The organism is Nocardia sp. 852002-51101_SCH5132738, assembly GCF_001665695.1.
GTDB classification, from domain to species: domain Bacteria; phylum Actinomycetota; class Actinomycetes; order Mycobacteriales; family Mycobacteriaceae; genus Nocardia; species Nocardia nova.
In genome coordinates this window covers 1-56,983 of the sequence record NZ_LZML01000210.1, presented here as the reverse complement: position 1 = coordinate 56,983, position 56,983 = coordinate 1, and the positions used below count along the sequence as shown (strand labels likewise).

Here is a 56,983-nt window from a genome sequence, read left to right as displayed (position 1 = left end):
CCAGCACCCGCCGGTCGGTGATGATGAAATGCGTTGACTTCCAACGGATCACCTGCGACAGGCAACGCCACACGACCAGCAGCGCCCACACCACGACGATCGCGATGAGAACGGCGTTGCGCGTGGTGCCCTCGGTGTTGCGCCAGGCCAGCCCGCTCAGGAATCCGGCCAGCGCCGTGGCGAGGATGAAGGTGAGCGCCGGCAAGAACAACATCTTCCAATGCGGATGACGGTGCAGTAGCAGCTGCTCGTCCGGCGCGAGCAGCTCCTCCGGATAACTCATATGCGAACCCTACCCCCTGATTCGGCCCGCTATGCCGGGCGAAGATGAGTGACGTCGCCCGCCGATACCGAACGATCGCCGATGATCAGGCGGCCGTAGGCGTCGATATCGGTGGCCACGCCGGTGATGACCTCGCCGCCGGGCAGTTCCGCCCGCACGTCGGCGCCGAGGGTGGCGCACCGGGCACGGTAGGCGTCGGCCAGCGCCGTGACATTCCAGTTCTCGGTCCGCCATTCGGTGAAGTGGCGGGCGAAGGCGCGCAGCAGGGCGAGGACCAACTCGTTGCGATCGACGTTCTCCGCACCGGCCAGGGTGAGCGAAACGGCATGCGGCACAGGCAGTTCGTCCTCGGCGAGGCTCACATTGAGCCCGACGCCGACCACGACCGCCGGCGCGCCCGCCCCGGAGGCGACCTCGGCCAGGATGCCGGCCACCTTGCGGCCGCCGATCAGAACGTCGTTGGGCCACTTGAGATTTGCGTCCAGTCCGGTGGTTTCGCGGACCGCGTCGACGACGGCGACACCGGTCAGCAGCGGCAACCAGCCGAGGACGGCCGGCTCGATACCGCCGAGCCGCACCAGAATCGACATGGCGATCTGCGCGCGCGGCGGACTCACCCACGACCGTTCGTGGCGGCCGCGACCGCGGTCCTGATATTCGGCGACCAGCACCCTCCGATCGGAGGACGGATCGCCCGCCACGCCGATCAGATCCGCATTGGTCGAACCGGTCGACTCCACCACATCGATGTGGGAGAAGAACGACAGGTCGGGCTGTTCGGCGACGGCATGTCGCAGGATATCGGCGTCCAACGGTGGCCTCTGCACGCCTCGCAGGCTACTCCTGCCTGCTCGGACGGTCGTTGTGCCGCTCCAATCGGACGGTTCGCCCGGGGGCGGGACCAAGATGCGGGCACCGCCATGTGAGCGGCACCCGCCTCCCGGTTCCTCTCATCGGGCCAGGTCGTACTCCGGCAGATGGACCGAGCGCACCGGTCCGCCGGCGCCTTCTCCGCCATATGCCATGACGGCGTCGGAGGCCCATTCGCCGAGCTCTTCCGGCGCCTGCTCGTCCGGCCGCTCGGCCCGGACCTCCGGATCCACGACGGTCGGCTCCGGCTCCCCGGCCGACCGGGTCCACGCTGTCGCGGTGGCCCGTTCCGCGACCGATTTACTCCACTCCCACATCGCGCACCTCCCCAGTGCTTGATTTCGGAGTCTTCACGGTACGGGTACGGAACCCCGACAATCCACCGATTTAATCGGCGACCCCACCCGCTCGACGCGAAAAGGGCTGCGGCACAGAGCGTTCGGCGCGCCTTACAGAGGTTGCAGGCCCAGGGCCCCGGCGACGAATCGGCTCACCGCGGTCAGGCCGGACTGTAGCGCGGAATCGTAGCCCTCGCGCGCCCAGCCCGAAATCTCCACGGTGCCATCGGGTTGCGGCGTCACCACGATCTCGGCGACCAGTTCCGCGGTGGTCGGCTCGCACACCGCCCACGAATATCCGGTCTGTTCCTCCCATTCGCGGGCACGGCGTTCGACATAGCCGGGGTCGGTGATGCCGCCGTCGGCCAGAGCCGGGCGGTCGTCGATGCGGTCGTCGGCACGCAGCGCACGCAGATACCAACTGCCGGCGTTGATTTCGATCGGTTCCATCAGAACCTCCGGCGACGGTCGCGGCGACGGCGGCGGCGGTCGAGCAGGCGGTGGTCGTCGCCGTCGAGCAACCGGCGATCGTGGCCGCGCTGCTGGAGGCCGCCGGTGATGATGCCGGCCGCGGGGATCAGCAGGAACCAGAGCCAAGTATGGGTGGTGAAGAACAGCACCAGCGCGATGATCACCACCAGGCCCATCATCGAACCGGCGAACTCGCGCCGCCCACCCGGCTGCGCGGCGGCCGGTTCCGGCGGTTCCGGCGGCTCCGGCACGACGGCCGGGAGGTCGCTGAACACCGGCGCCAGATCACCTCGCGTCACCGCCGCGGCGATGAGGCCGCTGCGCTCGTCGAACTCGGCGACCGACAACCGCCCGGCGGCGAAGTGCTCCGACAGGCGTTGCATCGCCTGCTCGCGCTCCGCGGTACCGATGCGGACGTCGGGAGAATCAGCCATGGCACGAGATTACCGCGCGGGGCGCCGGTGAGCGGGCCCGTCGTCGCGGCATTCCACCCGCGGTACCGCCGGCCGCACATCCGCACTATCGTCGGTCTCATGTTCCGCCAGCGCGGCATCGGCACCGCTGCCGCCCCGCTCGTCGCCGCGACGACCGGTCCAGCACCACAGCCGAGTACCGAGACGCGGCCGCAGACCAGCGACGCGAGGCTCGGGGCGCGGACGATACCGGCGAGCCGCCGTACCCCCGGCCCCTTCATCCGGCCCGGTAGGCACCTCGGGCGGATGCGATGACGGCGCGGGAGTTCGGGCGGTACCGCCTCGATCGACTGCTCGGCCGGGGTTCGGCCGGGGAGGTGTGGCTGGCGTACGACCCGGCGGATGCGCGGACCGTCGCGCTGAAGATCTTGTCCGGGAGCGCGGCCGAGGACGCGGATTACCGGCGGCGGTTCGAGCGCGAGGCCCGGATCGGAGCGCATCTGGACAATCCGCATATCGCACCGATCCATCGATTCGGCGAATACGCCGGGCGGCTGTACCTGGATATGGCCTACATCCCGGGTGTGGATCTGGCGCGGCTGGTGCGGTCGAGTGCGATGGCGGTGCCGGAGTCGATCGATCTGATCTCGCAGATCGCCGAGGCACTCGACGCCGCCCACGCGGCCGGGCTGGTGCACCGGGACGTGAAGCCCGCCAACATCATCGTGCATCCCGGCGGGTTCGCGTATCTCATCGACTTCGGGATCGCTCGCGCGGCGGGGCAAACCACCATCACCGCAACGGGTTTCACGGTCGGCACGCTCGCCTATATGGCGCCGGAACGGTTCACCGGGCACGGCGACTCCCGCTCGGACGTGTACTCACTGGCCTGCGTGCTGTACGAATGCCTCACCGCGCAAAGGCCGTTCGGTGATACCGACGCGGTCCGGCAGTTGCACGCCCATTTGCACGAGCCTCCGCCGCGCCCCTCCGCGGTCGCCGCTCACGTCCCCGTCGCGCTCGACGCCGTCGTCGCCCGCGGGATGGCGAAGCGGCCGGACGACCGCTACCGCACCGCGGGCGAGCTGGCGGCGGCGGCCCGGGCCGCGGCGGGAACGACCACCGTCGACCACCCACCGCCGGTCCTGCAATCCGAGCAGTCGCAGACGCCGCATCCAGTCGCGACACCGGAGGCGAGCGGGCAGCCCGGGCCCGCACCAGCGGCACGCGGACAACTCGGTCCTTCGCCCCTGGCGGCCGCGCAACCCGCGACGACCAGACGATCCGACTCCGGACCGGCCCCCGTGCCCGGATTCGCGGGTGCCGCGGCCGGGCGGCCGCGCGGTGCGGCACGCCCGACTCGCTTCCTGCCGGGCCCGGGCACACCGGCCGATGCCCTCGCACCGCCCGCAGCCCTCGGACCATCCAGCCGGCCGCATCCCTTGTCCTCAGCGGCACAGCAGGTTTCACCCGCACCGCCACGCCGCTCGGCCCTCACCGTCGCCGCCGCGCTGATCGGCGCAGCCATCGTCGCCCTCGCGGTCGTCGCCGGGTGCACGGCCCTGCTGAGCAGCGGCTCCCGCACTCCCTCCGACCAGCAGTCGACCACCCCTCCCGAGGTCACCACCCCCGCACCGACCACCGCGGCCCCGACGACCCCGGAACCGGGATACACGACCGCGGTCATCCCACCGCGGCTGCTGCCCTTCCCCACCGGCGTGCTGCCGCCGCCCTTCCAAATCCCGCATGCCACAAGCTATTCCGAGAACAAGCACGACAAACCGACAGAGCCCGGCAAACAACACTCTCCGCACGCCGGTTAGGTCTCGTGCGGGTTGCCGTCGGTTCTCTGCCCAGAACGTGAAGAACCCCGCTCCGTCGTGGAGCGGGGTTCTTCACGAAATCGCTTGCTGCCTACTTGATTTCGGCGAGCACGGTGCCCTGGGTGATGGCGGCGCCGGCCTCGACGGCCAGACCGGTGACCACACCGGACTTGTGCGCGTTGACCGGGTTCTCCATCTTCATGGCCTCGAGCACGGCGATCAGGTCGCCGGCCTCGACCGACTGGCCCTCTTCGACGGCCACCTTGACCACGGTGCCCTGCATCGGCGCGGTGACGGCGTCACCGGAGGCGGCCGAGGCGCCCGCGCCGCCACGCTTGCGCGGCTTGGGCTTCTTGCGGATCACGCCCGCCCCGTTGCCCGCGGCGCCGGCCGCGCCCGCGCCCACGCTGAACTGGCCCGGCAGCGACACCTCGAGGCGACGGCCGCCGACCTCGACGACCACCGTCTGGCGCGCACCCTCGTCCTCGTCCTCGATGGGCCGGCCACCGGTGTAGGGCTCGATGGTGTTTTCCCACTCGTTCTCGATCCACTTGGTGTAGACGTCGAACTTGGTGCCGTCACCGACGAACGCCGGGTTGGTCACGATGTGGCGGTCGAAGGGCAGCACCGTCGCCAGGCCCTCGATCTCGTATTCGGCCAGCGCACGCGCGGCCCGCTCCAGCGCCTGGGTGCGGTTCTCGCCGGTGACGATCAGCTTGGCCAGCATCGAGTCGAATTGTCCGCCGATCACGCTGCCCGCGACCACGCCGGAATCGACGCGCACGCCGGGGCCGGACGGCTCCTTGTAGACGGTGACCGGGCCCGGTGCGGGCAGGAATCCGCGGCCGGCGTCCTCACCGTTGATGCGGAATTCGATCGAGTGGCCGCGCGGAGTCGGGTCCTCGGTGATGGTCAGCTCCTCGCCGTTGGCGATGCGGAACTGCCAGCGCACCAGGTCCAGACCCGAGGTCTCCTCGGTGACGGGGTGCTCGACCTGCAGGCGGGTGTTGACCTCGAGGAACGACACGGTCTCGCCCTGCACCAGGTACTCCACGGTGCCGGCGCCGTAGTAGCCGGCCTCCTTGCAGATCCGCTTGGCGGACTCGTGGATCTTGGCGCGGACCTCGTCGGACAGGAACGGCGCGGGCGCCTCCTCGACCAGCTTCTGGAACCGGCGCTGCAGCGAGCAGTCGCGAGTGCCGGCGACGATGACGTTGCCGTGCTTGTCGGCCAGCACCTGGGCCTCGACGTGGCGGGCCTTGTCCAGGTACTGCTCGACGAAGCACTCGCCACGGCCGAAGGCGGCGGTCGCCTCGCGGGTGGCGGAGTCGAACAGCTCGGGAATCTCCTCGATGGTGTGGGCGACCTTCATGCCGCGGCCACCACCACCGAAGGCGGCCTTGATGGCCACCGGGACGCCGTACTGCTCGGCGAACTCGACGACCTCGTTCGCGTCCTTCACCGGATCCTTGGTGCCCGCAGCCATCGGAGCCTGCGCGCGCTCGGCGATGTGGCGAGCGGTGACCTTGTCACCCAGATCGCGAATCGACTGCGGCGAGGGGCCGATCCAGATCAGCCCGGCGTCCAGGACGGCCTGGGCGAAATCCGCGTTCTCGGACAGGAAGCCGTAACCGGGGTGGATCGCGTCGGCGCCGGACTTGCGCGCCGCGTCGAGAATCTTGTCGAAGACCAGGTACGACTCGGCCGAGGTCTGCCCCCCGAGCGCGAATGCCTCATCGGCCAATTTGACGAATGGCGCGTCCGCGTCCGGTTCCGCGTACACGGCGACACTGGCGATACCGGCATCCTTGGCGGCCCGGATCACACGCACCGCGATCTCGCCCCGATTGGCGATCAGGACTTTCGTGATCTGCGCGCTGGCATGGCTGGGCACTGAGCCTCCTGTGCTTTGGACAACTTACGTCTCGGGTGAGTGTAGGCAGTGTGCCAACAGACTCCGAACAGGGATAGGGCTACCGAACAGTAGCCCGGACCCCCGTGACGTGAACAACACCCTAGACCGACTGTGCCGCCGCCGACACGGCGGCCGGAGCCGAACCCGGTTCACTTCCCTTGACGATCGGCGTGCGCACAGCGTTGCTCCACTCGGTCCAGGAGCCGTCGTAGTTACGCACATTCGCCACGCCCAGCAGCGAAGTCAGCACGAACCAGGTGTGTGCCGAATGTTCGCCGATGCGGCAATAGACGATGGTGTCCTCGGCGCCGAGCAGCGGCGCGTAGATCTCCTCGAGCTCCGACCGGCTGCGGAATCGGCCGTCGCCGCCCACCGCCGCGGTCCACGGGATGTTGATCGCGGTCGGAATGTGCCCGGCGCGCAGTGACTGTTCCTCCGGGCGGTCCCGGATGCGGTCGTCGTCGCCCGTGTACTCCCCCACCGCGCGCACGTCGACCAGTCCGGCGCCCGTTCCGCCGTCGTTCAGGCAGGCGCGCACATCCTCGAGGAAGGCCCGGGCGCTGCGATCGTCGCGCTCGACGACCGGATACTCCCCCAGCCCGGCGTCGGGCACCTCGAAGGTGGTGTCGCGAGCCTCGGAGATCCACGCGTCCCGGCCGCCGTCGAGGAGCCGCACATCCGGATGCCCGAACAGGCCGAAGACCCACGCGGTGGCGGCGGCGGTGCCGTTGGCCTTGTCGCCGTAGACGACGACCGTGTCCTCGCGAGCGATGCCCTTGGCACGCATGAGTTCGGCGAAACGGGCGCCGTCGATCACGTCGCGGGTGAGCGGATCGGTAAGCTCGGCGCGCCAATCGATCTTGACCGCCCCTGGCACATGGCCGATGTCATAGAGCAGGATGTCCTCGTTGGACTCGACGATCGCGAGGCCCGGCGTACCGATGTTTGCCGACAGCCACTCAGTGGTTACCAATCGTTGTGGATATGCATGAGAGCCGAAGGATGGATGAGAGTCCGGAGCGACGGGCACGGTGGAAGATCCTTCACGCGTGGTAGACGATGGGCGGCTGGGCAGTACCGATCGTAGGTGCGAACAATGTGCGCCGTCGGTTTCACATCACGAATCGGATGAAGCGCGATTAAGTCGCAGCTTCGTCCGATAAAGTCACATGCGAGGAGGGGTGAGCTATGTCCGATTCTTGGCCACGACGGCGCCTGCTTGCGATCCTACGCAGCGCCAGCGAGCCTCTCGATGCCCAGGAACTGGCGCGCATCACCGGACAGCACGTCACCACCGTCCGCTTTCATCTGGATGTTCTCACCCGGGAATCGCTGGTCCGCCAATTCCAGCAGCCGCCCCGCGGCCGCGGCCGCCCGCGCATCGGATACACGGCGGTGCAGCGATCGGTCGGTTATCAAGATCTCGCGCAGGTGCTGGCCGATCAGCTCGGCAGTGATCCCCGCCGGCGTTCCGAATTGGCCGTGACGGCGGGTCGCGCGTGGGGCGCCAAGGTCGAACAGCTCGAACAGCCCATCGCCTCGCTCGACGACGCGCGCGATGTCGCGGTCACGGTGAGCTCCGAATTGGGTTTCGCCCCGGAGCGCGATCCCGCCTCCGAAACCGGCGACCAGCTCAACATCCGCCTGACCGCCTGCCCGCTGCGCGAATTGGCGCGCACCCACTCCGAGGTGGTCTGCGGTGTGCATCAGGGCCTGATGCGCGAAGTCTTGGACCGCAACGGCGGACGCGATGCGGTCAACGTCCGGCTGCACCCGTTCGTGGGCCCGGAACTGTGCGTGATCCATCTGGAGGCACTGGCGAGCACGCTCCCGGATCCCGCCCACATCCCCGATCAGGCCGGGCCCGGACCGCGACTACCGACGCCGTCAGCCAATCGCGTCGGCCCGCAGCTGCGCACGGAACCACAGTTGCGCAATTCCGACGCCCACGTCGCCCAGGAGGCGACGCAGCAGCGGTAGGCCGATTCCGATGACACTGGACGGGTCACCGTCGATGCGGTCGACGAACCAGCCGCCCATTCCGTCGAGGGTGAACGCACCGGCCACCCGCAGCGGCTCGCCGGTGGCGATATAGGCATCCAGCTCGGCCGGCCCGGGATCGGCGAAATGCACGGTGGTGGTGCTGCAGTCCTGGGCGTCGGCGACGATCGCGCCGTCGCGCACGCGCAGCACACAGTGGCCGGTGAGCAGATCGGCACTGCGCCCGGCCATCTCGGCCCAGCGGGCGCGGGCGACGTCCGGGGTATGGGGCTTGCCCTGCAGCACGCCGCCGACCAGCAGCATCGAGTCACAGCCGACGACCACGCAGTCGTCGACCAAGCGCGGGGCCCGCGCGGCCACTAGGCCATAGGAATCCGGGGCGGCCGGGCCCTCCACGGACGCGGCGGCGTCGGCGATCAACGCGGCGGCGACGGTGTGGGCCTTGGCTCGGGCGAGAGCGGTCACCACGCCCGCGGGTGGTGTGTCCGGCGGGAGCGCCGCGGCGACCGCGTCCTCGTCGACCTCGGATATTCGGACCACGGGATCCAGCCCGGCCGAACGCAACACCTGCAGTCGCGCCGGCGAGGCGGAGCCGAGAACGAATCCCGTCACGTCAGCCGCGGATGTGTGACAGATAGGGGAAGGCGTAGGGAGAGAACGGCGAGGTACCGCGGTGCATCATGGTGGGCCGGCCCCAGTTGTCCACCGGGCCCTGATCCTGCGGCGCCGCGTCGGCGTTCGCGCCCGCGGCGGCGAACACGGTGACCAGAGCGGCGAGTTCCTCGTCGGTGGGCGAACCCTTCAGAACGCGGATGACCGGCCCGTGGCCGACCTCGGCCTCGACGACAGCGGTGTCGGATGCGAGCCTGGTGTCGCCGTCACCGAATTCGTCGACCGCCAAATCCAATTCGGCAGCGCGCAATATCTCTTCGTCAGCCACAGCCGTCACAGCGCCAACTCCTCCTGTTCTGTGCCGGACCGAGAGGGCCCGGCGTTCACGGCGCGGGACGAACCCACGCCGCGAACGGTATTCGTGCGGCCCTCATCGAATGAGGGCCTTTTCCTACCATCTTCACCCGGATGCGGCAATCGTGCGCGGTACGAATTCGCCACTCTCCCGGAAAGTGTGCCTCCGCTACCGCACATATCGTCGGATCAGAGCGGAATGTTGCCGTGCTTCTTCGGCGGAAGAGTAACCATCTTTCGCTCGAGCAAGCGGAGCGCCGCGACGATCTGGCCGCGGGTGTGCGAGGGCGGAATCACCGCGTCGACGTAACCGCGCTCGGCCGCCACGTACGGGTTGACCAACGTGTCCTCGTACTCGTTCTGCAGCTCGAGGCGCAGGGCGTCGACATCGGCGCCCTCCGCGGCCGCTTGCTGCAGCTTCTTGCGGTAGACGAAGCCGACCGCGCCCGAAGCGCCCATGACGGCGATCTGGGCGGTGGGCCACGCCAGGTTCACATCGGCGCCCATGTGCTTGGAGCCCATCACGTCGTACGCGCCGCCGTAGGCCTTGCGAGTGATGACCGTGATTTTGCCCACAGTGGCCTCACCGTAGGCGTAGAGCAGCTTCGCACCGCGGCGGATGATGCCGTTGTACTCCTGGCCCGTACCCGGCAGGAAGCCCGGAACGTCGACCAGCGTGATGATCGGAATGTTGAACGCGTCGCAGGTGCGCACGAACCGGGCGGCCTTCTCCGAGGCGTCGATGTCGAGGCAGCCGGCGAACTGGGTGGGCTGGTTGGCCACGAAACCCACGCTGCGGCCGTCGATGCGGGCGAAGCCGACGATGACGTTCATCGCGCGTTCGGCCTGCACCTCGAAGAACTCGTCGTCGTCGACCAGTCGCCGGATGACCTCGTGCATGTCGTAGGGCTGGTTCGGCGAATCCGGGATCAGGGTGTCGAGCTCGAGATCCTCCTCGGTCAGCGAATCCTCGATCGCGCCGGCGATCGGGTCGCTGGCCGGGAAGCGCGGGGCCTCGGCGCGGTTGTTGCTGGGCAGGTAGCTCAGCAGGTCCTTCACCCAGTCCAGCGCGTCCTGCTCGCCGGAGGCGACGTAGTGCGCGGTACCGGACTTCACCATATGGGTGTGGGCGCCGCCCAGCTCCTCCATGGTGACCTCTTCACCGGTGACGGTCTTGATGACGTCCGGGCCGGTGATGAACATCTGGCTGGACTGGTCGACCATCACGACGAAGTCGGTCAGCGCCGGGGAGTACACGTGCCCACCCGCCGCGGCGCCCATGATCAGCGAGATCTGCGGGATCACGCCGGAGGCCTGGATGTTGCGGTGGAAGATCTCGCCGTAGAGGCCGAGCGAGACCACGCCCTCCTGGATGCGAGCGCCGGCGCCGTCGTTGATGCCGATCAACGGGCGGCCGGTCTTGAGCGCGAGGTCCATGACCTTGACGATCTTCTCGCCGTAGACCTCACCGAGGCTGCCGCCGAACACCGTCGAGTCCTGGCTGAAGATGCAGACGTCGCGGCCGTCGATGGTGCCGTAGCCGGTGACCACGCCGTCGCCGAGCGGACGGTTGTTCTCCAGGCCGAAGTTGACGCTGCGGTGCCGGGCGAGCGCGTCCATCTCCACGAACGAACCCTCGTCCAGCAGGGCCAGGATGCGCTCGCGCGCGGTCAGCTTGCCCTTGGCGTGGACCTTTTCGACCGCGCCCTCACCCATCGGGTGCTTGGCCTCTTCCAGCCGATTGCGCAGATCAGCCAGCTTCCCTGCGGTGGTGTGGATATCGGGGGCGCCCGCCGAACCCGGCGAAGGCTGACTCTGGACACTCGTCATGCCCCGGAGTGTAACCAGTGGCGCAGCCCGGCGGAATTCCAGTGGGGGCTACCGACCAGTACCCTTATTGGCTACCCGCCAGCAGAAAAGCGCTGGTGAAGTGCCACAACGACGGTCCGGACACGCTCGCGCGAGCCTGGGAATCGTCAGCGATCGGCCATGCCCGCGAGGACGCGATCCAGGGCATCCACCGCCCGCTCGAGTTCGTCGGCGGTGACCGTCAGCGGCGGCCGGAACCGGATACCGCGCTCACCGGTTCCGAGGAGCAGTACCCGTTCGCGCTCGCGCAGTTCCGCGAGGACGGCATCGCGCAGTTCGGCGGAATCCAGTGTCACCGCGCACATCAGCCCGCGACCGCGCGGATCGGTGAGCCGCTCGTGCCGGTCGGCGAGCGCGCGCAAACGGTCGAGCAGTAGCGCGCCCAACTCCTTCGCGCGGGCGGCCAGGTCGTCGGATTCGATCACCTCGAAAATGCGGCGGGCCCGCACCATATCGGCGAGGTTGCCGCCCCAGGTGGAATTGAGCCGCGAGCTCACCGCGAACACGTTGTCGGGCACTTCGTCGACGCGCCCGCCGGCCATGATTCCGCAGACCTGCGTCTTCTTTCCGAAGGCGACCACATCCGGTCGCAGGCCCAACTGCTGGTAGGCCCAGGTCGACCCGGTCATCGCCACGCCGGTCTGCACCTCGTCGACGATGAACAGCGCGTCCTGCTCGTGGCACAGCTGCTGCATGCGCCGGAGAAATTCCGGTCGCATGTGCCGATCGCCGCCCTCGCCCTGAATCGGCTCGGCGATGAAACACGCGATGTCGTAAGGATTTTCGGCGAATGCGGCCCAGGCCTGCGCCAGCGCGCGCTGCTCGGCGACCTCGATGTCGATGCCGGGGCGCAGATAGGGGGTCTCGATGCGCGGCCAGTCGAAGGCCGGGAATCGTTCGGTCTTGATGGGGTCGGTATTGGTCAGCGACAGCGTGTAGCCGGAGCGGCCGTGGAAGGCGCCGGTCAGATGCAGCACCTTCGTGCCCAGTTCGGCCGGGCGGCCGTGCATCGCGTTGTGGCGGCTCTTCCAGTCGAAGGCGACCTTCAGCGCGTTCTCGACCGCTAGCGCACCGCCGTCGATGAAGAACAGATGCGGCAGCGCCGGATCGCCCAGGACCCGCGCGAAGGTGTCGACGAAGCGCGCCATCGCGACCGTATAGACATCGGAATTACTGGGCTTGTTCAGCGCCGCCCTGGTGAGTTCGGCGCGAAAGCGAGCGTTCGCCGCCAGCGCCGGATGGTTCATCCCCAGCGCGGAGGAGGCGAAGAAGCCGAACATATCCAGATAGACGGTGCCGTCCCGGGCGTCGACCAGGTCGAGTCCCCGCGATCTGCGCAGGTCCAGCACCAGATCGAAACCGTCGGCGAGCATATGGGCGGACAGGATGTCGTGTACGCGCGAGGCGGTGACCGACGCCGGGTTCGTGACCTCCGCGTCGGCCGTTCCGGGGCGCTCCAGTTCGAGGGTCACACCCACAGGATACGAAAATATTTACGGTTTCACTACGAGCAAACGTATAAATTACGATCAGGTCTCACCTGTCATAGAATGTCTGCAGAATGATGGTGCTTCGGGTGCGGACATTGGCGGTGGCGCGGATCTCCTGCAGCAACTGTTCGAGATGCCGGGGCGAGGCCACCCGGACGAGCAGCATGTAGCTCTCCTCCCCCGCCACCGAATGGCATTCCTCGATGCCGGGGATGTGCTGGAGCAGGGCCGGAGCATCGTCGGGCTGCGAGGGATCGAGAGGAGTGATCGCGACGAATGCCGAGAGCAGTTGTCCCAGCGCCTCCGGGTCGACCTTCGCGGAATATCCGCGGATCACGCCGCGCGCCTCGAGCCGGCGCACTCGCGACTGCACCGCGGATACCGACAGACTGGCCTTCTCGGCGAGATTGGATAGCGTGGCCCGGCCGTCGGCCATCAATTCGCGGATCAGGAGCCGATCGATGTCGTCGAGAACAGGTTTCGCAGGTGCATCCGCCATCAGCGAAGGCTAACCCAGCAGGCGGTGGCCGGGGCCGGAAACGATCTCCCACCGGTGCGAAGCCCCCCATCAACCGATTTCGGAAACGGAGCCGCAGATGACATCCGCACCCGTTCTGCCCACCACCGGCGAACTGCGCGATCGGGCCGCGCGCCTGCTGCTCGAACTCGGCGTCGACCCGGTCGATTCGGGCGACCTGCCGGCCCGCACACCGATCACCGGCGGTGAGCTGATGCGCGTCCCGGCCACCTCCGCATTCGACGTGACCTGTGCGATCGACAAGGCGCACAGCGCTTTTCAGGCGTGGCGATCCGTGCCCGCACCGCAGCGTGCCGCGGTGGTGCGGCGGCTGGGACGACTACTGGCCGACAATCTCGACGCGCTGGCCGAACTCGTCACCCTGGAGGCGGGCAAGATCGGCGCCGAGGCGCGCGGCGAGGTGCAGGAGATGATCGACGTCTGCGAATTCGCCGTCGGCCTGTCCCGCCAGCTGTACGGCCGCACCATGGCTTCCGAACGACCCGGGCATCGGCTCATGGAGACGTGGCATCCCCTCGGGGTGGTCGGGGTGATCTCGGCGTTCAACTTCCCGGTCGCGGTCTGGTCGTGGAATACCGCGATCGCCCTGGTCTGTGGCGACACTGTGGTGTGGAAACCCTCGCAGACGACGCCGCTGACCGCGCTGGCCTGCGATGCGCTGCTGCGGCGCGCGGCCCTCGACGTCGGCGCCGACCCGCGGATCCACCAGCTGATCCAGGGTGGCGCCGACGTCGGCACCCAGCTCGTCGACGACGAACGGGTGGCTCTGGTCAGCGCCACCGGATCGGTGCGGATGGGGCAGGCGGTGGCACCGCGGGTGGCGGCGCGTTTCGGCCGGTGCCTGCTCGAGCTCGGCGGTAACAACGCCGCGATCGTCACCCCGTCCGCGGACCTCGACCTCACCACGCGGGCCGTGGTGTTCGCCGCGGCGGGAACGGCCGGACAGCGGTGCACGACACTGCGGCGGGTCATCGCGCATGTGGATGTCGCCGGGCCGCTGCTTGATCGGATGAGCGCGGCGTATCGCCAACTGCCCGTGGGCAATCCGCTCGACGACTCGGTCTTGGTCGGGCCGCTGATCGACGGCCGCGCCCACACCGCGATGCGGGCGGCGATCGACCGTGCGCTCGCCGACGGGGGCGAATTGATCTGCGGCGGTGAGCGCGTCGAGGTCGGCGGCGACGATTCCTACTATGTACGTCCCGCGATCATCCGGATGCCCGCTCAGACCGCGATCGTGCGCGAGGAGACGTTCGCGCCGATTCTCTACGTGCTCACCTATCACGATCTGGATTCCGCGATCGCCCTGCACAACGCTGTGCCACAGGGGCTTTCGTCGGCCATCTTCACCGGCGACCAGCGCGAGGCGGAACGATTCCTGGCCGCCGACGGCTCCGACTGCGGCATCGCCAATGTGAACATCGGCACCTCGGGTGCGGAGATCGGCGGTGCGTTCGGCGGTGAGAAGCAGACCGGCGGCGGACGCGAATCGGGCTCCGACTCCTGGAAGGCGTATATGCGCCGCGCCACCAATACGGTCAACTACTCCACCGAACTGCCGCTGGCACAAGGCATTCGGTTCGGCTGAGGTTCAGCGCTCCGGTTCGCGCGCGATGGCGCGGACCTGGTCCTCGTAGGCGGCCCGCACCGCCGCGTCGCCCGGATGCAGCGCCCGGTCGCCGTCGAAGAGGCCACGCACCATGCGCACGACCGATTCGGGGGCGGCCGCCAGCGCGATGTCGACGGGATCGAGATACTGCGGCACCGCCACCTCGGCCCGCCGGGTCCGGCAGGTCTTGACGATCGCGGCGGCGACGTCGATCGGGTCGACCGTGGGCAACCCGCGGCCCAGGGTCAGCCCCGAGGACAGGCGGGTGCGCACCGCGGAGGGCAGCACACAACTCACGCTGACCCCCGATTCGGCGAATTCCAGCCGGGTCGCGGCCGAGAGTCCGACGGCGGCGAACTTGCTCGCGTTGTACACCGCCAGCCCGGGCAGCGGGATTTTTCCGGCCAGCGAGGCAACGTTGACGATATGACCGCGGCCGCGGTCGATCATCGCCGGCGCGACGGCCCGCATACCGTGGATGAGTCCCCAGACGTTCACATCGATCGTGGTGTGCCCCACGGCATCCGGTTCGCCGAGGAACGGGCCCGCGGGCATCACTCCGGCGTTGTTCACCAGGACGTCGATCCGGCCCAGGTCGGCGACGACCCGGTCCCACTGCTCCCGGTCGCGCACGTCGAGTTCGACCGCGCGGGCGCCGATGTCGGCCGCCGCGGCGGTCGCGGCCGCGGCGTCCACATCGGCGAGGACCACGTCGGATCCCTTGTGCGCGAACAACTCCGCCGTGGCCCGGCCGATGCCGCGACCGGCGCCGGTGACGAGAACGCGGGCGGCGGCCAGGTCGATCGGCGGATAGCCGGTACCGAACAGGTTCATGCGAATTCACTCCGTTCCATGGCGCGGCGGGTGCTGCGCAGACTGTGCTCGAAGGTCTCGCCGCGCCGGCGGCCGTCCATGAAGTTCGGGCCCATGACCGCCAGGTCGGCCGCGGTCACCGCCAGCCGCAACACACGGGTTCCGGCCGCGCGCACGGCGGCGATCTCCGATTCCAGTTGCGCGCTCATCGGCCCGCGGAGCTGACGCTCCAGCCAGTGTCCCGGTCCGCCGGCGGGCACCGACCGCGCCGAAGCCATCGGTGTCAGCACCACCAGTTCGTCCAGGCCCAGCGGCAGCAGCAGATCCACCGAGGCGGTGGAGGCGGCGCCGCCGTCGACGAACCGCCGACCGGCGATCGGCACCGGCGGGAACCAGCCCGGAACCGCCCACGACGCCCGCAGCGCCTGGCCGATCGTCGCGGCCGGCGCCTCCGGTGCGCCGAAGGCGACCCGCTCGCCGGAGTCGTAGTCCATCGCGACCAGCCACGCGGCCGGATGGGCGAACCAGTCCCGGTCACGGTTCAGATCGGTGGCCAGGCGCTGCAGCCAGCTCGCATCGCCGCCGCCGAGCGGCAGCAGCCGGCTGCCCGCGGTCAGCAGGGCTTGCCGGGAACGATTGCCGTGCAAGGCCATTCGCGGGGCGCCGAGGCGGGGACGGGGCAGCGGCGGGAAGCGGCCCGGTTCGTCGGCCATATGCCGGGCCAGGATCGGATCGGCGACGGTGCCGCGCTGCATCGCCACCAGATCGTCGACGGAGACTCCCGAGGCCAGCATCGTCACCATTTCCGCGCCGGCGGACGTGCCGATCAGCGCATCGGCCTCGCGCGGATCCCACTGCAGGACATCTCGCACCGCCGCGAGCGCCGCCACGATCCAGGCCGCGCCGACCGTGCCGCCGCATCCGATCGCCAGGCCACGCCGCTGTAACCCGTTACTGTTACGCATAGTCTCAAACACTAGCGGGCGAGGGCCACGATGCGCGGCCCGCTCGGCCGATCGCAACCGTTCGGCAATGAACGGCCCCGGCTACCGCCAGGGCATGTACTGCAGACTCCAGGTATTGCCGTCGGGGTCGGCGAAATGGGCGTACAGCACACCACCACCGACATCGGCGATCGCGCCCACCGCGACGCCCCGCGCGACGAGTTCCGCGCGCGCTGCCTCGATATCGGCCACGACAAGATGCAATCCGCGCAGGGAGCCGACCGCGCCGTCCGCGGTGGGGACGCCTTCGGACAGCAGGATCGAACAGGCGGAACCGGGTGGAGTCAGCTGCGCGATCCGCACGCCCGGTGCCGGAGCCACGTCCACATCGAGATGGAAGCCGAGCCGATCGCGATAGAACTCGATTCCCCGGTCGATATCGCGCACCGGAACCGGCACCAATTCGAGCAGCATCGTGCCGGGCGGGACCGGCGGGTTGGCGGGGTCGTTCGTCACCTGTGCGGGGTCGGCCGGAATCTGGGTCACAGTGTCGGGGCGCTCGCTCATGTCGGTCCCATCGTCGGTAGCCACCGCGGTCGCGGCCAGCCTATCGGGACGAGCCGTGGACCGGCGCCGATCCGTCCGCGTCGGCGACCCCGTCCGCCGAGCTCGAGCCCGGAAATGCGCCCGAGGGACTTCGCCGCCGGGTCTCGATGTCGGTGCCCGGGTGCACACTGAACCCATGCAGCAGTTCTCCCGGCCGACCCAGGAGTGGTTCGACGGTGCGTTCCCCGCGCCCACGACCGCCCAGCTGGGAGCCTGGGAGGCGATCTCCGCGGGAGAACACACCCTGGTGATCGCGCCGACCGGGTCCGGTAAGACTCTGTCGGCCTTCCTGTGGGCGATCGACCGGCTCGCCACCCGCGAACCCACGGACGGCCCGCAGCGCACCGCCGTGCTCTATATCTCCCCGCTCAAGGCCCTCGCGGTCGACGTCGAGCGCAATCTGCGCGCACCCCTGGTGGGCATCACCCGCACGGCCGCGCGGCTCGGTATGCCCGCCCCGGAGATCAGCGTCGGCGTGCGGTCGGGCGATACCACCCCGGCCGATCGGCGGACCCTGCAGCGCAAGCCGCCCGACATCCTGATCACCACCCCGGAATCGCTGTACCTGATGCTCACCTCGGCGGCCCGCGAGACGTTGTCGCAGGTCGGCACCGTGATCGTGGACGAGGTCCACGCGATCGCCGGTTCCAAGCGCGGGGCGCATCTGGCCCTGTCGCTGGCCCGGCTCGACCAGCTCACCGAGCGGCCCGCCCAGCGCATCGGGTTGTCGGCGACCGTTCGTCCGCCGGAGGAGGTGGGGCGATTCCTGGTCGGCTCGGCGCCGATCACGATCGTGTCGCCGCCGGCGCCGAAGACGTTCGACCTGTCGGTGCGGGTGCCGGTGGCGGATATGACCGAGCCGGACGAATCCGATCAGCCGGGCTCGATCTGGCCGCATGTGGATGCCGCGATCGTGGATCTGGTGCTGGCGCACCGCTCGTCGATCGTGTTCGCGAATTCGCGGCGGCTGGCCGAACGCCTGACGGCGCGGCTGAACGAGGAATACGCCGAGCGAATCGCCGAACCCGACGAGGCGGAGGAGGTCGCGGGACGCCGCGAGCACGCGCCGCCCGCCCAGCTCGGGTCGCCGACCGAGGTCAATCACGGGGCGGCGCCGCTGCTGGCCCGGGCCCATCACGGCTCGGTGAGCAAGGAACAGCGCGCCATCATCGAAGACGATCTCAAGAGCGGCCGGTTGCGGTGTGTGGTGGCGACCAGCAGCCTCGAGCTCGGTATCGATATGGGTGCGGTGGATCTGGTGGTGCAGGTCGAGGCGCCGCCGTCGGTCGCGGGCGGGCTGCAGCGGGTCGGACGCGCCGGACATCAGGTGGGTGAGATCTCGCGCGGGGTGATCTTCCCCAAACACCGCACCGATGTGATCCACTGCGCCGTGGCGTCGATGCGGATGACGGCGGGACAGATCGAGGAGTTGAAGATCCCCGCCCATCCCCTCGACATCCTCGCCCAGCAGACCGTGGCCGCCTGCGCACTGGAACCGATCGATGTCGACGAGTGGTTCGAAACGGTCAGGGGGACAGGAAGTTTCGCCGCGCTGCCGCGCTCGGCGTACGAATCGGTGCTGGACCTGCTGTCGGGTCGATATCCCTCCGACGAATTCGCCGAGCTGCGTCCGCGCCTGGTGTGGGATCGCGATGCGGGCACTCTGACCGGGCGTCCCGGCGCTCAGCGCCTCGCGGTCACCTCCGGCGGCGCGATTCCCGACCGTGGCCTGTTCCCGGTGTTCATGGTCGGCGAAAAGGCTTCGCGGGTAGGCGAACTCGACGAGGAGATGGTCTACGAATCGCGCGTGGGCGATGTGTTCGCCCTCGGCGCGACCAGCTGGCGCATCGAGGACATCACCCACGACCGGGTCCTCGTCTCCCCCGCGTTCGGCCTGCCGGGCCGACTCCCCTTCTGGCACGGCGATTCCCTCGGGCGTCCGGCCGAATTGGGCGCGGCCCTGGGCGAATTCATCCGCACAGCCGGTCAGGCGGTCGAACACGCACCGGCCGGGCGGATCGCGGAACTCGTGCGAGACGCGGGTGGGTCCGATGCGGCGCTCGACGGCGAAGCACTCGACTCCGGGCCGGCGACGCGCGGCCGCGGACGGCAGCAGTCCGCGCGCCGGGCCGCGGGGAACGGCGCCGATTCGATCGGCGACGAGCAGCCGAAGTCCCCGGCGGCGCGTGCGGAAAGTCCTGCGCGGCAACGCCGATCGTCCGCGGACCCCAGCGGAAACGGCGCCACGCGACGCACGCCCTCCCGCGCGGGAGCCTCGGCCTCCAAGGCGGGTAAGACCGCCGCGAAGGGCGGCGAACTGGTCGAACTCGAACAACTCGTCCACGCCGCCGGCCTGGACGATTTCGCGACGGCGAATCTGGTCTCACTGCTGGCCGAGCAGCGGCAGGCCACCGGCCATCTGCCGACCGATCGCACGCTGCTGGTCGAACGGTTTCGCGACGAACTCGGGGATTGGCGGCTGATCCTGCACTCGCCCTACGGTCTACCGGTGCACGCGCCGTGGGCGCTCGCGGTGGGCGCGCGGTTGCGGGAGCGGTTCGGGGTCGATGCCGCACCGACCGCCTCCGACGACGGCATCGTGGTCCGGCTGCCCGACACCACCGACGATCCACCGGGCGCGGAACTGTTCGTCTTCGAACCGGACGAGATCGACGACGTGGTGACCGAGCAGGTGGGCGGATCGGCGCTGTTCGCCTCCCGCTTCCGCGAATGCGCGGCGCGCGCGCTGCTGTTGCCGCGCCGGGATCCCGGCCGCCGCGCGCCGCTGTGGCAGCAGCGCCAGCGCGCCGCCCAATTGCTCGATGTGGCAAGGAAATTCCCCGACTTCCCGATCCTGCTGGAAACGGTGCGCGAATGCCTGCGCGACGTCTACGACCTGCCCGCCCTGCGGGATCTGCTGACGAATGTGGCGCGGCGCAAACTGCGCCTGGTCGAGGTGGAGACCGCCGCCCCGTCACCGTTCGCCAACGCGTTGCTGTTCGACTACATCGGCCAGTTCATGTACGAGGGCGACAGCCCGCTGGCCGAGCGTCGCGCGGCCGCGCTGTCGCTGGATTCGAGTCTGCTCGCCGAACTGCTGGGGCGGGTGGAACTGCGCGAACTCCTCGACGCCGCGGTCCTCGAACTGACCGAACGCGAACTGCAGCGGCTGACCCCCGAGCGCCACGCCCGCGACGCGGAAGGGCTCGCCGACCTGCTGCGACTGCTCGGCCCGCTCACCCCGGCCGAGGCGGCCGCGCGCTGCACCGCCGACCCGAACCCGTGGTTCGCCGAATTGCTGCGGGCCCGGCGCGTTCTCGAGGTGTCGTTCGCGGGATCGCGGTGGTGGACGGCGATCGAGGACGCCGCCCGGTTGCGCGATGCCCTGGGCGTCCCCCTGCCGATCGGCACCCCGGCGGCCTTCATCGAACCGGTCGCCGATCCCCTGGGTGATCTGATCGGGCGCTACGCCCGCACCCACGCCCCGTTCACCCTCGACGCCGTCGCCCGGCGCTTCGGAATCGGACCGGCCGTCGCCGCCACCGCCCTGCACCACCTCGGGGCCGAGAAGCGGGTGGTGGAAGGTGAATTCACGCCGGGCTCGGCCGGTGCGGAATGGTGTGACGCGCAGGTGTTGCGCCGGCTGCGCCGCCGTTCGCTGGCCGCGGCGCGCAAGGAGGTCGAGCCGGTATCCACGGGCGCGTTCGGCCGGTTCCTGCCGGCGTGGCAGCATATCGGCACTTCGACACTGCGCGGCGTGGACGGTGTCGCGACGGTGGTGGAACAGCTTGCGGGCGTGCCGATTCCGGCCTCGGCGTGGGAGTCGCTCATTCTGCCGTCGCGGGTCCGTGACTACACACCGGCGATGCTCGACGAACTCACCGCCTCCGGTGAGGTGCTCTGGTCCGGCCACGGCGCCATCACCGCGAAGGACGGCTGGATCGCCCTGCATCCGGCGGATCAGGCACCGGTCACGCTGGCGCCGCCGCAGGAGATCGACTTCACCGATGTCCAGGTGCGCCTGCTGACGGCGTTGGGCGCGGAGCTGACGGTGGCGACCGGCGACGCAATCGCGCTCGATGGCGATGGCGACGACGCGGCCGCCACCGAACCGGCTGCGTTCGGCGGCAACCGGATCGTCGCGGTGGCGGGCGGCGCCTACTTCTTCCGGCAACTGTCCGACGCCACCGGGGTGCTCGACGATGCGGCCGTGGCGGCGGCACTGTGGGAGCTGGTGTGGGCGGGGTATCTGTCCGGCGACACCTTCGCCCCGGTCCGGGCGCGACTGTCCGGCACAACCCGCAGCACCACCGCCCACCGCACCCCGCGACGAACCCCGCGCGGCCGCATGTACCTGCCGCGACCGGCCATGCCGACCCGAACCGGCCCGCCCGCGGTGGCCGGTCGATGGTCGCTGCTGCCACAGCGCCTGCCGGACAACACCATTCGTGCCCACGCCACCGCCGATCTCCTGCTGGAACGCTACGGGGTGCTGACCCGGGGTTCGGTGCAGAACGAGGAGATTCCGGGCGGCTTCGCGCTCATGTACCGGGTGCTCACCGAATTCGAGGATCGCGGGCGCTGCCGGCGCGGTTATTTCGTCGATACTCTCGGCGGGGCGCAGTTCTCCACCACCGACGTGGTGGATCGGCTGCGTTCCTACGATTCCGACCGGGTGGGCGGCGACATCGGCCGGGGCGGCACGGTCGCGCTCGCCGCCTGCGATCCGGCCAATCCGTACGGCGCCGCACTGCCGTGGCCGAAGAACGCGGGTGAGGGAGCCGGACACCGTCCGGGCCGTAAGGCGGGAGCCCTGGTCGTCCTGGTCGCGGGCGAGCTGGCACTGTACCTGGAACGCGGTGGTAAGACTCTGCTCACCTTCACCGAGGACCCCGAGATCCGGACCGAGGCCGCGGCCGCGTTGGCGGCTCTGGTCCACGACCGCCGGATCGACTCACTGGTCGTCGAACGCGTCGACGGGGAATCGGTGCACGGCAACACCTTCGCCACATTCCTCACCGACGCCGGCTTCCACACCACTCCCCGGGGCTTCCGGCTCCGCAGCACAGCATGAGACCGGCGCGCATCCTCGGGCGACACAGGGGGTGAACGGCGATGCCGGAAGGAGATACCGTCTACCTCGCGGCGGCCCGGCTGCGAACCGCGCTGGCGGGAAAGACGCTGACTCGCAGTGACTTTCGTGTCCCGCGCTATGCCACGCTCGATCTGCGCGGCAGCCGGGTCGACAGCGTCGGCAGCTACGGCAAACACCTGTTCGTGCGCACCGAAAAGGTCAGCATCCACACCCATCTCAAGATGGAGGGCACCTGGCGGGTCTACCGCCCCGGCCAGCGATGGACCAAACCCGGATTCACCGCGCGCCTGATTCTCGCCACCGACGACACCGAAGCCGTCGGCTTCTCCCTCGGCCTGGTCGAGGTGCTCCCGCTCGCCGACGAGCACACCGCCATCGATCATCTCGGCCCGGATCTCCTGGGCCCGAATTGGGATGCGGCCGAGGCGGTCCGCCGGCTGCGCGCGGACCCGGAGCGGCCGATCGGGCTCGCGCTGCTGGACCAGACCGTCATGGCCGGAGTCGGCAACATCTTCCGCAGTGAGATCTGTTTCGCCGAGCGGATCCACCCGGCCACTCCGGTCGCAGCCGTACCCGATCTCCCCGGACTCGTCGACGCCACGCACCGCATCCTCGAGCGAGCGGCCCACCATCCACCCCGGCCCGCGGTGGTCTACGGCCGGCAGCGCCAACCCTGCCGGCGCTGCGGATCGATGATTCTCGTCCGCATGTTCGGACCGGATGCCGCCTCCGCCACCGCCACCGAACGCGGCATCTACTTCTGCCCTCGCTGTCAGCCCGCACCCGAGACGCCGGAACCGAGGGCCGCACGCCGGACTCGCCGCTGACCGGGACGAAGCACAATGTTTGCCGATCGATAGCTATATTTCTTTCGGCCGCTAACGTTTCGGAGCGTGAGCGCGACATAAGGGCGACACAGATCGTCACCGGTCGGGAAGCAGGGCAGATGGCATATGCGAGCACCGCGATGCGTCGTAGCACACGGCTCGTCACCCAGCTGATGATCACCGCCATCGCCATCGCGGCCACCGTGCTGTTCACCTATGCCCTGCAGCACTCGCCGAGTACGGGCCCCGTGCATTCCGGTCACACCTCGGCGCCCACGTCGACCGCGCCCTGACCGCTATCCCTGCGGAAGCGGCACCGGTTCCAGAATCTCCGGACGAGGTTCCGGTGCGGCGGCGCGCAGGGCGTCGGCCGAGACGTCGTCGGGCTGGGTCTGCGACCGGATCTCGGCGTCGACCCGGGCGTTGTACGTCCCGACCTCGCGCCGGATCTGCTCCTCGTCCCAGCCCAGCACCGGCGCCACCAGCCGCGCCACCTCGTCGGCGCATTCGGTGCCGCGGTGGGAGAACTCGATGGAGATCCGGGTGCGCCGGGCCAGGATGTCGTCCAGATGCAGCGCCCCCTCGGCGGCCGCCGCGTACACCGCCTCCACCCGCAGGTAGCTGGGCGCGTCCGTAATCGGCTGCAGCAGTTCGGGTTTGCCCTCGGCCAGATCGAGTACGTCGGTGATCAGGGCGCCGTAGCGGTTGAGCAGATGTTCGATCCGGTAGGGGTGCACACCGTAGGTCTGCGCCAGCTGCGGCGTCTGGTTGAGCAGGGCGAAGTAGCCGTCGGCGCCGAGCAGCGGCACCTTGTCGGTGATCGAGGACGACACCCGCTGCGGAATGTCGTGAACGGCGATATCCACCGCGTCGTAGGCCATCACCCGGTAGGTGGTGTACTTGCCGCCCGCGATGGCGACCAGACCGGGCGCGATCTGCGCCACCGCGTGCTCGCGCGACAGCTTGGACGTCTCGTCGCTCTCCCCGGCCAGCAGCGGCCGCAGCCCCGCGTACACACCCTGGATATCGGCGTGGGTGAGCGGGGTGACGAGCACCTCGTTGATCCGTTCGAGCAGATAGTCGATATCGGCCTTGGTGGCGGCCGGATGGGCCAGGTCCAGATTCCAGTCGGTATCGGTGGTGCCGATGATCCAGTGATTGCTGCCCCACGGAATCACGAACAGCACCGAGGTCTTGGTGCGCAGAATCAGCGCGGCGTCGCTGGCGATCCGATCGCGCGGGACCACGATGTGCACACCCTTGGACGCGCGCACGTGGAATCGGCCGCGAACATGCGACAGCGCCTGCAATTCGTCGGTCCACACGCCCGTCGCGTTGATCACGACATGTCCGCGGACCTCGGTGGTGCGCCCGTCCTCGCTGTCGCGCACCTTCACTCCGACCACCCGGTCGGCCTCCCGCAGGAAGTCCACGACCTGGGTCGATGTGCGGATCACCGCGCCGTAGTGGGCGGCGGTCCGGGCCACCGTCATGGTGTGGCGAGCGTCGTCGACCACGGTGTCGTAGTAGGTGACCCCGCCGATCAGCGCGTCCCGGCGCACCCCCGGCGCCAGCCGCAGCGCGCCGGACCGGGTCACATGATGTTGTCCCGGAACGGATTTCGCGCCACCCATGGTGTCGTAGAGCACGAGTCCCGAGGCGACGTAGGGCCGCTCCCAGCCGCGGTTGGTCAGCGGGTAGAGGAACCGCAGCGGTTTCACCAGATGCGGGGCCAGTGTCTTCAGGCTGAGCTCACGTTCCCGCAGCGCCTCCCGGACCAGCCCGAATTCCAGTTGCTCGAGGTAGCGCAGGCCGCCGTGGAACATCTTCGACGAACGGCTCGACGTGCCCGAGGCCAGATCGCGCGCCTCCACCAGGGCCACTTCCAGGCCCCGCGTGGCGGCATCGAGGGCGATGCCCGCGCCGACGACCCCGCCACCGACTACGATGACGTCGAAATGCTTGGCGCCCAAGCTTTCCCAGCTGGCCTCCCGCTGCTCGGGCCCCAGTTCGCCGGTGTGCTGACCGTGTGATTTCTCGTTCATCGCTCGACTTCCTCCGCACTGTTCGGTGGGATCGTCCTGCGTTACCCGTCGGTAATCGCTACTACCCTAGTCCACCGCCGGGCCCGCGGCGATGTGATGCGCGGCGCGTGCGAGGTTTAGTAGCCTGCACGGATGCGACGCTTCGTGGCCGCCATCGATCAGGGGACAACCTCGAGCCGGTGCATCGTGTTCGACCGCTCCGGCCGCATCGCCGGCCTCGGGCAGCGTGAGCACGAGCAGTTGTTCCCACGGCCGGGCTGGGTCGAGCACGATGCCGAAACCATCTGGCGCAACACCGAATTCGTGATCGGCGCCGCCCTGGAGGACGCCGGGATCGGCGCCGGGGACATCGCCGCGGTGGGCGTCACCAACCAGCGCGAAACCACCCTGGTCTGGGAGCGCGCCACCGGGAAGCCGGTGGCCAACGCCATCGTCTGGCAGGACACCCGCACCGCGGCGCTGTGCGACGAGCTGGCCGGCGACGTCGGTCCCGCGCGCTACGCCGACCGGACCGGACTGCCGCTGAGCACGTATTTCGCCGGGCCCAAGCTGCGCTGGATCCTCGACAACGTCGAGGGGGTGCGCGCCCGCGCGGAGGCCGGGGATTTGTGCTTCGGCACCATGGACAGCTGGATCCTGTGGAAGCTGACCGGCCGTCACCTCACCGACGTCACCAACGCCTCCCGCACGATGCTGATGAATCTCGAGACGTTGCAATGGGATTCGCAGATCTGCGCGGAGTTCGGCATCCCCGTCTCGATGCTGCCGCAGATCCACAGCTCCTCGGAGGTGTATGCCGAGATCTCCGCCGGACCGCTCGCCGGGGTTCCGGTGGCCGGCATCCTGGGCGATCAGCAGGCCGCGACCTTCGGGCAGGCGTGCCTGTCGCCGGGCGAGGCCAAGAACACCTACGGAACCGGCAATTTCATGCTGCTCAACACCGGTACCACTCCGGTATTCAGCAAGCACGGCCTGCTGACCACGGTCTGCTACCGGCTCGGCGACCAGCCCGCGGTGTACGCGCTGGAGGGTTCGATCGCGGTGACCGGATCCCTGGTGCAGTGGTTGCGCGACAACCTCGGCATCGTCGAATCCGCGGCCGAGATCGAACCGCTGGCCCGCAGTGTCGACGACAACGGCGGCACCTACATCGTGCCCGCCTTCTCGGGTCTGTTCGCACCGCGGTGGCGGCCGGACGCGCGCGGCGTGATCAGCGGACTCACCCGTTTCGTCACGAAGGCGCATCTGGCCCGAGCGGTCTTGGAGGCCACCGCATTTCAGACCCGCGAGGTGATCGACGCGATGCGCGCCGACGCCGAAGCGGAGAATCTCGGCGTCGAACTGACGACTCTCAAGGTCGACGGCGGCATGGTGGCCAACGAACTGCTCATGCAATTCCAGGCCGACATCCTGGATGTGCCGGTGGTGCGGCCGGTGATCACCGAGACAACCGCGCTCGGCGCCGCCTACGCGGCCGGATTGGCCGTCGGTTACTGGTCCGGAACCGACGACATCCGCGCCAACTGGTCCGAGGACAAGGTATGGCAGCCGACCATGTCCGACACCGACCGCGAACGCCTCTACGCCGAGTGGAACAAGGCCGTCGAACGCACCTACGGGTGGGCTGATTAAGCCAGCCCACCCGTAGTGTCATTGACCGTCGACGCTACCGTGACGCACTACCAGTCACCGCGGGCATCTCGTCGACACTCCAGGCTGACACTGCGGCGGCGGCGGTGTCGACGTGCAGTTTGTCGATACACCTGGCTGACAAGGACCACTTGCCGCTGCCACGCTCGGCGCGAACCCGATGAGTGACACGACAATCGCTACCCCGAAAACAACCTTTGCGGACATCACATTCTCCCTCCCTTGAGTCCACATGGATCGTAACGGCAAGATCAACTACTGCGCAATTGCGAAAATTATTGCGCTAGTGGGTAATCGAGGTAACGGATCACTCTGCGGCGGCGAAGAGCCGGTCGACCGCATGCTCCAACGTCGCCGCATCCGACGTGGTGAAACACAGGCGCATCGAGCCGCGGTAGGGCTGCGAGACCGCGAAGGCGGAGCCCGGGACGTAGGCCACGCCGTGGTCGATCGCGCGCGGAAGCAGTTCGACGGTATCGGTGCCGTCGGTGAAGTCGAGCCACACGAACATGCCGCCGGCGGCGTCGGTGCTCACCACCCGGTCGCCGAAACGGGTGCGAACCGCGTTCACCAGGGCGGTGGCACGCTCGCCGTAGATGCCGCGCACCTTGTCCAGGTGGGCGCCCAGCCACGGCTCGTCGGCCAGCAGGTCCGCGGCGATCTGCTGGGTGAGCGCCGAACCGCACAGATCGGCGCCCTGCTTCAGCAATTCCACGCCACGGCACACCGCGTTCGGGGCGATCATCCAGCCCACCCGCAGTGTCGGCGCCAGGATCTTCGAGGCGCTCGACAGCCGGATCACGTTGGGCGAGTAGGAGGCAACGGCCTGCGGCGCGGGGCGATCGAACCAGAGCTCGCCGTACGGATCGTCCTCGACCACCCAGAAGCCGTAGCGTTCGGCCAGCGCCGCCAGTTCGCGACGACGCCGCGGGATCAGCGTCACACCCCGCGGGTTGTGGAAATTGCTCACCGTATGCACCAGCGCCGGACGCTCGCCGCGCTCGAGCAGTTCGGCCAGAGCGTCGACACGCATACCGTCGGAATCCAGCGGAATCGCCACGATCCGCGCCCCCGCCGCGCGGAACACCTGCAGCGCACCGACGTAGGCCGGATCCTCGACCACGACGAGAGCGCCCGGATCCAGCAGGACCTCACCCAGCAGCGAGAGAGCCTGCTGCGAACCGTGCGTGACGAAGATCTCCTCCACCGGCACCGGCCGGCCGAGTCGCACCGACTCCCGCGAGGCGAGCACCTCACGCAGCGGCCCCCAACCCGCGGACTCGGTGTACTGCAACCGGGACGGGTCGGCCAGCGCCGACTCCGCGGCGCGGGCGATGGCATCGCGCGGCATCAGCTGTTCGTCGGGCAGGCCCCCGGCCAGGCTGACTACGTCCGGCCGGGAGGTCAGCTTGAGCAGATCCCGAATCGCCGAACTCTGCAGACCGCCCAGCCGACGGGACAGGGGTGGAGTATGCGGCGACATGGAGACCTCCGAGCGAAAAGGGTGGTACCTCCACTTTCGCACAGCGACATCCACAATATGAACTCAAATTCTCATATTGTGAGATTTAGAACGATTGGATCAGTTGGATGAGGTTCCGGCCTCCCTGATTCACGGTCGTGATGACCTCCAGATACAACGACTTCGTACCGTCGGGGTGGAACTCCGAGACCTCGACGTTGAACTGGTTGGGCGCGGTCGTCGCGATCCGCAGGCAGTACGTCGTGCCCTTCGGGATGTGCTCGTCGATGGTCTTCTGCAGGTCCGGCGGGGCCTGCACGTTCGCCCCAGGAGCGATGAAGGTGTGCGCCTTCTCGGCATTGCGATCGGTGTAATACGCGTGCTGGTAGCCGAAGATTGCGTTCGCACCGCTCGAGGTGTCGCCGGGTCCGTTGCCGTAGACCAGATTGCCCTCGGTGCGGGCCTGGCAGCCGGTGCCGTCGGCCGCATTGGTCGCACCACCGGCCTGCGCATTGTCGGACTTGTCGCCACCACCGCTCGTGGCGAAGACGACAACCACGATCAACGCCACGATCAGCACGACCGCCGCGCCGATGCTGCCGATCAGGACCGTCTTGTTGCGGCCGGCCTCGGCGGGTTCCGGTCCGGGCACCGGCCGCGAGGGCGCGAGCTTCTTGGCCAGCTCGTCGTCGTCCCACAGCGAGCCCGAACCCGACTTCTGCTCGGCGCCACCGCGCGGCACCGTGAGCTTCTTCGCCAGTTCGTCGTCGTCCCACAGCGAGCCCGTGGTTTCCCGCGGCGGGGTGGGTGGGAAGCCGGAATCGTCTGCGCGCCACCAGGTTCCGCGGTCCGCGTCGGCACCGCCGGCGTCGGGGTAGCGCACCGTCTCCGGGGCGCGTGCCGCGTCCGTGCTGTGCGGCGGCTCGGGAACGCGGCGGGTTTCGGGCGCGGGCGTCCGCATGGTTTCCGGCGCGGGCGTCCGCACGGTTTCGGGCGCGCGTGGCGTCTCCGGTGCCGGGTGGCGAACGGTTTCGGGCGCCGCGGTCGAATCCGGCGCGCGGTACTGCGCGGGCGGCGGCGGTACGGACGGCGCCGCGGGAGTGTCGGCGGGCTGCCAGCCCAGTGTGGGACGCTCCGGTTCTCCGACCGGCGCCCAGCCGACCGCACCCGTTTCACCCGTCGGCGGCCCGAAATCGTTCAGCGGTGGTCCGAATCCGGAAACCGGCGGGCCGAATTCCGACTCGCCTTCGTCCCGGCCCTGATCGTCGCCGGAGGCCATCACCCGTTCCTTCCCCGAGACACACGCATGGGGCGGTCGCGAACGACCGCCCCATGCGCCGATTCAGTCTGTATCAGTACTGGATCAGTACTGGACCGTGCCACCCCACTGTGTGGTCGCACCAGCGACATTCACCGTTTGCGGAGCGATATCACCCTGCGGGAGTCTACCAATCTGAGCGGCCGCATCCAGTGCCGCGGCGCCGCCCGGCTGCTGCTTGATCCAGCCCTCGACGGCCGCCTTGGCCGCATTGGCCTGGGTGGTGTCGACGTAGCTCTCGGACTTCATGTCGTCGAAGCCGGTGGCGTGGGTGTACGAGGTGATCTTGACCTTGTTCGCCTCGACGAACTCCACCGACACACCAGCGTCGCCCACCCCGTTGGGAGTGCTGTAGCCGACCGTGCCGACATACCCGTCGAGGTTGCTGAAGTGGTGGGTGTTGGCTACGTAGCCCGGCAGCAGCCCGCCGCCGTCGACGTTGGCGCCGACCTCGGTGTGCGGGCCGTTCATCTGCACGACCGGCGCGGCCGGTGCGGACTGCAGGCTCGGAGAGGTCCACTGCGCCTGCTGCGAAGGGGCCGAGTTGCCCTGCTGGCTACGCAGCGTGTCCATGCTGCCGTCGTGCGACTGCGGCTTGTTCGGGGTGCCCACGGTCTGGTCCGGCGACTGCTGACCCGGCTTCAGCTGGTCGGCCTGACCGTTCGGGGTGGGCTGGTCCGGAACGACGGCCGGCTGCACCTGGTTGCCCTGACCCGGCACCGGCAGCGGTGCGACACGCGGGGTGGTCACACCCGGCTGCGTCGGCGAGGCCAGGTTCTGGTCCGGCTTCGGCGCGTTCTGGTTCGGGGTCGTGACGCCCGGCTGCGGGGTGGTGACGCCCGGCTGGTTCGGCGTGGTGACACCCGGCTGATTGGGGGTGGTGACGCCCGGCTGCGGATTGCCGTTGCGCTGGGGCCCATTCTGCTGGGTCCCGTTCTGCTGGTTGTTGTTCTGCTGCGGCCCGTTCTGCTGAGTGCCGTTCTGCTGCGGGGCGTTCTCCTGCGTGCCCGGCGCGTTCTGGCTCTGGCCGTTGTTGTTGTTGTCCTGCGCGGGGGCCTCGTTGGTGGCGCCCGGCTGCGCCGGAGTGGTCGGCACGCTCGGCTGATCGGCCGGCGCGGCACTCGCCGTACCCGACGCGAGGATGGTTGCCACGGCGGCCGCGGTGGCCAGTGGCAACGACGTCGTGGCCATCGCTCGCTGCGCCCGACTCGGCTTACGATGTTTCACTGTCTCGCAATCCCTTTCCCGAGCTCGGCCACTGCCACCGACCGACGAACGCCGTCCGATGGGGCCGTCTCCATTGGTCCCTCATCGATGTCCGGCCCGCACCCTGCTGCGGTCCGCGAGCCGCTCGCGGATTCCCTGCCCGGGAAAGATTGCATTCCCCCCGCACGTGAACCTGCCAACCGCCCACCACTGACATCTCTGCCGGAAGTGAACCACACGAACAAGTTTCAGGCAACTGGTGCTACCCGGCTGTGGGAAGCCGCACTCCGTCCGGCAAAACGTCAAGCGGGGCAGCACATTTGAAACAGCAGCCGCCCACTAATCGAGGTCGTCGTGACGCATCAGTTGCCGCGCCGCCTCGGTGACCGATCCGGACAGCGACGGGTACACCGAGAACGTCTGTGCCAGGTCGTTCACCGTCAGGTTGTTCTGTACCGCGATCGCGATCGGCAGGATCAGTTCGGAGGCGATGGGCGCGACCACCACGCCACCGATCACCACGCCGGTGGCGGGCCGGCAGAAGATCTTCACGAAACCGCGGCGCAGGCCCGACATCTTGGCCCGCGGATTGGTGTTGAGCGGCAGCATCACCGTGCGCGCGGGCACCTCACCGTTGTCGATCGCGGTCTGGCTGACACCGACCGTGGCGATCTCGGGCCGAGTGAACACCGCGGAGGCGACCGTCTTCAACCGGATCGGCTGCACGCCCTCGCCGAGTGCGTGATACATCGCGATCCGGCCCTGCATCGCCGCGACCGAGGCCAGCGGCAGCAGCCCGGTGCAGTCGCCGGCGGCATAGATCCCGGGCACCGCCGTCCGCGAGACGCGGTCGACGCGCAGATAGCCGCCGCGGTCGAGTTCGATGCCGATGCGCTCGAGGCCCAGATCCTGGGTATTGGGCGTGGAACCGACCGTCATCAGCGCATGGGAGCCGGTGACCGTGCGCCCGTCGGATAGTTTGACCACGATCCCGTCCGCGGTCCGCTCGACGGCGTCGGCCCGGGCCTGCTTGACGAGCTCCACCCCGCGTTCGGCCAGGGCGTCCTCGAGGACCAGCGCGGCGTCGGCGTCCTCTCCCGGCATCATCCGGTCGCGGCTGGAGACGAGCTTCACCTTCACGCCCATCTCGGTGTACGCGGAGACGAATTCGGCGCCCGTGACACCGGAGCCGACCACGACCAGCGTTTCCGGCAGCTCCTTGACGTCGTAGAGCTGACGCCAGGTGAGAATGCGCTCACCGTCGGGTTCGGCGCCGCGCAGCACCCGCGGGCTGGCGCCGGTGGCGATCAGGACGATCTCGGCCTCCATCACCCGTTCGGTGCCGTCGGCGAGCGTCGCGCGCACCAGATGTGTGGCCAGACCGGCGATCTGGTCGATCAGCTGACCGCGGCCGTTGAGGATGGTGACTCCGGCGGCCTGCAACTTGGACCGGATGTCGGACGACTGCGCCTGCGCCAGCGCCTTCACCCGGGAGTTGACCTCCGACAATCGCACCTGCGCCTGCGCCATGTGCAGCGTGATGCCCAGATCACGCGCGCGGCGCAGGTCGGTGCGCACCCCGGTCGAAGCGATGAAGGTCTTGGACGGGACGCAGTCCCACAGCACGCATGCGCCACCGATACCGTCGGAGTCGATCACGGTGACCGTGGCTCCGTGCTGAGCTGCCACCAACGCCGCCTCGTAGCCGGCGGGGCCGCCCCCGATGATTGCAATGCGGGCCATGTGTACCTCCGCTATCGAGCCGTCCGGCCGGGATCTCCGGCACTGCCGTCAACGTTATCGGTCCTGCTCCTCATCGTTTTGACCGCGTCATGGGTGACGTTGCGCGTGTCACGTTCCGGTAATTCTCCGGACATTCGCCCGCCTCGCCGAAGACAGGAAGGGCCCGAACCCGGCCGGATCGAAACAAGCGGTCCCTACATTCGATACTCTTGCCAGGTGCCGATATACGCCGCCTACGGATCCAATATGGACCCGGAGCAGATGCTCAAGCGCTGTCCGCACTCCCCCGTCTACGGAACGGGCTGGCTGGAAGGGTGGCGCCTGACCTTCGCCGGCGACGACATCGGCTGGGAAGGGCCGCTCGCGACGGTGGTCGAGGATCCGGGCTCCCGGGTCTTCGTCGTGCTGTACGACGTCTCCGCCGAGGACGAGCAGAGCCTCGACCGGTGGGAGGGTTCGGATTTCGGTATCCACAAGAAGATCCGGCTCCGGGTCTCGCCCAATTCGGGCACGGGTACGCAGCCGGGTTTGGCGTGGCTGTACGTGCTGGATGCCTACGAGGGCGGGCTGCCCTCGGCCCGCTACATCGGTGTGATCGCCGACGCGGCCGAAAAAGCCGGAGCCCCGGCCGATTACGTCCACGCGCTGCGCACCCGCAACAGCCGCAACGTCGGTCCGGGGACTTTCGGCTCGATGTAGCCGGACGACCGCGGGGACAGAGCCGAACAGCCCGCCGAGTTCGCACCGGGCGGGCCGCCCGGTCAGCGTGCCTGCAGGACCAGATTGGTCATCACGCGCACGCCGGCCGCCAGCGCGCGCTCGTCGATGTCGAAGGTCGGCTGGTGGATGTCCAGTTGCGGGCCCTCGCCCGACCACACGCCCAGCCGCGCCATCGCACCCGGAACCTCCTCGAGGTACCAGGAGAAGTCCTCGCCACCGCCCGACTGCGGAGTATCCGAGAGCGCGTCCGGGCCCAGACCGAGAATCGCGTCCTCGAACATCCGGGTGGAGAATTCGTCGTTGACCACCGGCGGCACGCCGCGCTTGTAGTTCAGCTGATATCGCACGCCGGTCGGGGCGAGCAGTCCGTCGACGATTTCGCGGACCATCGGCTCGAGCAGCGACCAGGTGGTGTGATCCCCGGTCCGCACGGTGCCGGTAAGCATGCCGGTCTGCGGAATCGCATTGGGCGCCTTACCCGCCGATACCGCGCCCCACACCATCACCGTGCTGGTTCGCGGATCGATGCGACGGCTGAGCAGACCCGGCAGGCCGGTGATGACGGTGCCGATGGCATAGACCAGATCGCTGGTCAGATGCGGCCGGGAGGTGTGCCCGCCCGGCGAGTCGAGCACCAGTTCCACGGTGTCGGCGGCCGAGGTGATGGCTCCGACCCGCACCCCGATCCGGCCGACCTCGAGCCGGGGATCGCAGTGCAGGGCGAACACCCGCGAGACGTCGTCCATCGCACCCGCGGCGACCATATCGATGGCACCGCCGGGCATGACCTCCTCGGCGTGCTGGAAGACCAACCGGACGCCGACCGGCAGTTCGTCCATCTCGGCGAGGGCCAGGGCGGTGCCGAGCAGGATCGCGGTGTGCGCGTCGTGACCGCAGGCGTGGGATACCCCGGGGACGGTCGAGGCGAACGGCCGGCCGGTGTACTCCTGCAGCGGGAGCGCATCCATATCGGCGCGCAGGGCCAGGCGTGGCCCCGCCGGGCCGATATCGCAGATCAAACCGGTGCCGGTGGGCAGTTTGCGCGGTTCCAGACCGGCCTTCACCAGCCAGGACTCGACGAATTCGGTGGTGCCGTGCTCGGCGCGGGACAGTTCCGGATTGGCGTGGATGTGGCGGCGCCAGCCGATCAGATCGTCACCGTGGTCACGCAGCCACGCCTCGACCGCCGCCTGTCCGGCCGTGATCTCCGCCTGCCGTCCGGTCGCGAGCCCGGTGTGCCGACACGTGCCGGCCTCCGGGCCCAGCGCCTTGCCCTGCAGGCCCGGTGTGGCCGCCTTGCTCTGCAGGCCCGGGGCTGCTGCTGCGCGGCCCGCCGCCGCGGAAGGGCGCGCACCGGTCGCGGAGTCGTCCTCCGAACCGGTGGCGGTATCGTCGCCGCGACCCGCCGCGGCATCTCCTTCGCGGCCCGCCGGTGATGACCGGCCGATCGTGCTCACCGAATTTCCTCCTGTCGCTGAATACTGCGCTCCAACAACCTGTCCCTGTGTAGTTGATCGCCCGCAACCTGGATTGCGGTACGGGCCAGTGCCCGCGCCCCGTCGGCCACCGCGAGATCGGCCGACGGCGTCACGCAGGCCGCGGCGAACTCCCGCTGGTGTGTCACCGCGCCGTTCGCCTCGATGCCGATAACCGGGTGGATGCCGGGAATGACGTTGGTGACATTGCCCATATCGGTACTGCCCAGCGGCCGTGCTGCCTCGAGGTCCGGCGCGAGCGGCACGCGACCCATACCGATGATTTGCTCGCGGTAGGCACACAGTAGTGCGGAATCCGGCGTGAGCTCGGTATATGTGGGCGCCAGCGCCCGGATTTCATGGGTGCATCCGGTCGCCAGCGCTCCCGCCTCGAAGCAGGCCGAGGCGCGCTGCAGCAGATCGTCGAGGGATGCGGAATCGTCTGCCCGCAGGTAATACAACAGTTCCGCATGGCCGGGCACGATATTCGGGGCAACACCGCCCGACTCGACTATACCGTGGAGTTGCTGGCCGGGGCGCAGATGCTGACGCAGCAGACCCAGTGCGACCTGCGCGACGGTGGCGGCGTCCCCGGCGTTGCGGCCGTACTCCGGCGCGGCGCTGGCATGTGCCTCGCGGCCGTGGAAGGACACCGACAGATCGGCCAGCGCCAGCGACCGCGCACCCACGATGTCCAGCGGACCCGGGTGCACCATCAGGGCCATCGCGACCCCGTCGAAGACCCCGCGCTCGAGCATCAGCACCTTGCCGCCGCCGCTCTCCTCGGCCGGCGTGCCGAACACCTTCACAGTGAGGCCGCACCGATCGGCCACCTCGGCCAGGGCCAGGCCCGCGCCCACCGCCGCCGCGGCGATGATGTTGTGGCCGCAGGCGTGACCGATCTCGGGCAGCGCGTCGTATTCGGCGCAGATTCCGACCACCAGATCACCACTGCCGTAGGTGGCGACGAAGGCGGTGTCCAGGTCCGCGACCGGCGTCTCGATACCGAATCCGCGCTCACGCAGCGGGACCAGCGTCTTGGCGACACTGCGGTGCTCGGCGAACGCCAGCTCGGGTTCGGCGTGAATGGAATGCGAGAGGGCGATCAGATCCGATTCGGCGGCCGTGACCGCGGCATCGGCGGCGGCGAGGAGGGCAGGATCGGCCGGGGCCACATGCGCGTCGAAATCGTCGGCACGAGCGTCGTCGGCATCGGCATCGTCGGCGCAGGCGCAGCCGGGCGCCGCGGCCCGGTGCGCCGACCGGCCCGTTCGACTCCAGCTGCGTTCGTCCCCGCTGCGTGGCATGGCACACAGTCTCGCACTGTGCGCCACGCGATGATCATCGGGTTATCAGGAGCCGAAGGCGAGATTCTCCGGTGTGGTCGGGGTATTCAGGCCCGCGAGCGCCCGTCCGTGCAGCGCACGCTTGATGACCGGCAGATTCGGCTTGCGGTTGCCGGTCAGCGCCGCGGCCCGCGCCACGGCCGCGGCCAGGACGCCGTCCGCCTCGGCCGCCTCGTCGACGATGCCCGCGGCGATCGCGTCGGCGGCGCCGTAGCGCCGGCCCGTGGTCATCGCCTCGAGCGCGACCTGGTTGGTCAGCCGTTCGGTGACGAGCGCGTTCATCGCGACCGTGAACGGCATCCCGAGGTGAACCTCGGGCAGGCACCAGTACCCGCGATCCGAGCGCATCACCCGGAAGTCGTGCGAGGTGGCCAGCATGGCGCCGGCGCCGAAGGCGTGGCCGTTCAGCGCGGCGACGGTCGGCATACCGAAGGCCAGCAACCGGCTGAAGACGGAATGCACCCGGTCCAGGTACCAGTGCATCTTGTCCATGTTGCCGAACAGCCAGTCGGTGTCCAGGCCGTTGCTGAAGAACTTTCCGGTGGCCACCGTGACCAGCGCCGCCGGCCCCTCGGCGGCCTCTACCTCGTCCAGTTTCGCGTGGAAGGCGTCGATCCAGTCGGGGTGGAAGCGGTTCTCGCTGTCGGTCTGACCCTCGTTGCCGAGGTAGAGCACGAATACGTCCCCGTCACGGTCCAAGTACGGCATAGGCAGAGAATATGCAGCGCCGTATGAACGGCCGCATCACACCCCCGGCCAAGTTACCGACGAGTTGTCATCACCGGCCGGGTACGTGTCAGCGACGTGGCGGGATCGGCACCCGCATCAGATCCTCGGCGATCACCAGCTCCCCGTCGAAATACCGCTCCGCCTCGGCCCGGTGCCCGGACAGATCGCCGTAGCGCTGCGAGAAATGGGTGAGGACGAGGGTCCGCACGCCCGCCTCCGCGGCCACGCGTGCCGCCTGCCCCGCGGTGAGATGGCCGAAATCGTCGGCCAGCTGCGCCTCGGCCTCCAGGAAGGTCGACTCGATGACGAGCATATCGGCGCCTTCGGCCAATTCCGCTACGCCCGAACACATTCGGGTGTCCATCACGAAGGCGAAGCGCTGTCCGGGCCGCGGGGCCGAGACCTCGTCGACGGTGACCGTGCGGCCGTCGGGCAGTCGCACCGCGCCTTCGCGCTGCAGTGCCCCGACCACCGGACCCGCCAGGCCGAATTCGGCGAGCCGCTCCGGCAGGATCCGATGGCTGTCGGGTTCGACCAGCCGGTACCCGAAGGTGTCGATGCGATGCGACAGCCGCATGGCCTCGAAGGTGAACGGCGCGTCGGGCAGCGGCACCGGACCGTCCGCGTCGATCGGATGTTCGCGCAGACCGGGAAACGGGGGTACCACCCCGCGCAGGTGCGTGAGCAGATCGGCACCCGATTCCGGGAAGCAGATGTCGACCGGATGGGTCACCTGGTCCAGATTCAGCCGCGCCAGCACCCCGGGCAGGCCCAGGCAGTGATCACCGTGGAAGTGCGTCAGCCCGATCCGGGTGATGGCACTCGCCGAAACCCCCGCGAACAGCATCTGCCGCTGCGTCCCCTCGCCGGGATCGAACAGCAGGCCGTCACCGTCCCAGCGCAACAGATATCCGTTGTGATTGCGTCGGCGGGTCGGCACCTGACTGGCCGTCCCGAGGACCACGAGTTCACGCACGGCACCATCCTGCCCCCGCCCCGGCGACCGCGCCCGGCGGCGGTGGTCGTGTCCGGCCCGCGACGCGCACAACCGGCCCGTCGGCGCACTATCGTGGGCGCATGCTTGCCGAACAGGCCGCCGAGGCGATCGCCACACGTACGGGAGTCACGCACCATCGGGTCGCGGTGATACTCGGATCCGGCTGGCAGTCCGCCGCCACCGAGATCGGAGCGCCGCGGGCGTCGATTCCGATGACCGAGCTGCCCGGCTTCGAACCGCCGACGGCGCAGGGCCATCAGGGCATCGTGCATTCGGTAGCGGTCGGTGAGGTGCCGGTGCTGCTGATGATGGGCCGCCAGCACCTCTACGAGGGCTACGAACCGCATCGGGTGGTGCACGCGGTGCACGCGGCGGCCGCGGCGGGTGCCGAGACGGTGATCCTCACCAACGCCGCGGGCGGTATCCGCCCGGGCCTGCGCGTCGGCGAGCCCGTGCTGATCAGCGATCACCTCAATCTCACCGGGCGCACTCCGCTCACCGGTGCCGCGTTCGTGAACATGGTCGATGCCTGGGATCCCGAATTGCGCACGCTGGCAAGGGAAATCGACCCGTCGTTGAGTGAGGGCGTCTACGCGGGCCTGAACGGACCGCAGTACGAGACGCCCGCCGAGATCCGTATGCTCGGCGGCATGGGCGCCGATCTGGTCGGCATGTCGACCGTGCTGGAGGCGATCGCGGCCCGCTCGCTGGGGCTGCGGCTGCTGGGCATATCGCTGGTGACCAATCTGGCCGCGGGCGTGACCGGCGCACCGCTGTCCCACCAGGAGGTACTCGCCGAAGGGCAGGCCGCCGCACCGAGATTGGGCAAATTGTTGCGCGGTGTGCTGGAACGGCTGTAGGCGGCCGCCATGTTGCGATTCGGAACGGCAGGTCTGCGCGGCCCGCTTCAGGAGGGGCCGGACGGGATGAACATCGGCACCGTGGCACGCGCGAGCGCCGGTGTGGCGGCGTGGCTCCGGGACCGCTGCCTCGGCGGTGGTCTGGTGATCGTCGGTCGCGACGCCCGGCACGGCTCCGCGGAGTTCGCCACGGTCACCGCGGAAGTGTTTGCCGCAGCGGGCTTTTCGGTGCTGCTCCTGCCACAGCCGCTGCCGACGCCGATCGTGGCGTTCGCGGTACGGGAGCTGGGTGCGGTGGCCGGCGTGCAGATCACGGCGTCCCACAACCCCGCCACGGACAACGGGTACAAGCTCTATCTGGACGGCGGTTCCCAGCTGATCCCGCCCGCCGACACCGAGATCGAGCGCTGTATCGATGCGGTCACCGAACCGATCGCCCGCACCGATCCGGCCGCCGGCGCCCCCTCACCGTCGATCCTGTCGCTGCCCGATGATGCCGGGCGAGCCGAACTCGGCGAGGAACTCGTCCGCCGCTATCTGGCGCGAGCCGCTGCCGTGCCCGAGGCGATCGGCGGCGCGCGAACGATTCCGGTCCATGCGGGCCACCACACCGCGAACGAGGACCGCGACGGCGAACCGATTGCGGGAGACCGAATGACGGTGCAGCGCCCCGATATCCGGATCGCGCTGACTCCCATGCACGGCGTCGGCGGCGAGACGGCGGTGGCCGCGCTGGCCGCCGCCGGGTTCCACGACGTCCATGTGGTCGAGGAACAGTTCGCACCCGATCCGGACTTCCCGACCGTGGCGTTCCCGAATCCGGAGGAGCCGGGCGCCGCGGATCTGCTGCTGGCACTGGCGGAGAAGATCGACGCCGACCTCGCCGTCGCACTCGATCCCGATGCCGATCGCTGCGCGCTCGCGGTCCCCGGCCCGAACGGGTGGCGCATGCTGCGCGGCGACGAAACCGGTGTGCTGCTGGCCGATTACGTCCTGCGCAACGCGGCACCGGACGCGCTGGTCGCGACCACCGTAGTATCGTCGCGACTGCTGGGGAAACTCGCGCCGGCGCGCGGGGCCCGGTACGCCGAGACGCTCACCGGATTCAAATGGCTGGCACGCGCCGGGGAGGGCCTCGTGTACGCCTACGAGGAGGCCATCGGCCACTGCGTCGATCCGGCTGCCGTGCGCGACAAGGACGGCATCACCGCCGCCGTCGCCGCCGCCGACCTCACCGCCCGCCTGCGCGAGCAGGGGCGTTCCCTGCTCGACGTCCTCGACGACTACGCCGTGGAATTCGGCCTGCACGCCGGCGACCAGGTTTCGCTGCGATTGCCCGATCAGGCGGCCGCCGCTCGAGCCGTTGCCCGCCTGCGCGATACGCCGCCCGATGTCATCGCGGGCGTGCCCGTCACCTGCACCGACCTTTCCACGGTTCGCGGCCGGATGCGCACCGACGCCTTGATCTTCGAAGGCGAGGGGCAGCGCATCGTCATCCGCCCATCGGGTACCGAGCCGAAACTCAAATGCTATTTGGAGGTCGTCGAGCCGGTTCGCGACCGCGACTCGCTGACTTCGTCGAAAGCGGTTGCAGCACAACGACTCTCGGCACTGCGCGAGTTCTGCGAGAAGTTGTGAACAGCTGAGCCTTCCGCGCGAACCCTACCGATCCCGCGGTTCGGCTGGATGCTACCCGGGCGGCATCAGTCGTGGCGCGGGCCGAATTGGCGGTCGCCGGCGTCACCCAGCCCCGGCACGATGAAGGCGTCGGCATTGAGTCCGGAGTCGACCGCGGCGGTCACCAGTCGCACCGGCAGACCCGATTTCTCCAGCGCGGCAATGCCTTCCGGGGCGGCGACGACGCAGATGGCGGTGATGTCGGTGGCGTTGCGGGCGGACAGCAGTTCCAGGGTGTGGCGCATCGATCCACCGGTGGCCAGCATCGGATCGAGGACGAAGACCGGCAGGCCCGACAGGTCCGCCGGCAGCGATTCCATGTACGGCACCGGCCGATGGGTCTGCTCGTCGCGCGCCACGCCGACGAAACCGACACGGGATTCCGGAATCAGCGCACTGGCGGCGTCGACCATGCCGAGGCCGGCGCGCAAGACCGGCACCAGCAGCGGTGGTTGCGCCAGCCGGGCGCCCCGGGTCGGCGCCACCGGGGTGTCGATGTCGAAGGTGTGGGTCGGGGCTTCCCGCAGCGCTTCGTAGACGAGGAATCCGGTCAGATCGGCCAGTGCCGCCCGGAATCCCGCGTTGGATGTGCGGGCATCGCGCATGGTCGTCAGGAGGGTGACCGTCAGCGGGTGTTCCACGATATGCGTACGCATGAGGGAACGATAAGGTCTGTCGGGGTTGGAAATCGGCAACCGAGGGCGGATTTCCGCAACCGGAGTGGGAACTGTTGCGCAGGGGCATGCGTCGAACTACTCGGATGACGTAATCTGCCACCAGACCAGCACGATGGGGGATGTTGATGCACAGGATCTCGGTCGACACCGAGGGCGTCGCCGCCTACGGTGCCACAGCTGCGGGACTGGCCGGTGAAATGGGTGTGGCCGCGGCGGGCGCCGCCGGCGCCGACCCGGTCCTGCTCGGTCCGATCTTCGGTTTGGTGGGGGGCGATTTCGTCGCTGCCTATGCCGCGGCCCATGCCGGGCATGTCGCGGGGATCGGCGAACTGTCCGCGGTGATGGGCAGTGTGGGAGCCGCCGCGACGGGCGCCGCCGCCACCTATTCCGAAACCGACGCCGCCCACGCCGCCGCCCTGCGCGCCGCGGAAGGCCCGATCGGATGACGGGCGTCATCGATCTCGACGCACTCGCCCAGCCACTCATCGATCTGCTCACCAGCTTCGGCTCCGGGGTGCTGCCCGCCGGCGGCCCGGCCGATGCGCTGCGCCAGGTGTCCACCCATCTCGACGGAATTCATCAGGCCGGTAGCGCGAGCATCAATCAGATGACCAACGCCTGGAACGGCGGTGGTGGCGACGCGGCGATGGACAAGGCGCTCAAGGTACAGACCTCGGCGGCCGCGATGTCGGATCGCGGCAACGATATGGCCGATGTGGTCAGCCAGGCCGCCGCCTCGGTGCAGACGGGCCAGAAGGAACTCGACGGAATCGTCCAGTCGTTCGTGCAGTCGGTCACGGCGCTGGGGCCCGCGGTGACGACTCCCCTGGGACTGATCACCGTGGTGAACTCCGCGATCGACCATTTCGGCCAGGCGCTCGGCGTGGTCGGCCGGGTGCGGTCGGAACTCGACACGCACACCACCTCCATGAACGACCTCACCCCGCCCCCGCCGACGCCGTCCATGTCGAGCACTCCGGTGGCCGCGGCCGCTGCCGCCGCACCCGCGCTGAGCACCGGCGCCCAGACGGCCGGTTCACTGCTCGGCGGTCTGGTATCGAGCGGCGGTTCGATGATGAGCAGCATGACCAGCCCGGCCTCCGCGGCGACGCAGTCGCGGTCGAGCTCGGGCGGCACGAGGACTCCCGGAGCCCAGCAGTCCGGCGCCGACAAGCCCGGCCGCCACGGCGGCGTCATGATCACCCTGCCCGACGGCAGCCAGGTCGAGGCGCCCAATCAGAAGGCCGCCACCGCGGTCAAGGCCGCTATCAGCGCCTGCGGCACGCCGTACGTCTGGGGCGGCAACACCCCCGGGGCCGGCCTGGACTGCAGCGGCCTGACCAAGTGGGCCTACGGCGAGGCCGGCGTCGACCTGCCCCGACTCGCCTGCGATCAGAGTGCCGGCGCCACACCGGTGAGCCCGGGCGATGTCATGCCGGGCGATCTGGCCATCTGGGACGGTCACGTCGCGATGGTCGTCGGTAACGGACAGATGGTCGAGGCCGGTGATCCGGTGCAGATCGACCCGATTCGAACGGAGAACATGGGAATGGCGTTCCACGGGTTCTACAGGCCGACGTCATGAGCCAGCCGCAGCACCAGCAGATCCCGAGCGTCACGGTCGCCGCCAGCACCAATCGCGCCGGCACCATCAGTGTGCGGGCCACCGATCAGGGCATTCCGGTGGAGATCAAATTCGAGCGCAGCGAATACCGTTACGGCGCACAGGCTTTGGCCGCGGAGATTCTGCGGCTGACCAAGCGGTCGGCGATCGTCGCCAAGGCCCGCCGGCGCGAACTGCTCGCCGAATCCGGCATGCCCACCGAGATCCTGGACAAATTGGGCCTGCCCACCCGCCAGGAAGCCGTCGACGAACTCGACCGCATGGACGACGAGGACACCGGCCCCACCAGCTGGATGAGGCCCGTATGAACGGTCGCGGGCAAAACAGGCTGCGGAGCGTAACCACGCGGCGCCCCGTTCGTACGGTTGACAAGCACAGCATGAGCGTTGGCGCATCTGCCGGAAAGGACGCACTGTGAGCGCGGAAATGGATGCCCTCGTCGCCGCGGCGACGAATAAACTCGAGGCCCTCGAGGCGGCGCTCTACAACCTGAAGAACGTGCGCGGCCGGTTCACCGCCGAGGACGGTTCGGTGAGCGTCGAGGTCGACAGCGACGGCGCCCTGGTCGGCCTGGACCTGTCCGAGGCCGTCACCTCGCATTCTCCGGCCGAAGTGGGCCAGTTGATCATCTGGGCCTGCCAGCAGGCGGCGCAGAATGCGGGAGAGCAGCGCTCGGAGGTGGTCGCCACCCTCAATTCCGCCTTCACCGCGCCCGAATCGGGAAACGTTGGGGGGCGGGCCGAATAGTGCCGAAGGCGACGGCTCGATAGGCTTCCGGTCATGGCTTCTGGAGACATCGTCCCGATCGAGCTCGGTCTCACCGACGGCGATCTGGTCACCCTGTGGGCACCGCGCTGGCGAGACGGTGACGACGAGTGGGAGGCATTCCTCGGTCACGAGGACGAGCTCTACGGATTCGACTCCCCCGCGGAGCTCGCCGCGTTCATCCGGACCAACGACGACAACGATCTGGTGGACCATCCGTCCTGGAAGGTCGTCGTGGGTTTGTCCGCCGCCGAGCTGGAGCCCCAGGAGGAGCACGTCTTCGATCTGGTCGGCGTTCCCGAACTCGCGGCCGGTGAACCCGACCCGGAGACCATCGCCGAACTGGAAGAGACCCTCGAGATGGTTCGCACCATCGGCGAGGTGTGCGAACTCGAGGTGGTCACCAAGTTCTTCGGCTCCCATCCCGTCCTCGGCGCTCTGCCGGCGGGTGTGACCGCGTTCGTCGGCCGCGACGGCGAACAGCTGTGGGATCAGGTCGGCAACGCGATCGCCAAGGACTGGGACCGGGTCATCGATGCCATCGATTCCGTGGTGGCCTCTCCGGATGTCGACCAGGAAGCGCTGGCCGTGGCGGAGGCGGAACTGCTGGCCGCCGAGGAGAACGTCGTCGACGCCGAGGACGTCGCCGACACCGACGACGACGATATCGAGCCGGTCGACCTCGACGAGGACGAGGACACCGACGAGGAAGACGACGAGGACGAAGAGGAGACCTTCTGGCACGAGGTCGGCATCGACCCGGTCAAGATCGTCACGTCCGAAGGCGAATTCTTCACCCTGCGTTGCTATCTGGACGACGAGCCGGTGTTCCTCGGCCACGACGGCACCATCACCGTCTTCCCCTCCGAGCGCGCGCTGGCCCGCTACCTGGCCGACGATCACGACCACGATCTGGCGCGGGTCAGCACCTACGGCGAGGTTCGCACGGCGGCGGTCGACGGCTCGCTCGAGGTCGAGGTCACCGAGGAGAACGTCTACGTGCTGCCGGGCCTGGCCGACGACCTGGGCCAGGGACCCAAGGCGGTCGATATCGACCAGCTGGATCTGGCGGTCGAATTGTTCACCGACGCAGCCGATTACGTCGGTGACGACTCCGTCGAGCAGGCGCTGGCGAAGTCGACGCCGCTGGGCTGGTACGTCTCCTACCTGCTGGAGCCGGACCCGACCCGGCTGGCGCCGAGTCCGCCGTTCACCGCCGAGGCCGAGAGCTGGCGAGCGCTGGAGCAGGCCTTCGAGAACCGGCTGGAGAAGGGCTAGCCGGTTCCCGAGGCGCGGTCATCGGCCGAGGGACGCGGTGGTCATCCGATCAGCACGGCGTAACCGGGCTTGATCACCTCGTCGATGATGCGCAGCCGGTCGGGGAACGGGATGAACGCCGACTTCATGGCGTTGATCGTGAACCGTTCCAGATCGCTCCAGCCGTAGCCGAAGGTTTCGACCAGCTTCAACATTTCTCGGCTCATGTTGGTATCGCTCATGAGCCGGTTGTCGGTATTGACGGTGACCCGGAACCGCAACCGCGCCAGCAGGTCGAACGGATGCTTGTCCAGAGCCGGCACGGCACCGGTCTGCACATTGGACGAGGGACACAGCTCGAGCGGAATCCGTTTGTCGCGAACGTAATTGGCCACCAGCCCGAGGGTGGGCTCGGAGCCGTCGCCGTCGAAGATGTCGTCGGTGATCCGCACCCCGTGCCCGAGCCGATCGCAGCCGCAGAACGCCAGCGCCTCGTGGATCGACGGCAGCCCGAACGCCTCCCCGGCGTGAATGGTGAACTGCGCACAGTTGGCGCGCATGTATTCGAAGGCGTCCAGATGCCGCGAGGGCGGATAGCCCGCCTCGGCTCCGGCGATGTCGAATCCGCCGACCCCGCGGTCGCGGAAGCGCACCGTCAGCTCGGCGATCTCGCGGGAGCGGGCGGCGTGACGCATGGCGGTGAGCAGGCAGGTCACCCGGATGGGGGTGCCGGCTTCGGCGGCCAGCCGCTCGCCCTCGCGAAAGCCTGCCAGGGTGTGCTCGACGACCTCGTCGAGAGTGAGGTCGCGTTCGAGATGCTGTTCGGGCGCGAAGCGGACCTCGGCGTACACCACCCCGTCGGCGGCCAGGTCCAGTGCGCATTCGCGCGCCACCCGCCGCAGTCCCTCCGGGGTCTGCATCACCGCCACCGTGTGTGCGAAGGTCTCCAGATAGCGCTCGAGCGATCCGCTGTCGGCCGCTTCGCGGAACCACTGCGCCAGAGCCTGCGCGTCGGTGGCGGGTAGCTGGTCGTATCCGCAGTCCTCGGCCAGTTCGAGCACGGTCGCGGGACGCAGGCCACCGTCGAGATGGTCGTGCAGCACGGCCTTGGGGGCCTGGCGGATCGAGGCGAGAGTCAAAGGCATCGGTCCAGTCATGTAACGACGCTATCCGCATTCGCGGGCCCGTGCAGGCAACTTGCCGGGTGTGCATCTGCCCGCCGGCCTGTCGTTGCCCGGCGGTCGCCCCCATGTAGCCGGACTCGGCTCAGTACCTGGCCATCAGATAGGCGCCCACGACGATCAGCGCACAGCCCGCCAGCCGCTGCGCGCTGACCGGCCGGCGTGGGAAACCCATCACACCGAAATGGTCCATGGCCGCCGCGAGCAGCATCTGACCGGCGATGATCAGGGCGTCGAAGGTGCTCACTCCGACGCTGGAGGCCACCGTGATCATCGCGAAGATGGCGGCGCCGCCGGTGAGCCCGCCGAAGGGAGCCCATCGGGGCATCGTCTTCAGATCCGATCGGGACGGCCACGGCTGATGCGGCGAAATCGCCAGTGTCACAGCGAATATCGCGCCGACACCGGCGAGCGCCACCGCGTACGAGATCACGCCGCACAGAAAGACGTTGTGCAGGGCGAGTTTGAGCGAGTTCTGGCATCCGGCCTCGACCGAGCGCAGGGCGCCGCCGACGAGCATCAGGACGAAGACGAGAATCATCGCCCCGCGGCCGAGCGCCGCCTGCCGAACAGTGGTGCGGGCGATCATCGCGCCGCCTCCCCGGCCGGCACGAACTCGGGTGGCCGGGGCGCCGCCTCCCGGGAATCGCTCGCCATGAGATACACCGCCACGGTGATCAGCGCCGCGGCCAGCAGCCGCGGCGGCGTCGCGTGCCGCTCGGCGAAACCCATCGCGCCCAGGTCGTCCATCACCAGCGCGACCAGCATTTCGGCCACGATGACGACGGCGTTGAAGGTGGCGACACCGACATATTTGGCCACGGTGATCATGCCGATCACCGCGACACCGCCGATCAGCCCGCCGAACGGCGCCCACCAGGGCATCCGTTCCACATCGGCCCACGTCGGCCACGGCGAATGCGAAACCACGGTCGAGATCACGAGGAAGACCGAGAATCCGGCCAGCGCGACGGCGTAGGACACCACCGCGCACAGCCACATGTTCTTCAGATGGAATTTCTGTGTGTTCTGGCATCCGACCTCGACGGACCGTAATCCGCCGGCGGCCAGGATGAACAAGAAGATCAGTCCGAGAGCGACAGCACCCACGAGACACGTCCTTCGCTAGGTGACAACGAATGCCGCCGCACGCAGGCGGTGCTCACCAGCCGGATTCTGCGGTCGCGCGAGCACAGAATAGCAACCTGAATGACGTGCCGTTGGTTATTGGCACAATAGACAGGTCACCAACTGTGCTCAGAGGCCGATCCGCCCCAGGGTCAGCGGATGCGCGGTCGGCGGAACCGCTCCGATGTCGAATCCCGCCCTCAGTGTCGCGATCGCCGTGGGTACCGCCGCTTCGGAGTCGGTGTGCAGGGTGAACAGCGGCTTCCCGGCCGTCACCGGATCGCCCGGCTTGCAGTGCATCTCGATGCCCGCGCCGAACTGCACGGGATCGCCCTGACGAGCGCGTCCGGCGCCGAGCCGCCATGCGGCGAGCCCCACGGCCATCGCATCCAGCCGGGTGAGGACGCCAGATTCCTGCGCCACCAGGGTTTCGGTGTGCCGCGCCCGCGGCAGGGGCGCGTCGGGATCGCCACCCTGCGCCGTGATCATCGCCCGCCAGTGATCCATCGCGCGGCCGTCGGCCAGCGCGGCGGCGGGGTCGACATCGCGAATACCGGCCTGCGCCACCATCTCTCGCGCCAGCGCCACCGTCAGCTCGACGACATCCGCCGGGCCGCCGCCGGCCAGAACCTCCACCGCTTCGGCGACCTCGAGCGCATTGCCCGCGGTACGCCCGAGCGGGGTGTCCATCGCGGTGAGCAACGCGACCGTCCGCACCCCCGCGTCGGTCCCCAATTCGACCATGGCCGTGGCCAATTCGGTGGCGTCGCGGAAATTCTTCATGAACGCGCCGCTGCCGACCTTCACATCCAGGACGAGTGCGCCGGTTCCCTCGGCGATCTTCTTGCTCATGATCGAACTGGCGATGAGCGGAACCGATTCCACGGTGCCGGTCACATCGCGCAGCGCGTACAGACGCTTGTCGGCCGGTGCCAGATCCGCCCCGGCCGCGCAGATCACCGCGCCGACCTCCGGGTCGGCGAGGATCGACCGCATCCGCGCGGTATCCAGATCGGCTCGCCAGCCCGGAATCGATTCCAACTTGTCCAGGGTTCCGCCCGTGTGACCCAGGCCGCGGCCCGACAACTGCGGTACCGCCGCGCCACAGGCGGCCACCAGTGGCGCCAGCGGCAGGGTGATCTTGTCGCCGACTCCTCCCGTCGAGTGTTTGTCGACGGTCGGCCGGGGCAGGTCCGTGAAGTCCATCCGCTGCCCGGACGCGATCATCGCGGCGGTCCACCGGGCGAGTTCGCGGCGGGTCATGCCGCGCAGCACGATCGCCATCGCCAGGGCCGACATCTGTTCGTCGGCGACCTCGCCGCGAGTGAACGCGTCGACCACCCAATCGATCTGTTCGTCGTCGAGTTCCGCACCGTCGCGCTTGGCCGCGATCACCGACACCGCCGTATGGGTCATGGCGAAAAGCCTTCCAGATCCCGTTCGGGGTGCGGAAATTCACATCATTTCCGGCCGGCGGCCAGATCGTCCGGCCCGAAGGCGTCCGGCAGCAACCTCGCCAGGGGTACCGGGCCGTCGCGATGGTCGACGAGCAGTTCCGGCCCGCCGTGCTCGTAGAGCACCTGCCGGCACCTCCCGCAGGGCATCAGGATTTCCCCGTGCGAATCACAGACAGCGACCGCCAGCAAACGGCCGCCGCCGGACGAACAAAAGTTACCGACGAGTACAGTTTCGGCGCAGACGCCGAGCCCGTATGAGACATTTTCCACATTGCAGCCGCTCACAATGGAACCGCCGGCGGTGAGAGCGGCGGCGCCGACCGGAAAGCCGGAGTACGGTGCATACGCATTACGCATTACTCGAAATGCGTTGTGACGCAGGGAATCCCAATCAATTTCCGGCATATCGGACCTCCGCTCGAATGGCTGATATGACAGCGTAGAAATGGCACCGCGACGCCGTCGAACATTCAGGCAAGGCAAACCTAACTCGCCGCTTGGAGGCTCAACGCACGGCACGCCGAATTAGTTCCGCGAATCGCCGGGGATTAGAGTTCTCCACAGATCGGTCCAGGTTTGGCAACGCACCGCCGGCCACCGCCTCCGGATGTCAGCGCCCGAGTTGAGCTGGTGTTTCTCCAGATTCACATGCTCGGCGTATGCCGAAGCTGCGACCGGATCCGACTGCCGGCTCGCCGGCGTGTCCATCAACGACGTTGGAGGCACCGCACTCTATGACGACCACACTGGAAGCTCCGGCTCAGCCGAAGCGGAAGACCCTGTACCGCGGCGACCCGGGTATGTGGTCCTGGGCGATGCACCGGATCACCGGTGTCACGATCTTCTTCTTCCTGTTCGTCCACGTACTCGACACCGCTCTGGTGCGGGTCAGCCCGGACACCTACAACCGGGCCATCGAGACCTACAAGAACCCGGTCGTGGCCCTCATGGAGATGGGCCTGGTCGTCTGCGTGCTGTTCCACGCGCTCAACGGCGTCCGCGTGATCCTCGTCGACTTCTGGTCCAAGGGCCCCAAGTACCAGCGCCTGATGCTGTGGATCGTGCTCACCATCTGGGTTCTGGTCTCCGCCGCCGGCGTCGGCCGCCAGTTCTTCTACCTGCTGACGGAGCACTGATATGACCGCACCTGTTCTCGGCAAGTCCTACGACCGTCCCGCCAGCCTCGACTCGCCCCGCACCCCGCGCCGTTCCTCCGGCAACAACTTCGAGAAGTACGCGTGGCTGTTCATGCGCTTCTCCGGCCTGCTGCTGATCGTGCTGGTGCTGGGCCACATGACGATCATGCTGATGCTCGACGGCGGCGTGAAGCGACTGAACTTCGGCTTCGTGGCCGGCCGCTGGGCCAGCCCGTTCTGGCAGTGCTGGGATCTGGCCATGCTGTGGCTGGCGCAGCTGCACGGTGGCAACGGCCTGCGCACGGTCATCGACGACTACTCCCGTAAGGACTCCACCCGCTTCTGGCTGAAGACCCTGCTGGCCGTCGCCATGATCCTGATCATGGGCGTGGGCACCTACGTCATCTTCACCTTCGACCCCAACATCAGTTAGGAACGCCTCCGCGATGAGTGAATCCCGTCCGGTTCAGGAACACCGCTACGACGTGGTCATCGTCGGTGCCGGTGGCGCGGGGATGCGCGCGGCGATCGAGGCCGGCCCCCGGGCTCGCACCGCCGTGCTGACCAAGCTGTACCCGACCCGCAGCCACACCGGCGCGGCACAGGGCGGTATGTGCGCCGCGCTGGCCAACGTCGAAGAAGACAACTGGGAATGGCACACCTTCGACACCGTCAAGGGTGGTGACTACCTGGTCGACCAGGACGCCGCGGAGATCATGGCCAAGGAGGCCATCGACGCGGTGCTGGACCTGGAGAAGATGGGCCTGCCGTTCAACCGGACGCCCGAGGGCAAGATCGACCAGCGTCGCTTCGGCGGTCACACCCGCGACCACGGCAAGGCGCCCGTCCGCCGCGCCTGCTACGCCGCCGACCGCACCGGCCACATGATCCTGCAGACGCTCTACCAGAACTGCGTCAAGCACGACGTGGAGTTCTACAACGAGTTCTACGTCCTCGACCTGGTGATGAGCGAGACCGACCGCGGTTCGGTCGCCACCGGCGTGGTCGCCTACGAGCTGGCCACCGGCGAGATCCACGTCTTCCACGCCAAGGCGATCATCTTCGCCACCGGCGGTTCCGGCCGGATGTACAAGACCACCTCCAACGCGCACACGCTGACCGGTGACGGTATGGCGATCGTGTTCCGTAAGGGGCTGCCGCTGGAGGACATGGAGTTCCACCAGTTCCATCCGACGGGCCTGGCCGGTCTGGGCATCCTGATCTCCGAGGCCGTCCGCGGTGAGGGCGGCATCCTGCGCAACGCCTCCGGTGAGCGCTTCATGGAGCGCTACGCCCCCACCATCAAGGACCTCGCGCCGCGCGACATCGTGGCCCGGTCGATGGTCAAGGAGGTCCTCGAGGGTCGCGGTGGCGGCCCGAACAAGGACTACGTCTTCATCGACGTGACCCACCTCGGCGAGGACGTGCTCGAGGAGAAGCTGCCCGACATCACCGAGTTCTCCCGCACCTACCTGGGTGTGGACCCGGTGAAGGAGCCGGTGCCGGTCATGCCGACCTGTCACTACGTGATGGGTGGTATCCCGACCCGCATCCGCGGCGAGGTGCTGCGCAACAACACCGACGTGGTCCCCGGCCTGTACGCCGCCGGTGAGTGCGCTTGCGTGTCGGTGCACGGCTCGAACCGCCTGGGCACCAACTCGCTGCTGGACATCAACGTGTTCGGCCGCCGCTCGGGTATCGCCGCCGCGGAGTACGCCGCCCGCACCGAATTCGTCGAGCTGCCGGAGAACCCGGCGCAGATGGTGCAGGACTGGCTGACGCTGCTGCTGAGCGACCACGGCAACGAGCGGGTCGCCGACATCCGCACCGAGCTGCAGGTCACCATGGACGCCAACGCCGCGGTGTTCCGCACCGAGGAGACCCTCAAGCAGGCGCTGACCGACATCCACGCGCTCAAGGAGCGCTACCAGCACATCACCGTGCAGGACAAGGGCAAGCGCTACAACAGCGACCTGCTCGAGGCCGTCGAGCTCGGCTTCCTGCTGGAGCTGGCCGAGGTCACCGTCGTGGGCGCACTCAACCGCAAGGAATCGCGCGGCGGCCACGCCCGCGAGGACTACCCCGACCGCGACGACGTCAACTTCATGCGCCACACCATGGCGTACAAGCAGGTCGAGCCCGGTAAGCCGGCGGAGCTGATCGCCGACATCCAGCTCGACTTCAAGCCGGTCGTGCAGACCCGTTACGAGCCGATGGAGCGTAAGTACTGATGACTGCTGTAGCCGAAGCCCCGGCCGGGCAGAAGCCGGCCCCCGTGCCCGACGGGTCGACCATGGTGACGGTGAAGGTCGCCCGGTTCAACCCGGAGGACGACAAGGGCGCGCACTGGGATTCGTTCCAGGTGCCGGTCCTGCCGACCGACCGCTTCCTGAACGTGCTCATCTACATCAAGTCCTACCTGGACGGCACGCTCACCTTCCGGCGCTCCTGCGCACACGGTGTCTGCGGTTCCGACGCCATGCGCATCAACGGTGTGAACCGGCTGGCGTGCAAGGTGCTGATGAGCGACATGCTGCCCAAGAACGGCAAGGAGCTCACCGTCACCGTCGAGCCGATCCGCGGCCTGCCCGTGGAGAAGGACCTCGTGGTGAACATGGAGCCGTTCTTCGACGCGTTCCGCGCGGTGAAGCCGTACCTGATCACGCACGGCAACGAGCCCACCCGCGAGCGCATCCAGTCCCAGACCGACCGCGCGCGCTTCGATGACACCACCAAGTGCATCCTCTGCGCCTGCTGCACCACCTCCTGCCCCGTGTACTGGAGCGACGGCAGCTACTTCGGCCCGGCCGCGATCGTGAACGCTCACCGCTTCATCTTCGACAGCCGCGACGAGGGTGCCCGCGAGCGTCTCGACATCCTCAACGACGTCGAAGGCGTCTGGCGCTGCCGCACCACCTTCAACTGCACCGACGCCTGCCCCCGCGGCATCGAGGTCACCAAGGCCATCCAGGAGGTCAAGCGAGCCCTCCTGTTCGCCCGGCCCTGAGGTAGGTAGCAGTTCGAACTCGACAGGCCGCCCGCATCACGCGATGCGGGCGGTCTTTCGTTTACTAGGCAATTTGCTCAGTTTGCTGGGGGTTTGTTGTCGGATCGGGGTGCGGGTGCTTGCCTGGAGGCATGTTCACCGAAGGTCAGCTGTATTCGCCGGTTACCACGGGTAACGACGGCGATGTCACGGTGCATTTGAGTGCCGAGCATCCGGGGGTGCACGATACGGAGTATCGGGCGCGGCGCAACGCGATCGCCGCGCTGGCGCTGGCGTATCGGGAGGGCGAGACGCTGCCGCGCATCGACTACACCGAGGAGGAGCAGCGGGTCTGGCGCATCGTGTCGGCGGAGTTGACGCGCAAACATCGGACGTACGCGTCGGCGGAGGTGCTCGAGGGCGCCCGGCGGCTGGACCTGCCTGCCGATCATATTCCGCAACTGGACGAGGTGACCGCGAAACTGGTGCCGCTCACCGGTTTTCGCTACGTGCCGGCGGCGGGTTTGGTGCCGCTGCGCGAATTCTTCGGCTCGTTCGCCGATCGAATTTTCCACTCCACCCAGTACATTCGCCACCATTCCGCGCCGCTGTACACGCCGGAGCCCGATTCGATTCACGAAATCATCGGGCACGCAAATCAATTGGCGTCGCCGCGGTTCGCCGCGATCTATGCCGAAGTCGGCGCCGCGGCGTCCCGGCTGGAGACCGAGGCGGCGTTGAAATTCCTGGCCGACGTATTCTGGTTCTCCATGGAATTCGGTGTAGTGCGCGAAAAGGGCGAAGTGCGTTGCTACGGTGCGGGTTTGCTGTCCTCGTTCGGCGAGATCGAGGAGTTCCGGCACGCCCGGCTGCGTCCGCTGAACATCCACGACATGGGCACCGCGACCTACGACATCACGCACTATCAGCCGATTCTGTATTGCGCGCGGTCGATTTCCGAGATCGAGGACGTGATCGGCGGCTTCTTCGCCGGCATGACCGACGACAGCGCGACCGCCGAGCTGACCGCGTCCTGATCGGAGGGTGGCGTCAGTCGCCCGATTCCGGCCCGGGGACCGCCGGCCCCAGCGGCATGCCCGCCTCCATGAATTCCACGATCCGGTCGATCTTGTCCAGATCGAGCCCCTCCCGGCCGAACGCGGTCATCATCGCCCCGATCATGGCCCCGGAGAAGGCACGGACCTCGAAGTCGCTCGGTTCGCGGCCGACTCGGCGGGCGAGCAGCGCGGAGACCAGATCCACGTTGCGTTCGGTCTCCTGCATGATCACGCTGCGCAGCTCGGGCTCGTTGTAGATCAGCTTCATCCGGTCCTGCTCGAACTGCCAGTCCTGCGGGTCCAGATTGTCGAAGGTGTCGCGCATCGCCTGGCGGAACGCGGCCAGCGGCGTCAGCTCCGGCGGCTGGGATTCGAGCGCGTGGATCATGATCGGATCGACGTCGTCGGCCAGCACCACCTGCTCTTTGGACGGGAAATAACGGAAGAAGGTGCTCGGCGAGATATCGGCGGCCTCGGCGATCTGCTCGATCGTAGTCGCCGAATACCCCTGTGCCTGAAACAGTTTCATCGCTTCCGCGCGGATGGTGCGGCGGGTGCGCTGCTTCTTGCGTTCGCGCAGGCCTACCCGGGGCGACGTGGTCGCCCCGGAGTGGGCCCGAGCGGGTGCTTTCGACTCAGCCGACATGCACCGATTCTCCCGCATCGGCCGCGGAGTGCGGGTCCGGCTCCCCGCTTCGGGTCCGGATCGCGGCGAGCAGCGCCGCCGCCACGCACACTCCGGCGCACAGCCACAGCATCGCGCCCATCCCGGAGACGAAGGCCGATTGCACATGGGCGAGCATGTCGGCGTTGCCGGTGGTCCGAGCCACCGCGACACCCGCGTTCACACCGTCCGACACCGGCTCGTGGTTGTAGGAGCGCAGGTCGGAGCGATATTGCGTGGCGAGGACGGTGCCCAGCACCGCCACGCCGATGGTGCCACCGGCCTGGCGCAGCGCCTGCAGCAGCGCCGAACCGGAACCGGCGCGCTCGGCTCCCAGCTGCCCCATCGCCATTCCCATCGCGGCCGGCATGACCAGGCCCATCGCGAAGCCCAGGATCGTGGTCCAGGCCGCGGTGTAGCCGTATCCGCTGCTCACCCGGGTCATGGCGCCCATGGCGAGCCCGGCGCCGAGGATGAGGAAGCCACCGCTGAGCACGATCCGCGCCCCGAGTTTCGGCAGCAGCTTGTCGACCACCCGCGTGCCGACCACCAGCCCGCCGATCAGCGGCAGCAACCGCAGCCCGCTACCGAGCGAGTCGACGCCGAGCACCGCCTGGAAGTACTGCGGCACGGTGAAGAACATGCCGAACATCGCGAAGTTCACGAAAACGGAATACGCGGTGCCCCAACGGAATCCGCGGTTGGCGAACAGTGCGATGTCGACCAGTGGGTGCGTGATCCGCCGCTGCCACCATACGAAGCCGGCCAGCAGCGCCGCACCGGCGACCACCGCCGCCCAGGCCGCGCCGTCGCCCCACCCCTGTTCGCCGAAGCGGATGAATCCGTAGGTGAACCCCAGCATGCCCGCGGCCGAGAGCAGCACACCGGGCAGATCGATGCGGAAGGCCGAATCGCTGCGGGTCTCCGGAACCAGCAGCGCCACCGCGATCAACCCGACCACGACCAGGGGAACGTTGATCAAGAAGACCGAACCCCACCAGAAATGGTTCAGCAGCCAGCCACCCACGATCGGGCCGAGCGGCAGCCCCAATGCGGTGGAGCTGACCCAGATCGTCAATGCGCGCTGTCGTTCGGTGCGATCCGGGAACAGGCCGGGCAGCACCGACATCGACAGCGGCATCATCGCGGCCGCCGCGATACCCAGCACCGCGCGGGCGGCGATCAACATCCCCGCCGAGGTCGCCAGCGCACACCACAGCGAGGCTCCACCGAAGACGACCAGCGCCGCCAGCAGGAACTTCTTGCGGCCGTAGCGGTCGCCGAGCGCACCCGCCGGCAGCATCACGGCGGCCAGCGCGAGGGTGTAGGCGGTGGTGAACCATTGCAGCGCAGCGGTATTCGCATGCAGGTCGAGGGCCATGGTGGGTAGCGCGACGACCAGCACGGTGGTGTCGAGGCCGATGGTGAGCATCGCGAGCCCGAGCGCACCGAGGGCGAGCCAGCGCGCCCGGCCGGCGCCCGGCACATCGACTCCCGGCGCATCGGCCGGGCGCGGTTCGCGGTCCGCTGCCGACGGGCGGTCGGTCGCTACCGAGCGTCCGGCCTCTTCCTCCCGCGCCGCGGTCCCGGTCGATGCGGGCGATTCCGATGATCTCCGCAAGTTCATGACATGTCCATTCAGTTGGTTGTGTCTATATTTTGATAGTAGCTTTCATTTCATGGTCTCTGTCAATACTTTGCGGGCGCGGGTGTTCGCGGCACCATCGCGCAACGCCGCATAAGCTGCATGTCGATGAACACCCGCATGTCCCGCACCGTCCGCTTCCGCCGAACCCGCTCGCTGGCGGCCGCCGTACTGACTGCCGGGCTGCTGGGCGCCACCACGGTTACCGGGCTCGGCGTGGCCGACGCGGCCCCCGCGCCGCCGTCCACGCCGTTCACCACCCCGAATACGGATTCCTGCCCGAACAAGACGGCCCCGCCCGCGCCGATCGATACCTCGGAGGTGCCGGCGCCCGGCAGTACGACGCCGTCGCCGCTACCGGTGCCGTCGAATCCGATCGGCGGCGACAAACTCGGACGCTGCGGCGTGGTGGTTCCGGCGGGCGCACCACCGGTGCCCGCCGACATCTCGGCGACCGCCTGGCTGGTCGCCGACCTCGACACCGGCAAGGTGCTGGCCGCGAAGGATCCCCACGGCCGCTACCGACCGGCCTCCACGATCAAGACGCTGCTGGCCGCGGTCGCACTCCCCGCGCTGGACCCCAACCAGGTCGTGATCGGCACGCAGGACGACGCGAACGCCGACGGCACCCGCGTCGGCATCGGCCCCGGCGGCCGCTACACCAACGACCAGCTGTTCCACGCGCTGCTGATGTGCTCCGGCAACGACGCCGCCCATGCCATCGCCACCCAGCTCGGCGGCGACGAAGCCACCGTCGCGAAGATGAACGCGATGGCAAAACAGTTGCAGGCCATGGACACTCGGGCCGCCACCCCCTCCGGCCTGGACGGCCCCGGAATGAGCACCTCGCCCTACGACCTGGCGACGATCTTCCGCCACGACATGCAGAACCCCACCTTCGCCTCGATCATCCACACCGAGCAGTACGACTTCCCCGGCTACCCCGCCGACCCCAAGATCCCCGACGACAAGGACCACCCCGGCTTCCCCATCGCCAACGACAACCGCCTGCTGTACGACTACGACGGTGACCTGGGCGGCAAGACCGGCTACACCGACGACGCCCGGCAAACCTTCGTGACCGCCGCCGAACGCAACGGCCACCGCCTGGTCGTCACCCTGCTCAAGGCCGACGTCCTCCCCATCCGCCCGCCGGAGCAAGCCGCCCGCCTCCTCGACTACGCCTTCGCCCTCCCCGCCGGCGCGAACATCGGCTCCCTGCCCGACCGCAACACCGGCGAGACACAGACCCACACCACCGCGGAATCCCTGATCGCCCACCGGCCGCGGCTGCTGATACCGGGCC

General features: G+C 68.7%; 53 protein-coding genes (1 of these 53 cut by a window edge). 21 read left to right on the top strand and 32 right to left on the bottom strand.

What is annotated here, in order from left to right:
- The 5 genes from A5789_RS33180 to A5789_RS33160 all read right to left on the bottom strand — a co-directional run.
- Positions 1–283: the 5' portion of a PH domain-containing protein gene (locus A5789_RS33180; protein WP_063015945.1), read on the bottom strand. 266 nt of this gene lie to the left of the window's left edge; 283 of the gene's 549 nt are visible here — the first part of the coding sequence; its start codon is at positions 281–283; its stop codon lies beyond the left edge, outside the window.
- A 29-nt stretch (positions 284–312) separates the two neighbouring features.
- Positions 313–1,110 carry a biotin--[acetyl-CoA-carboxylase] ligase gene (locus tag A5789_RS33175; RefSeq protein ID WP_227462897.1) on the bottom strand — a complete coding sequence of 266 codons (798 nt, stop codon included), beginning with the start codon at positions 1,108–1,110 and terminating at the stop codon, positions 313–315.
- A gap of 123 nt (positions 1,111–1,233) precedes the next feature.
- Positions 1,234–1,470: a hypothetical protein gene (locus A5789_RS33170; protein ID WP_064905694.1), complete on the bottom strand. Its 237-nt coding sequence runs from the start codon at positions 1,468–1,470 to the stop codon at positions 1,234–1,236.
- Between the two features lie 132 nt (positions 1,471–1,602).
- Positions 1,603–1,941, bottom strand: coding sequence for a hypothetical protein (locus A5789_RS33165; RefSeq protein WP_064905696.1), 339 nt, complete (start codon positions 1,939–1,941; stop codon positions 1,603–1,605).
- Positions 1,941–2,396, bottom strand: coding sequence for a DUF1707 domain-containing protein (locus A5789_RS33160; RefSeq protein WP_064905699.1), 456 nt, complete (start codon positions 2,394–2,396; stop codon positions 1,941–1,943). The genes A5789_RS33165 and A5789_RS33160 overlap by 1 nt, the downstream gene beginning before the upstream one ends.
- Before the next feature lie 290 nt (positions 2,397–2,686).
- On the opposite strand from A5789_RS33160, the gene A5789_RS33155 reads away from it, so the two are divergent.
- The gene (locus A5789_RS33155) at positions 2,687–4,198 is read left to right on the top strand and encodes a serine/threonine-protein kinase (RefSeq protein ID WP_064905701.1); all 1,512 of its coding nucleotides are present in this window, start codon (positions 2,687–2,689) and stop codon (positions 4,196–4,198) included.
- Positions 4,199–4,289: 91 nt separating this feature from the next.
- Here the strand turns inward: A5789_RS33155 and A5789_RS33150 are convergent, their stop codons facing one another.
- Both A5789_RS33150 and A5789_RS33145 read right to left on the bottom strand, forming a co-directional pair.
- On the bottom strand, positions 4,290–6,092 hold the full coding sequence (locus A5789_RS33150; RefSeq protein ID WP_063015942.1) for an acetyl/propionyl/methylcrotonyl-CoA carboxylase subunit alpha: 1,803 nt from the start codon (positions 6,090–6,092) through the stop codon (positions 4,290–4,292).
- Between the two features lie 121 nt (positions 6,093–6,213).
- Entirely contained in the window at positions 6,214–7,143 is a 930-nt protein-coding gene (locus A5789_RS33145) for a sulfurtransferase (protein WP_064905703.1), read from the bottom strand.
- 158 nt (positions 7,144–7,301) lie between these two features.
- Here A5789_RS33145 and A5789_RS33140 point away from each other — a divergent pair, with 158 nt between their 5' ends.
- Positions 7,302–8,093, top strand: a complete 792-nt coding sequence (locus A5789_RS33140; RefSeq protein WP_064905705.1) for a metalloregulator ArsR/SmtB family transcription factor — start codon at positions 7,302–7,304, stop codon at positions 8,091–8,093.
- Here the strand turns inward: A5789_RS33140 and A5789_RS33135 are convergent.
- From A5789_RS33135 to A5789_RS33115, 5 genes are all read right to left on the bottom strand, one after another.
- Positions 8,001–8,726: a nucleoside triphosphate pyrophosphatase gene (locus A5789_RS33135; protein ID WP_063015939.1), complete on the bottom strand. Its 726-nt coding sequence runs from the start codon at positions 8,724–8,726 to the stop codon at positions 8,001–8,003. The genes A5789_RS33140 and A5789_RS33135 overlap by 93 nt on opposite strands.
- Before the next feature lies 1 nt (position 8,727).
- On the bottom strand, positions 8,728–9,063 hold the full coding sequence (locus tag A5789_RS33130) for an acyl-CoA carboxylase subunit epsilon (RefSeq protein WP_030513606.1): 336 nt from the start codon (positions 9,061–9,063) through the stop codon (positions 8,728–8,730).
- A 206-nt stretch (positions 9,064–9,269) separates the two neighbouring features.
- The gene (locus tag A5789_RS33125; protein ID WP_064905707.1) at positions 9,270–10,910 is read right to left on the bottom strand and encodes an acyl-CoA carboxylase subunit beta; all 1,641 of its coding nucleotides are present in this window, start codon (positions 10,908–10,910) and stop codon (positions 9,270–9,272) included.
- A gap of 146 nt (positions 10,911–11,056) precedes the next feature.
- Positions 11,057–12,409 carry an L-lysine 6-transaminase gene (gene lat / locus A5789_RS33120; RefSeq protein ID WP_228794961.1) on the bottom strand — a complete coding sequence of 451 codons (1,353 nt, stop codon included), beginning with the start codon at positions 12,407–12,409 and terminating at the stop codon, positions 11,057–11,059.
- A 76-nt stretch (positions 12,410–12,485) separates the two neighbouring features.
- Entirely contained in the window at positions 12,486–12,938 is a 453-nt protein-coding gene (locus A5789_RS33115) for an Lrp/AsnC family transcriptional regulator (RefSeq protein WP_030513603.1), read from the bottom strand.
- Positions 12,939–13,035: 97 nt separating this feature from the next.
- Between A5789_RS33115 and A5789_RS33110 the strand changes: the two genes are divergently transcribed.
- The gene (locus A5789_RS33110) at positions 13,036–14,565 is read left to right on the top strand and encodes an aldehyde dehydrogenase family protein (RefSeq protein WP_064905708.1); all 1,530 of its coding nucleotides are present in this window, start codon (positions 13,036–13,038) and stop codon (positions 14,563–14,565) included.
- A gap of 3 nt (positions 14,566–14,568) precedes the next feature.
- On the opposite strand, the gene A5789_RS33105 is transcribed toward A5789_RS33110, so the two are convergent.
- The 3 genes from A5789_RS33105 to A5789_RS33095 all read right to left on the bottom strand — a co-directional run bounded on the left by A5789_RS33105 (position 14,569) and on the right by A5789_RS33095 (position 16,817).
- Entirely contained in the window at positions 14,569–15,420 is an 852-nt protein-coding gene (locus tag A5789_RS33105) for an SDR family NAD(P)-dependent oxidoreductase (protein WP_064905710.1), read from the bottom strand.
- Positions 15,417–16,364 (bottom strand): patatin-like phospholipase family protein, encoded by a 948-nt coding sequence (locus A5789_RS33100; protein WP_064905713.1) that lies wholly within the window; start codon positions 16,362–16,364, stop codon positions 15,417–15,419. Before A5789_RS33100 ends, A5789_RS33105 begins: the two co-directional genes overlap by 4 nt.
- Before the next feature lie 81 nt (positions 16,365–16,445).
- Positions 16,446–16,817: a VOC family protein gene (locus A5789_RS33095; RefSeq protein ID WP_063015969.1), complete on the bottom strand. Its 372-nt coding sequence runs from the start codon at positions 16,815–16,817 to the stop codon at positions 16,446–16,448.
- 268 nt (positions 16,818–17,085) lie between these two features.
- Here A5789_RS33095 and A5789_RS38150 point away from each other — a divergent pair, with 268 nt between their 5' ends.
- The 3 genes from A5789_RS38150 (at position 17,086) to A5789_RS37095 (ending at position 23,164) form a co-directional block, all read left to right on the top strand.
- Positions 17,086–22,023 (top strand): DEAD/DEAH box helicase, encoded by a 4,938-nt coding sequence (locus A5789_RS38150; RefSeq protein ID WP_082941125.1) that lies wholly within the window; start codon positions 17,086–17,088, stop codon positions 22,021–22,023.
- Between the two features lie 41 nt (positions 22,024–22,064).
- Positions 22,065–22,871, top strand: a complete 807-nt coding sequence (locus tag A5789_RS33080) for a DNA-formamidopyrimidine glycosylase family protein (RefSeq protein ID WP_064905715.1) — start codon at positions 22,065–22,067, stop codon at positions 22,869–22,871.
- A gap of 119 nt (positions 22,872–22,990) precedes the next feature.
- The gene (locus A5789_RS37095; RefSeq protein WP_156511422.1) at positions 22,991–23,164 is read left to right on the top strand and encodes a hypothetical protein; all 174 of its coding nucleotides are present in this window, start codon (positions 22,991–22,993) and stop codon (positions 23,162–23,164) included.
- Between the two features lie 3 nt (positions 23,165–23,167).
- Here the strand turns inward: A5789_RS37095 and A5789_RS33075 are convergent, their stop codons facing one another.
- Entirely contained in the window at positions 23,168–24,916 is a 1,749-nt protein-coding gene (locus tag A5789_RS33075) for a glycerol-3-phosphate dehydrogenase/oxidase (RefSeq protein WP_030513597.1), read from the bottom strand.
- 132 nt (positions 24,917–25,048) lie between these two features.
- On the opposite strand from A5789_RS33075, the gene glpK reads away from it, so the two are divergent.
- Positions 25,049–26,548 (top strand): glycerol kinase GlpK, encoded by a 1,500-nt coding sequence (glpK, locus tag A5789_RS33070; RefSeq protein ID WP_063015930.1) that lies wholly within the window; start codon positions 25,049–25,051, stop codon positions 26,546–26,548.
- Positions 26,549–26,873: 325 nt separating this feature from the next.
- On the opposite strand, the gene A5789_RS33065 is transcribed toward glpK, so the two are convergent.
- The 4 genes from A5789_RS33065 to A5789_RS33050 all read right to left on the bottom strand — a co-directional run bounded on the left by A5789_RS33065 (position 26,874) and on the right by A5789_RS33050 (position 32,310).
- The gene (locus A5789_RS33065; RefSeq protein WP_064905717.1) at positions 26,874–28,049 is read right to left on the bottom strand and encodes a PLP-dependent aminotransferase family protein; all 1,176 of its coding nucleotides are present in this window, start codon (positions 28,047–28,049) and stop codon (positions 26,874–26,876) included.
- Between the two features lie 85 nt (positions 28,050–28,134).
- Positions 28,135–29,307, bottom strand: coding sequence for a hypothetical protein (locus A5789_RS33060; protein ID WP_064905719.1), 1,173 nt, complete (start codon positions 29,305–29,307; stop codon positions 28,135–28,137).
- Positions 29,308–29,391: 84 nt separating this feature from the next.
- On the bottom strand, positions 29,392–30,537 hold the full coding sequence (locus A5789_RS33055) for a hypothetical protein (protein WP_227462896.1): 1,146 nt from the start codon (positions 30,535–30,537) through the stop codon (positions 29,392–29,394).
- Positions 30,538–30,891: 354 nt separating this feature from the next.
- Positions 30,892–32,310 (bottom strand): NAD(P)H-quinone dehydrogenase, encoded by a 1,419-nt coding sequence (locus tag A5789_RS33050; protein ID WP_227462903.1) that lies wholly within the window; start codon positions 32,308–32,310, stop codon positions 30,892–30,894.
- A gap of 201 nt (positions 32,311–32,511) precedes the next feature.
- Here A5789_RS33050 and A5789_RS33045 point away from each other — a divergent pair, with 201 nt between their 5' ends.
- A complete protein-coding gene (locus A5789_RS33045) occupies positions 32,512–32,994 on the top strand; it encodes a gamma-glutamylcyclotransferase (RefSeq protein WP_063015633.1) in 483 nt (160 codons plus the stop codon).
- A gap of 62 nt (positions 32,995–33,056) precedes the next feature.
- Here A5789_RS33045 and A5789_RS33040 read toward each other — a convergent pair whose 3' ends face one another.
- The 4 genes from A5789_RS33040 to A5789_RS33025 all read right to left on the bottom strand — a co-directional run bounded on the left by A5789_RS33040 (position 33,057) and on the right by A5789_RS33025 (position 37,541).
- The gene (locus A5789_RS33040; protein WP_063015646.1) at positions 33,057–34,220 is read right to left on the bottom strand and encodes a M20 family metallopeptidase; all 1,164 of its coding nucleotides are present in this window, start codon (positions 34,218–34,220) and stop codon (positions 33,057–33,059) included.
- Positions 34,221–34,468: 248 nt separating this feature from the next.
- A complete protein-coding gene (locus A5789_RS33035; protein ID WP_082941124.1) occupies positions 34,469–35,797 on the bottom strand; it encodes a M20 family metallopeptidase in 1,329 nt (442 codons plus the stop codon).
- A 45-nt stretch (positions 35,798–35,842) separates the two neighbouring features.
- Positions 35,843–36,544 (bottom strand): enoyl-CoA hydratase-related protein, encoded by a 702-nt coding sequence (locus A5789_RS33030; RefSeq protein WP_030513588.1) that lies wholly within the window; start codon positions 36,542–36,544, stop codon positions 35,843–35,845.
- A gap of 88 nt (positions 36,545–36,632) precedes the next feature.
- A complete protein-coding gene (locus A5789_RS33025) occupies positions 36,633–37,541 on the bottom strand; it encodes a ribonuclease Z (protein WP_064905721.1) in 909 nt (302 codons plus the stop codon).
- A 101-nt stretch (positions 37,542–37,642) separates the two neighbouring features.
- Between A5789_RS33025 and A5789_RS33020 the strand changes: the two genes are divergently transcribed.
- Positions 37,643–38,422, top strand: coding sequence for a purine-nucleoside phosphorylase (locus A5789_RS33020; protein WP_064905723.1), 780 nt, complete (start codon positions 37,643–37,645; stop codon positions 38,420–38,422).
- A 9-nt stretch (positions 38,423–38,431) separates the two neighbouring features.
- Positions 38,432–40,060: a phospho-sugar mutase gene (locus A5789_RS33015; RefSeq protein WP_064905725.1), complete on the top strand. Its 1,629-nt coding sequence runs from the start codon at positions 38,432–38,434 to the stop codon at positions 40,058–40,060.
- A gap of 65 nt (positions 40,061–40,125) precedes the next feature.
- Here the strand turns inward: A5789_RS33015 and upp are convergent, their stop codons facing one another.
- Complete coding sequence (gene upp, locus A5789_RS33010) at positions 40,126–40,755, bottom strand: uracil phosphoribosyltransferase (protein ID WP_063015629.1); 630 nt, start codon at positions 40,753–40,755, stop codon at positions 40,126–40,128.
- 146 nt (positions 40,756–40,901) lie between these two features.
- Between upp and A5789_RS33005 the strand changes: the two genes are divergently transcribed.
- The 5 genes from A5789_RS33005 (at position 40,902) to A5789_RS32985 (ending at position 44,443) form a co-directional block, all read left to right on the top strand.
- Positions 40,902–41,222, top strand: coding sequence for a type VII secretion target (locus A5789_RS33005; RefSeq protein ID WP_063026495.1), 321 nt, complete (start codon positions 40,902–40,904; stop codon positions 41,220–41,222).
- Positions 41,219–42,361: an NlpC/P60 family protein gene (locus tag A5789_RS33000; protein WP_064905727.1), complete on the top strand. Its 1,143-nt coding sequence runs from the start codon at positions 41,219–41,221 to the stop codon at positions 42,359–42,361. Before A5789_RS33005 ends, A5789_RS33000 begins: the two co-directional genes overlap by 4 nt.
- The gene (locus A5789_RS32995; protein WP_030513581.1) at positions 42,358–42,708 is read left to right on the top strand and encodes a hypothetical protein; all 351 of its coding nucleotides are present in this window, start codon (positions 42,358–42,360) and stop codon (positions 42,706–42,708) included. The genes A5789_RS33000 and A5789_RS32995 overlap by 4 nt, the downstream gene beginning before the upstream one ends.
- Before the next feature lie 106 nt (positions 42,709–42,814).
- Entirely contained in the window at positions 42,815–43,147 is a 333-nt protein-coding gene (locus A5789_RS32990) for a YbaB/EbfC family nucleoid-associated protein (RefSeq protein WP_030513580.1), read from the top strand.
- A 33-nt stretch (positions 43,148–43,180) separates the two neighbouring features.
- A complete protein-coding gene (locus A5789_RS32985; RefSeq protein ID WP_063015628.1) occupies positions 43,181–44,443 on the top strand; it encodes a hypothetical protein in 1,263 nt (420 codons plus the stop codon).
- 41 nt (positions 44,444–44,484) lie between these two features.
- Here A5789_RS32985 and A5789_RS32980 read toward each other — a convergent pair whose 3' ends face one another.
- The 5 genes from A5789_RS32980 to A5789_RS32960 form a co-directional block, all read right to left on the bottom strand.
- Entirely contained in the window at positions 44,485–45,579 is a 1,095-nt protein-coding gene (locus A5789_RS32980) for an adenosine deaminase (RefSeq protein WP_064905729.1), read from the bottom strand.
- Positions 45,580–45,688: 109 nt separating this feature from the next.
- Positions 45,689–46,192 carry a DMT family transporter gene (locus A5789_RS32975; RefSeq protein WP_064905731.1) on the bottom strand — a complete coding sequence of 168 codons (504 nt, stop codon included), beginning with the start codon at positions 46,190–46,192 and terminating at the stop codon, positions 45,689–45,691.
- Positions 46,189–46,713 (bottom strand): DMT family transporter, encoded by a 525-nt coding sequence (locus A5789_RS32970; RefSeq protein ID WP_030513576.1) that lies wholly within the window; start codon positions 46,711–46,713, stop codon positions 46,189–46,191. The genes A5789_RS32975 and A5789_RS32970 overlap by 4 nt, the downstream gene beginning before the upstream one ends.
- Before the next feature lie 147 nt (positions 46,714–46,860).
- A complete protein-coding gene (locus tag A5789_RS32965; protein ID WP_064905733.1) occupies positions 46,861–48,147 on the bottom strand; it encodes a thymidine phosphorylase in 1,287 nt (428 codons plus the stop codon).
- Between the two features lie 44 nt (positions 48,148–48,191).
- Positions 48,192–48,593: a cytidine deaminase gene (locus A5789_RS32960; RefSeq protein WP_030513574.1), complete on the bottom strand. Its 402-nt coding sequence runs from the start codon at positions 48,591–48,593 to the stop codon at positions 48,192–48,194.
- A gap of 329 nt (positions 48,594–48,922) precedes the next feature.
- Here A5789_RS32960 and sdhC point away from each other — a divergent pair, with 329 nt between their 5' ends.
- From sdhC to A5789_RS32935, 5 genes are all read left to right on the top strand, one after another.
- Positions 48,923–49,324, top strand: coding sequence for a succinate dehydrogenase, cytochrome b556 subunit (sdhC, locus tag A5789_RS32955; protein ID WP_051755344.1), 402 nt, complete (start codon positions 48,923–48,925; stop codon positions 49,322–49,324).
- Between the two features lies 1 nt (position 49,325).
- The gene (locus A5789_RS32950) at positions 49,326–49,757 is read left to right on the top strand and encodes a succinate dehydrogenase hydrophobic membrane anchor subunit (protein ID WP_030513572.1); all 432 of its coding nucleotides are present in this window, start codon (positions 49,326–49,328) and stop codon (positions 49,755–49,757) included.
- 13 nt (positions 49,758–49,770) lie between these two features.
- Positions 49,771–51,555, top strand: coding sequence for a succinate dehydrogenase flavoprotein subunit (gene sdhA / locus A5789_RS32945; protein WP_030513571.1), 1,785 nt, complete (start codon positions 49,771–49,773; stop codon positions 51,553–51,555).
- The gene (locus A5789_RS32940) at positions 51,555–52,331 is read left to right on the top strand and encodes a succinate dehydrogenase iron-sulfur subunit (protein WP_030513570.1); all 777 of its coding nucleotides are present in this window, start codon (positions 51,555–51,557) and stop codon (positions 52,329–52,331) included. The genes sdhA and A5789_RS32940 overlap by 1 nt, the downstream gene beginning before the upstream one ends.
- A gap of 131 nt (positions 52,332–52,462) precedes the next feature.
- Positions 52,463–53,347: a phenylalanine 4-monooxygenase gene (locus A5789_RS32935; protein WP_064905735.1), complete on the top strand. Its 885-nt coding sequence runs from the start codon at positions 52,463–52,465 to the stop codon at positions 53,345–53,347.
- Positions 53,348–53,360: 13 nt separating this feature from the next.
- Here the strand turns inward: A5789_RS32935 and A5789_RS32930 are convergent, their stop codons facing one another.
- Positions 53,361–54,014 carry a TetR family transcriptional regulator gene (locus A5789_RS32930; protein ID WP_063015623.1) on the bottom strand — a complete coding sequence of 218 codons (654 nt, stop codon included), beginning with the start codon at positions 54,012–54,014 and terminating at the stop codon, positions 53,361–53,363.
- The gene (locus tag A5789_RS32925; protein ID WP_064905764.1) at positions 54,004–55,464 is read right to left on the bottom strand and encodes an MFS transporter; all 1,461 of its coding nucleotides are present in this window, start codon (positions 55,462–55,464) and stop codon (positions 54,004–54,006) included. Before A5789_RS32925 ends, A5789_RS32930 begins: the two co-directional genes overlap by 11 nt.
- Positions 55,465–55,785: 321 nt before the next feature.
- On the opposite strand from A5789_RS32925, the gene A5789_RS32920 reads away from it, so the two are divergent.
- The coding region (locus tag A5789_RS32920; protein ID WP_156773039.1) for a serine hydrolase at positions 55,786–56,983 on the top strand (1,198 nt) is incomplete at its 3' end.

What these genes read in the sequence shown, in the direction of transcription:
- A5789_RS33170 (WP_064905694.1), bottom strand. Translation starts at nt 1,470, where the DNA reads ATGTGGGAGTGGAGTAAATCGGTCGCGGAACGGGCCACCGCGACAGCG.
- A5789_RS33165 (WP_064905696.1), bottom strand. Translation starts at nt 1,941, where the DNA reads ATGGAACCGATCGAAATCAACGCCGGCAGTTGGTATCTGCGTGCGCTG.
- A5789_RS33160 (WP_064905699.1), bottom strand. Translation starts at nt 2,396, where the DNA reads ATGGCTGATTCTCCCGACGTCCGCATCGGTACCGCGGAGCGCGAGCAG.
- A5789_RS33155 (WP_064905701.1), top strand. Translation starts at nt 2,687, where the DNA reads ATGACGGCGCGGGAGTTCGGGCGGTACCGCCTCGATCGACTGCTCGGC.
- A5789_RS33140 (WP_064905705.1), top strand. Translation starts at nt 7,302, where the DNA reads ATGTCCGATTCTTGGCCACGACGGCGCCTGCTTGCGATCCTACGCAGC.
- A5789_RS33125 (WP_064905707.1), bottom strand. Translation starts at nt 10,910, where the DNA reads ATGACGAGTGTCCAGAGTCAGCCTTCGCCGGGTTCGGCGGGCGCCCCC.
- A5789_RS33115 (WP_030513603.1), bottom strand. Translation starts at nt 12,938, where the DNA reads ATGGCGGATGCACCTGCGAAACCTGTTCTCGACGACATCGATCGGCTC.
- A5789_RS33110 (WP_064905708.1), top strand. Translation starts at nt 13,036, where the DNA reads ATGACATCCGCACCCGTTCTGCCCACCACCGGCGAACTGCGCGATCGG.
- A5789_RS33105 (WP_064905710.1), bottom strand. Translation starts at nt 15,420, where the DNA reads ATGAACCTGTTCGGTACCGGCTATCCGCCGATCGACCTGGCCGCCGCC.
- A5789_RS33100 (WP_064905713.1), bottom strand. Translation starts at nt 16,364, where the DNA reads ATGCGTAACAGTAACGGGTTACAGCGGCGTGGCCTGGCGATCGGATGC.
- A5789_RS33095 (WP_063015969.1), bottom strand. Translation starts at nt 16,817, where the DNA reads ATGCTGCTCGAATTGGTGCCGGTTCCGGTGCGCGATATCGACCGGGGA.
- A5789_RS38150 (WP_082941125.1), top strand. Translation starts at nt 17,086, where the DNA reads ATGCAGCAGTTCTCCCGGCCGACCCAGGAGTGGTTCGACGGTGCGTTC.
- A5789_RS33080 (WP_064905715.1), top strand. Translation starts at nt 22,065, where the DNA reads ATGCCGGAAGGAGATACCGTCTACCTCGCGGCGGCCCGGCTGCGAACC.
- A5789_RS37095 (WP_156511422.1), top strand. Translation starts at nt 22,991, where the DNA reads ATGGCATATGCGAGCACCGCGATGCGTCGTAGCACACGGCTCGTCACC.
- A5789_RS33075 (WP_030513597.1), bottom strand. Translation starts at nt 24,916, where the DNA reads ATGAACGAGAAATCACACGGTCAGCACACCGGCGAACTGGGGCCCGAG.
- glpK (WP_063015930.1), top strand. Translation starts at nt 25,049, where the DNA reads ATGCGACGCTTCGTGGCCGCCATCGATCAGGGGACAACCTCGAGCCGG.
- A5789_RS33065 (WP_064905717.1), bottom strand. Translation starts at nt 28,049, where the DNA reads ATGTCGCCGCATACTCCACCCCTGTCCCGTCGGCTGGGCGGTCTGCAG.
- A5789_RS33060 (WP_064905719.1), bottom strand. Translation starts at nt 29,307, where the DNA reads ATGGCCTCCGGCGACGATCAGGGCCGGGACGAAGGCGAGTCGGAATTC.
- A5789_RS33055 (WP_227462896.1), bottom strand. Translation starts at nt 30,537, where the DNA reads ATGGCCACGACGTCGTTGCCACTGGCCACCGCGGCCGCCGTGGCAACC.
- A5789_RS33035 (WP_082941124.1), bottom strand. Translation starts at nt 35,797, where the DNA reads ATGCCACGCAGCGGGGACGAACGCAGCTGGAGTCGAACGGGCCGGTCG.
- A5789_RS33030 (WP_030513588.1), bottom strand. Translation starts at nt 36,544, where the DNA reads ATGCCGTACTTGGACCGTGACGGGGACGTATTCGTGCTCTACCTCGGC.
- A5789_RS33020 (WP_064905723.1), top strand. Translation starts at nt 37,643, where the DNA reads ATGCTTGCCGAACAGGCCGCCGAGGCGATCGCCACACGTACGGGAGTC.
- A5789_RS33015 (WP_064905725.1), top strand. Translation starts at nt 38,432, where the DNA reads ATGTTGCGATTCGGAACGGCAGGTCTGCGCGGCCCGCTTCAGGAGGGG.
- upp (WP_063015629.1), bottom strand. Translation starts at nt 40,755, where the DNA reads ATGCGTACGCATATCGTGGAACACCCGCTGACGGTCACCCTCCTGACG.
- A5789_RS33005 (WP_063026495.1), top strand. Translation starts at nt 40,902, where the DNA reads ATGCACAGGATCTCGGTCGACACCGAGGGCGTCGCCGCCTACGGTGCC.
- A5789_RS33000 (WP_064905727.1), top strand. Translation starts at nt 41,219, where the DNA reads ATGACGGGCGTCATCGATCTCGACGCACTCGCCCAGCCACTCATCGAT.
- A5789_RS32995 (WP_030513581.1), top strand. Translation starts at nt 42,358, where the DNA reads ATGAGCCAGCCGCAGCACCAGCAGATCCCGAGCGTCACGGTCGCCGCC.
- A5789_RS32985 (WP_063015628.1), top strand. Translation starts at nt 43,181, where the DNA reads ATGGCTTCTGGAGACATCGTCCCGATCGAGCTCGGTCTCACCGACGGC.
- A5789_RS32980 (WP_064905729.1), bottom strand. Translation starts at nt 45,579, where the DNA reads ATGACTGGACCGATGCCTTTGACTCTCGCCTCGATCCGCCAGGCCCCC.
- A5789_RS32975 (WP_064905731.1), bottom strand. Translation starts at nt 46,192, where the DNA reads ATGATCGCCCGCACCACTGTTCGGCAGGCGGCGCTCGGCCGCGGGGCG.
- A5789_RS32965 (WP_064905733.1), bottom strand. Translation starts at nt 48,147, where the DNA reads ATGACCCATACGGCGGTGTCGGTGATCGCGGCCAAGCGCGACGGTGCG.
- A5789_RS32960 (WP_030513574.1), bottom strand. Translation starts at nt 48,593, where the DNA reads ATGCCGGAAATTGATTGGGATTCCCTGCGTCACAACGCATTTCGAGTA.
- sdhC (WP_051755344.1), top strand. Translation starts at nt 48,923, where the DNA reads ATGACGACCACACTGGAAGCTCCGGCTCAGCCGAAGCGGAAGACCCTG.
- A5789_RS32950 (WP_030513572.1), top strand. Translation starts at nt 49,326, where the DNA reads ATGACCGCACCTGTTCTCGGCAAGTCCTACGACCGTCCCGCCAGCCTC.
- sdhA (WP_030513571.1), top strand. Translation starts at nt 49,771, where the DNA reads ATGAGTGAATCCCGTCCGGTTCAGGAACACCGCTACGACGTGGTCATC.
- A5789_RS32940 (WP_030513570.1), top strand. Translation starts at nt 51,555, where the DNA reads ATGACTGCTGTAGCCGAAGCCCCGGCCGGGCAGAAGCCGGCCCCCGTG.
- A5789_RS32935 (WP_064905735.1), top strand. Translation starts at nt 52,463, where the DNA reads ATGTTCACCGAAGGTCAGCTGTATTCGCCGGTTACCACGGGTAACGAC.
- A5789_RS32930 (WP_063015623.1), bottom strand. Translation starts at nt 54,014, where the DNA reads ATGTCGGCTGAGTCGAAAGCACCCGCTCGGGCCCACTCCGGGGCGACC.
- A5789_RS32925 (WP_064905764.1), bottom strand. Translation starts at nt 55,464, where the DNA reads ATGCTCACCATCGGCCTCGACACCACCGTGCTGGTCGTCGCGCTACCC.